Annotated in this window: 39 protein-coding genes (1 of these 39 cut by a window edge); 19 read left to right on the forward strand and 20 right to left on the reverse strand. The window is 63.9% G+C overall.

Going from position 1 to position 47,604, the window contains the following annotated elements:
• The 8 genes from Q7C30_RS01625 to Q7C30_RS01660 form a co-directional block, all read right to left on the reverse strand.
• Positions 1 to 2,498, reverse strand: the 5' portion of a protein-coding gene (locus tag Q7C30_RS01625; RefSeq protein WP_317870412.1) for an NEL-type E3 ubiquitin ligase domain-containing protein. The gene continues 2,296 nt to the left of window position 1, outside the view; the window shows 2,498 of its 4,794 coding nt (coding positions 1-2,498); the start codon lies at positions 2,496 to 2,498; its stop codon lies beyond the left edge, outside the window.
• 91 nt (positions 2,499 to 2,589) lie between these two features.
• Positions 2,590 to 4,080 carry an efflux transporter outer membrane subunit gene (locus Q7C30_RS01630; protein WP_317870413.1) on the reverse strand — a complete coding sequence of 497 codons (1,491 nt, stop codon included), beginning with the start codon at positions 4,078 to 4,080 and terminating at the stop codon, positions 2,590 to 2,592.
• Entirely contained in the window at positions 4,077 to 7,187 is a 3,111-nt protein-coding gene (locus Q7C30_RS01635) for a multidrug efflux RND transporter permease subunit (RefSeq protein WP_317870414.1), read from the reverse strand. The genes Q7C30_RS01630 and Q7C30_RS01635 overlap by 4 nt, the downstream gene beginning before the upstream one ends.
• Before the next feature lie 127 nt (positions 7,188 to 7,314).
• Positions 7,315 to 10,410 carry an MdtB/MuxB family multidrug efflux RND transporter permease subunit gene (locus Q7C30_RS01640; protein ID WP_317870415.1) on the reverse strand — a complete coding sequence of 1,032 codons (3,096 nt, stop codon included), beginning with the start codon at positions 10,408 to 10,410 and terminating at the stop codon, positions 7,315 to 7,317.
• Entirely contained in the window at positions 10,407 to 11,678 is a 1,272-nt protein-coding gene (locus tag Q7C30_RS01645; protein WP_317870416.1) for an MdtA/MuxA family multidrug efflux RND transporter periplasmic adaptor subunit, read from the reverse strand. The genes Q7C30_RS01640 and Q7C30_RS01645 overlap by 4 nt, the downstream gene beginning before the upstream one ends.
• 222 nt (positions 11,679 to 11,900) lie before the next feature.
• Positions 11,901 to 12,401 (reverse strand): thiol peroxidase, encoded by a 501-nt coding sequence (gene tpx / locus Q7C30_RS01650; RefSeq protein ID WP_029615159.1) that lies wholly within the window; start codon positions 12,399 to 12,401, stop codon positions 11,901 to 11,903.
• 91 nt (positions 12,402 to 12,492) lie between these two features.
• Positions 12,493 to 13,773, reverse strand: a complete 1,281-nt coding sequence (locus Q7C30_RS01655; protein WP_317870417.1) for a serine/threonine transporter — start codon at positions 13,771 to 13,773, stop codon at positions 12,493 to 12,495.
• A gap of 202 nt (positions 13,774 to 13,975) precedes the next feature.
• Entirely contained in the window at positions 13,976 to 15,175 is a 1,200-nt protein-coding gene (locus Q7C30_RS01660; protein ID WP_317870418.1) for an amino acid aminotransferase, read from the reverse strand.
• Between the two features lie 253 nt (positions 15,176 to 15,428).
• Between Q7C30_RS01660 and Q7C30_RS01665 the strand changes: the two genes are divergently transcribed.
• Positions 15,429 to 15,926 (forward strand): hypothetical protein, encoded by a 498-nt coding sequence (locus Q7C30_RS01665; protein WP_317870419.1) that lies wholly within the window; start codon positions 15,429 to 15,431, stop codon positions 15,924 to 15,926.
• Positions 15,927 to 16,324: 398 nt separating this feature from the next.
• On the opposite strand, the gene Q7C30_RS01670 is transcribed toward Q7C30_RS01665, so the two are convergent.
• On the reverse strand, positions 16,325 to 17,362 hold the full coding sequence (locus tag Q7C30_RS01670) for an Ldh family oxidoreductase (protein WP_317870420.1): 1,038 nt from the start codon (positions 17,360 to 17,362) through the stop codon (positions 16,325 to 16,327).
• 398 nt (positions 17,363 to 17,760) lie between these two features.
• Between Q7C30_RS01670 and Q7C30_RS01675 the strand changes: the two genes are divergently transcribed.
• The 5 genes from Q7C30_RS01675 (at position 17,761) to Q7C30_RS01695 (ending at position 24,587) form a co-directional block, all read left to right on the forward strand.
• Positions 17,761 to 18,573 (forward strand): type 1 glutamine amidotransferase, encoded by an 813-nt coding sequence (locus Q7C30_RS01675; protein ID WP_039577605.1) that lies wholly within the window; start codon positions 17,761 to 17,763, stop codon positions 18,571 to 18,573.
• Positions 18,574 to 18,958: 385 nt separating this feature from the next.
• Positions 18,959 to 19,870 carry a 5-dehydro-4-deoxyglucarate dehydratase gene (gene kdgD, locus Q7C30_RS01680; RefSeq protein WP_317870421.1) on the forward strand — a complete coding sequence of 304 codons (912 nt, stop codon included), beginning with the start codon at positions 18,959 to 18,961 and terminating at the stop codon, positions 19,868 to 19,870.
• Positions 19,871 to 19,970: 100 nt separating this feature from the next.
• A complete protein-coding gene (locus Q7C30_RS01685) occupies positions 19,971 to 21,326 on the forward strand; it encodes an MFS transporter (RefSeq protein WP_317870422.1) in 1,356 nt (451 codons plus the stop codon).
• Positions 21,327 to 21,382: 56 nt separating this feature from the next.
• Positions 21,383 to 22,936: a galactarate dehydratase gene (garD, locus tag Q7C30_RS01690; RefSeq protein ID WP_295487242.1), complete on the forward strand. Its 1,554-nt coding sequence runs from the start codon at positions 21,383 to 21,385 to the stop codon at positions 22,934 to 22,936.
• A gap of 70 nt (positions 22,937 to 23,006) precedes the next feature.
• Positions 23,007 to 24,587: an aldehyde dehydrogenase (NADP(+)) gene (locus tag Q7C30_RS01695; RefSeq protein ID WP_317870423.1), complete on the forward strand. Its 1,581-nt coding sequence runs from the start codon at positions 23,007 to 23,009 to the stop codon at positions 24,585 to 24,587.
• 33 nt (positions 24,588 to 24,620) lie between these two features.
• Here Q7C30_RS01695 and Q7C30_RS01700 read toward each other — a convergent pair whose 3' ends face one another.
• Positions 24,621 to 25,373 carry a FadR/GntR family transcriptional regulator gene (locus Q7C30_RS01700; protein ID WP_317870425.1) on the reverse strand — a complete coding sequence of 251 codons (753 nt, stop codon included), beginning with the start codon at positions 25,371 to 25,373 and terminating at the stop codon, positions 24,621 to 24,623.
• Between the two features lie 227 nt (positions 25,374 to 25,600).
• On the opposite strand from Q7C30_RS01700, the gene Q7C30_RS01705 reads away from it, so the two are divergent.
• Positions 25,601 to 25,930: a hypothetical protein gene (locus Q7C30_RS01705; protein WP_029614143.1), complete on the forward strand. Its 330-nt coding sequence runs from the start codon at positions 25,601 to 25,603 to the stop codon at positions 25,928 to 25,930.
• Positions 25,931 to 26,066: 136 nt separating this feature from the next.
• Here Q7C30_RS01705 and Q7C30_RS01710 read toward each other — a convergent pair whose 3' ends face one another.
• The 3 genes from Q7C30_RS01710 to Q7C30_RS01720 all read right to left on the reverse strand — a co-directional run bounded on the left by Q7C30_RS01710 (position 26,067) and on the right by Q7C30_RS01720 (position 29,046).
• On the reverse strand, positions 26,067 to 27,281 hold the full coding sequence (locus Q7C30_RS01710; protein WP_317870426.1) for a YeeE/YedE family protein: 1,215 nt from the start codon (positions 27,279 to 27,281) through the stop codon (positions 26,067 to 26,069).
• Positions 27,282 to 27,379: 98 nt separating this feature from the next.
• Positions 27,380 to 28,132: a methyltransferase domain-containing protein gene (locus Q7C30_RS01715; protein ID WP_317870427.1), complete on the reverse strand. Its 753-nt coding sequence runs from the start codon at positions 28,130 to 28,132 to the stop codon at positions 27,380 to 27,382.
• A 50-nt stretch (positions 28,133 to 28,182) separates the two neighbouring features.
• Positions 28,183 to 29,046, reverse strand: coding sequence for a hypothetical protein (locus tag Q7C30_RS01720; RefSeq protein ID WP_317870428.1), 864 nt, complete (start codon positions 29,044 to 29,046; stop codon positions 28,183 to 28,185).
• A gap of 156 nt (positions 29,047 to 29,202) precedes the next feature.
• On the opposite strand from Q7C30_RS01720, the gene Q7C30_RS01725 reads away from it, so the two are divergent.
• From Q7C30_RS01725 to Q7C30_RS01740, 4 genes are all read left to right on the forward strand, one after another.
• Complete coding sequence (locus tag Q7C30_RS01725) at positions 29,203 to 29,904, forward strand: AzlC family ABC transporter permease (RefSeq protein WP_155290524.1); 702 nt, start codon at positions 29,203 to 29,205, stop codon at positions 29,902 to 29,904.
• The gene (locus Q7C30_RS01730; RefSeq protein WP_029614140.1) at positions 29,901 to 30,215 is read left to right on the forward strand and encodes an AzlD domain-containing protein; all 315 of its coding nucleotides are present in this window, start codon (positions 29,901 to 29,903) and stop codon (positions 30,213 to 30,215) included. The genes Q7C30_RS01725 and Q7C30_RS01730 overlap by 4 nt, the downstream gene beginning before the upstream one ends.
• Positions 30,212 to 31,045: an AraC family transcriptional regulator gene (locus tag Q7C30_RS01735; RefSeq protein WP_317870429.1), complete on the forward strand. Its 834-nt coding sequence runs from the start codon at positions 30,212 to 30,214 to the stop codon at positions 31,043 to 31,045. Before Q7C30_RS01730 ends, Q7C30_RS01735 begins: the two co-directional genes overlap by 4 nt.
• A gap of 64 nt (positions 31,046 to 31,109) precedes the next feature.
• A complete protein-coding gene (locus Q7C30_RS01740; RefSeq protein WP_029614139.1) occupies positions 31,110 to 31,337 on the forward strand; it encodes a hypothetical protein in 228 nt (75 codons plus the stop codon).
• A gap of 47 nt (positions 31,338 to 31,384) precedes the next feature.
• Here Q7C30_RS01740 and Q7C30_RS01745 read toward each other — a convergent pair whose 3' ends face one another.
• Positions 31,385 to 31,867, reverse strand: coding sequence for a copper chaperone PCu(A)C (locus Q7C30_RS01745; protein WP_317870430.1), 483 nt, complete (start codon positions 31,865 to 31,867; stop codon positions 31,385 to 31,387).
• The gene (locus Q7C30_RS01750; RefSeq protein WP_029614138.1) at positions 31,868 to 32,476 is read right to left on the reverse strand and encodes an SCO family protein; all 609 of its coding nucleotides are present in this window, start codon (positions 32,474 to 32,476) and stop codon (positions 31,868 to 31,870) included. It abuts the gene before it with no gap.
• A gap of 274 nt (positions 32,477 to 32,750) precedes the next feature.
• Here Q7C30_RS01750 and alkB point away from each other — a divergent pair, with 274 nt between their 5' ends.
• Positions 32,751 to 33,395: a DNA oxidative demethylase AlkB gene (gene alkB / locus Q7C30_RS01755; protein WP_317870431.1), complete on the forward strand. Its 645-nt coding sequence runs from the start codon at positions 32,751 to 32,753 to the stop codon at positions 33,393 to 33,395.
• 10 nt (positions 33,396 to 33,405) lie between these two features.
• Here alkB and Q7C30_RS01760 read toward each other — a convergent pair whose 3' ends face one another.
• Entirely contained in the window at positions 33,406 to 33,879 is a 474-nt protein-coding gene (locus tag Q7C30_RS01760) for a YbjN domain-containing protein (protein ID WP_029614137.1), read from the reverse strand.
• 158 nt (positions 33,880 to 34,037) lie between these two features.
• On the opposite strand from Q7C30_RS01760, the gene Q7C30_RS01765 reads away from it, so the two are divergent.
• Complete coding sequence (locus Q7C30_RS01765; RefSeq protein WP_317870432.1) at positions 34,038 to 35,045, forward strand: aldo/keto reductase; 1,008 nt, start codon at positions 34,038 to 34,040, stop codon at positions 35,043 to 35,045.
• Between the two features lie 13 nt (positions 35,046 to 35,058).
• Here Q7C30_RS01765 and Q7C30_RS01770 read toward each other — a convergent pair whose 3' ends face one another.
• The 3 genes from Q7C30_RS01770 to Q7C30_RS01780 all read right to left on the reverse strand — a co-directional run bounded on the left by Q7C30_RS01770 (position 35,059) and on the right by Q7C30_RS01780 (position 36,973).
• On the reverse strand, positions 35,059 to 35,364 hold the full coding sequence (locus Q7C30_RS01770) for a DUF6555 family protein (protein ID WP_317870433.1): 306 nt from the start codon (positions 35,362 to 35,364) through the stop codon (positions 35,059 to 35,061).
• 95 nt (positions 35,365 to 35,459) lie between these two features.
• Positions 35,460 to 36,683, reverse strand: coding sequence for a zinc-dependent alcohol dehydrogenase (locus tag Q7C30_RS01775; protein ID WP_317870434.1), 1,224 nt, complete (start codon positions 36,681 to 36,683; stop codon positions 35,460 to 35,462).
• 74 nt (positions 36,684 to 36,757) lie between these two features.
• A complete protein-coding gene (locus Q7C30_RS01780) occupies positions 36,758 to 36,973 on the reverse strand; it encodes a general stress protein (RefSeq protein ID WP_317870435.1) in 216 nt (71 codons plus the stop codon).
• A gap of 352 nt (positions 36,974 to 37,325) precedes the next feature.
• On the opposite strand from Q7C30_RS01780, the gene Q7C30_RS01785 reads away from it, so the two are divergent.
• Entirely contained in the window at positions 37,326 to 41,468 is a 4,143-nt protein-coding gene (locus Q7C30_RS01785) for a CheR family methyltransferase (RefSeq protein WP_317870436.1), read from the forward strand.
• 9 nt (positions 41,469 to 41,477) lie between these two features.
• On the opposite strand, the gene Q7C30_RS01790 is transcribed toward Q7C30_RS01785, so the two are convergent.
• Complete coding sequence (locus tag Q7C30_RS01790) at positions 41,478 to 42,035, reverse strand: ATP-dependent Clp protease proteolytic subunit (RefSeq protein WP_317870437.1); 558 nt, start codon at positions 42,033 to 42,035, stop codon at positions 41,478 to 41,480.
• A 197-nt stretch (positions 42,036 to 42,232) separates the two neighbouring features.
• On the opposite strand from Q7C30_RS01790, the gene Q7C30_RS01795 reads away from it, so the two are divergent.
• From Q7C30_RS01795 to Q7C30_RS01815, 5 genes are read left to right on the forward strand one after another with little or no spacing between them, the layout of a single operon-like run.
• Positions 42,233 to 43,150: a DUF72 domain-containing protein gene (locus tag Q7C30_RS01795; protein ID WP_317870438.1), complete on the forward strand. Its 918-nt coding sequence runs from the start codon at positions 42,233 to 42,235 to the stop codon at positions 43,148 to 43,150.
• Positions 43,147 to 43,932 (forward strand): endonuclease/exonuclease/phosphatase family protein, encoded by a 786-nt coding sequence (locus Q7C30_RS01800; protein WP_039577566.1) that lies wholly within the window; start codon positions 43,147 to 43,149, stop codon positions 43,930 to 43,932. The genes Q7C30_RS01795 and Q7C30_RS01800 overlap by 4 nt, the downstream gene beginning before the upstream one ends.
• The gene (gene clsB, locus Q7C30_RS01805; protein WP_116888157.1) at positions 43,929 to 45,134 is read left to right on the forward strand and encodes a cardiolipin synthase ClsB; all 1,206 of its coding nucleotides are present in this window, start codon (positions 43,929 to 43,931) and stop codon (positions 45,132 to 45,134) included. The genes Q7C30_RS01800 and clsB overlap by 4 nt, the downstream gene beginning before the upstream one ends.
• Positions 45,134 to 46,102 carry a lysylphosphatidylglycerol synthase domain-containing protein gene (locus tag Q7C30_RS01810; protein WP_317870440.1) on the forward strand — a complete coding sequence of 323 codons (969 nt, stop codon included), beginning with the start codon at positions 45,134 to 45,136 and terminating at the stop codon, positions 46,100 to 46,102. The genes clsB and Q7C30_RS01810 overlap by 1 nt, the downstream gene beginning before the upstream one ends.
• A 53-nt stretch (positions 46,103 to 46,155) precedes the next feature.
• Positions 46,156 to 47,067 carry a LysR family transcriptional regulator gene (locus Q7C30_RS01815; protein WP_304484955.1) on the forward strand — a complete coding sequence of 304 codons (912 nt, stop codon included), beginning with the start codon at positions 46,156 to 46,158 and terminating at the stop codon, positions 47,065 to 47,067.
• Positions 47,068 to 47,604 lie beyond the last annotated feature (537 nt).

A 47,604-nucleotide genomic window follows, 5' to 3' on the forward strand; every position in this document is an offset into this window, starting at 1 on the left:
CGCTCGCCGAGTGCATGGCCTCCCTGCGCCAACTGGAACCTGCCATTGAGATGAACCAGGTCGAAGCTGGCCGCGCCCTCCCCGGCTTCGATCGACAGCAGCGTGGGCCCCGACAATGAATGCTCGTACAGACGCCATCCGCTAGCGGCGGCCGGCCCAGGCGATCGGCCCAAGAGGTGCAACACCACCCGCGCCAGATCCGCGTCCTGGCTGGCGTCCAGGTACAACCCCTCCAGCACCCGGGCGACACGGATCTGCCGCACCATTTCACGCGCCGCCTCCGCCAGGGCCAGCGGCACGCGTGCCCCTTGCAACAAACGTTCGCGATCCGCAGCACGGGCATCGTTGAGCACCTGGGCAGCGCCCCGTGAATGCAGCGAGGTGAACTGCCGTCGCACGATCTGCGCCCCGGGCGCGTCACTGGGCCGCGTGGCCTCATACAATTGCTCGAACAGTTCTCGACGCTGTGCCCAGATCCGCTCGGCCAGGGCTTGATCGCTGACGTCGGCGGCACCCGGCAAGCGCCGCGCATGGGCGAGCACCAGACCGTCGCTCGCCGGCTGGCCGCTGCGCAACTGGCTGACGGTGCCCCGAATGCGGCGGTCCAGATCGTAGCGCTCGACGCTGTCCTGCCAGACTGCAGGAGGCTTGCGTCCATCGGCATGCAGCGCGCGCAATTGCGCGGCATCCAGGCCGTGAATCTGCATGATTTCGTCCAACTGCTGGTCATCCAGTCGCGCCCAGGCCCCGCCCAGGCGCCGACACAGCCGATGCGGATCGTCCCAGGCCAGCGGCTGCTCCCACCACAAACGCCAGGCACCGGCGCCGTTGTGTTCGAGCAGCGGGCCGTGACCGTTGTGCGGCAAAAGCTGCCAGCGCAGATCGGCGCGCTGTCGCACCGGATAGTGATGTTCATCGATCTGGACCCAGGTACGGTCGCCGTGGCGCCAGAGGCCCTGTTCGTCGCAGCGCGCCTCGGCCGGCGGTGCGTCGCGCCAGGGCGAAAGGTCTTCGTGCCACAGGCGTGTACTGCCATCCTCCAGGGTGACCGGCAGCAGCTCGTCGACCCAGCGTGATCGACTCCAGGCACCGCGCACCACACCCACTCCGGCGGCCGTGACCGCGAATGCAGCGACATCGCCCGCCACATTGAGCAGGTGGTCCAACGCCTCACTGGTATCGCCTTCTCGCCAGGCCTCGACGCCGTGGTAGACCTCGCCCAGCAGCTCCCAGGCGGTCACCGCCAGCAACCCCAGGCCGATCACCGGCACGAAGAATCCCGCCAAACTCAGCAATGCCCAGCCTTCGCTGGCCAAGCGTTGATCGTGCTCGCGCTGCACCTGCTCATCGACGGCACTGACCGGTACCGCGATCATCGCAGCATCGTCCTTGATCTGTGCGATACGTGCCTGCGCCAATTGGTCGAACAAGGGCTCAGGCAACGGCAGCATGTGCTCCTGCAGCGCGATATTGGCCAGATCTGATACGCCCGCGTAGCCACTGACCAGCTGATTGAAGAATGCATTGGCCTGCCGCCTGCGAACGAAGCGACTGAAAAATGCTTGATAGTCGGCAGTGCGCAGGCGCTTGCCCAAGTCGTTGGCGAAGTAGCGCAAGGTGGGAAATGCACTCCAAGGGGTGTGCGGATCGCCTGGAATATGCACCAGCACACGTTGACTGGAGGTATAGAGAGGGCTGAGGCTTTCGTCGCGCACATCCAATATCACGATGCGCTCCAACGCAGTGCCGAACAACTGCAGGCGCTTGGTCTGAACCGGACAACCTTGGAAGGTTGGCTTGACGGTCAAGCTGCACACCTGCACCACCAGTTGTAACTCCTGCTCGCTCAAGTGGCCTTTCAGGCGCGCCACATGAGCATCGGCGAGCATCCCATAGCGGTGTGCGCGGGCCAGAAGGGACAAGGTCCGGCGCTGCGCTGCGCCTGCCGGCTCGTCGGCGTGATCGTCAGGTTGCAGCACCTGGTCCACATGCGCCTGATACTGCCCACCCACATCCACCTCGCGGCACAGTTGGGCGAACTGCGCGGCAGTGGGCAGTACAGCCTGTTCGTCATCGGGCCGGAGCAGCCGATTGCCTTCCAGCTGTCCACCCTCCTCAGCCTGCTCGGCGCTGAAGTTGCGCAGAGCTGCCTCCAAGAGTGATATCTCGCGATACACCGCCTTGGTCACTGGGTAACCGATGGGTTGCGAGGTCAGTACAGGTTCGCGGGTGCCGACTCTGAACCGCAAGGCATCCAGCTCGACAGCCCTGCCCATCTGCTGTTCGAGCGCTGCGCTCAGCAAGGGCGCGGCGTAAGCATCCGGGGACTGAAGTCCAGCCAACAGCGCTCTGGCCCGTTCGTGAAAATACAGGCTCAAGCTCAACGCATCCTGAAGTGCCTGAACCTGTTCAAGGCTGGCGGTCGCCAGCCAATTGGGCAAGCGCCGACCGATGATCCAGTCCTGATGCGCTGCCGAGGGAGGAATAGCGTGAGTCACGATGGCATGCTCCTGGGAAAAGCCCTGAGGCTAAGGAGCAGGCGGTGCGCTCAGGCGCTAGATAGTTGCCACGTAGAATGCGTCGACTCGCTCAGTCCTCGACTGGCGATAAGGCCTGCTCGGCGTCCCAGCCCCCGCCCAGTGCTGCGATCAACTGCACACTGGCCACCAGCCTCCCCTGCAGCAGGTTCAAGGCACTGCGCTCATTGCTCAGGGCGGTAGTCTGCACGTTGACCACGTCCAGATAGCCGATTAACCCAGCGCGATACTGGTTCTCGGTCAAACGCAACGACTCGCGCGCCGAATCCAGGGCTTCCTGACGTACCACAGCCTCATCGGCATAGACCTTCAACTGCACCAGGTAGTTTTCCACCTCTTTGAAGCCATCGAGCACCGTCTGGCGATACTGCGCGACGGTCTGGTCATACACCGCCACGGTGCGATCGACCTCGGCGCTGCGTTTACCAGCATCGAACAGAGTCAGCGCCAGTTGCGGGCCGACCGACCAGTAGCGATTGGGCAATTCGATCCAGTTGCTGAAGCTGCTGCTGGAATAGCCACCATTCATGCTCAGCGATAGATCGGGGAAATAGGCGGCGCGCGACACGCCGATGTTCGAGTTGGCGGCCATGACCTTGCGCTCGGCAGACGCGATATCCGGACGACGCTCGAGCAACTGCGACGGCAGGCTCAACGGAATCTGCGGCAATGCAGGGATGTCGCGGGTTTCGGCCAAGGAAAATTCGGCCGGCGCCTTGCCCATGAGTACGGCGATGGCGTTTTCGTACTGGGCACGTTGCCAAGCCAGGTCGATCAGGTCGGCCTGGGTGCTCTTGAGCTGGGTGCGCGCCTGGGCCACGGCATCGGGCCCGGCGACGCCGGCGCGGTACTGGTTCTGGTTCATCCGCAGCGAGCGTTCGTACGCGGCCACCGTGGCCTGAAGCAGCCGCTTCTGCTCATCGATCACACGCAACTGCAAGTAGTTCTGCACCAGCTCGGACTGCTGGCTCAGCCGAATTGCCGCCATGTCGGCCAGACTGGCCTGGGCGCTGGACTCATTGGCATTGAGGGTTTCGCGCAGCTTGCCCCACAGGTCGATCTCCCAGCTCACCCCCAATTGCGCGTTGTAGGTGTTGCGAATGCCACTGCTGTTGTTCGACAGACTCGAACTCGAACTCCCCGCCCCCTGGGCCGAACGGTTCTTGCTGGTGGTGAGGTTCAGCGATGGAAACAGCGACGCACGGCTGCTACGTACCAGGGCCTGGGCCTGACGGTACTGCGCTTCGTACTGGGCCACGGTCTGATTGCTGCTGTTGAGGGTCTCGACCAAGGTATCGAGCTGGCGGTCGCCGTAGAGTTCCCACCAGGCGCCACGGGCAATGGCATCCGAGGGCTTGGCCTGGGTCCAGCCCTCGGCCTGCTTGAACTGCACCGGCGTGCTGACCTCGGGACGGTGATAGTCGGGGCTGAGCGTGCAGGCACTGAGCAGCGCGACGCACAGCCCGGCACCTAGCAGGCGTGAGCCGCGGCCACGGGTCAGCAGTTGCAGGGCACGGTGCAGCGGGGTCTGGGCAAAATTCATAGCGGAGTATCCAGGGCGGCGTCGGTACGCACGCCGCGCCAGCGGTTGAAACGATGGCGCGCGCGGTCCAGGTACAGGTAGACGACGGGAGTGGTGTAGAGGGTGAGCACCTGGCTGAACACCAGGCCGCCGATGATGGTCAGGCCCAGCGGCTGGCGCATCTCCGCGCCTTCGGCCTGGCTGAGCAGCAGCGGCAACGCGCCCAGCATCGCGGCGAGCGTGGTCATCAGAATCGGTCGCAGCCGTAGCAGGCAGGCGCGGCGGATGGACTCTTCAGGCGTCAGGCCTTCGTGGCGCTCCAGTTGCAGCGCCAGGTCGATCATCAGAATGGCGTTCTTCTTCACCACCCCGATCAGCAGGAACAAGCCGAGCAACGAAATCAGGCTGAACTCCCCGCCGGTGAGGTACAACGTAAGCAAGGCGCCCACTCCAGCCGAAGGCAGGGTCGAGAGAATGGTCAGCGGATGGATGTAGCTCTCGTAAAGAATGCCCAGCACCAGATACACCAGTACCAAGGCGCCGAGAATCATGAACGGCTGGCCCTGGGCGGTCTTGGCGAAAGCATCGGCGTCGCCGCCGAGCTTGGCGATCACCGATTCGGGCAGCCCCAGCTTGGCCACCTCACGCTCCACCGCCGCCAGCGCCTGATCGACGCTATAGCCTTCGGCGACATCGAAGGAGATGTCCTCTGAGGCGAACTGGTCTTCATGGCTGACCCGATCGTTGGCCAGGCTGTTTTCGTAGTGGGCGATGGTCGACAGCGGCACCCGCGCGCCGTCGGCGGTGATCACCTGCACCTGTTCCAGTGTGCTCGGGTCCCAGGCATAGCGCGGGTTGATCTCCATCACCACCTGGTACTGGTTGAGGCTGTCGTAGATGGTGGAGATCTGCCGCTGGCTGTAAGCGTTGTTCAGCACCGCGGTGATCATGTCCATGTCGATGCCCAGGCGCTTGGCCTGGTCGCGGTCGACCACCAGCGTCACCTGCTGGGTGCCGGCACCGTCACGCGCATCGATGGCGGTGAGCTGCGGCAGCTTGCGAAACGCCGCCGCTACTTTCGGGAACCACTCACGCAGGGCTGCCAGATCGCCACTCTGCAGGGTGTACAGGTACTGCGAGGAGCTCTGGTCACGCCCGCCGCCGCCCAGTTGCAGGTCTTGGTCGGCCATCAGGTACAGCCGCCCGCCCGGCACTTTCGGCAGCTCCTTGCGCAGCCGGTCGATGACTTTCTGGGCGTTTTCCTTGCGCTCGCCGATGGGCTTGAGGCGCACCAGCACGAAGGCGTTGTTGGTGCCGCTATTGCCGCCGATGAAGCCGGCCACGCTCTGCACGGCCGGGTCGGCCAGCAGCGCGCGTCGATAGGTTTCCATTTTCGGCTGCATGACGCTGAACGACAGGCCATCGTCGCCGCGCACGAAGCCCTGCAACTGACCGGTGTCCTGCTGCGGCATCAGGGTCTTGGGCACGATCACGTAGAGGGCAACGTTGAGCACGATGGTCGCCAGCAGGCTGAGCAACGTGAGGCGCCGATGGCGCAAGGCCCAGCCCAGGCTGCGGTCATAGCCAGCGACCATGCGCTGGTGCTGCCGGTCGCTCCAGCGCTGCAGGCGTGTCTGCTGGCGCGCGGTGTGCGGCTTGAGCCAGCGCGAGCACAGCATGGGCGTGAGGGTCAGCGACACCAGCAGCGAAACGAGGATCGCGGCCGCCAAGGTGATCGAGAACTCCTGGAACAACCCGCGCACGATGCCACCCATGAACAGGATGGAAACGAACACCGCCACCAGCGAGACGTTCATCGACAGCAGCGTGAAACCGACCTCCTTGGCGCCGAGAAATGCCGCACGCATGGGTTTCTCGCCGTTCTCGATATGCCGTGAGATGTTCTCCAGCACCACGATGGCGTCGTCCACCACCAGTCCGGTGGCGAGGATCAGCGCCATCAGCGACAGGTTGTTGAGCGAGAAGCCACACAGGTACATGACCGCGAACGTACCCACCAACGACACCGGCACCGCAAGGCTGGGAATCAACGAGGCGCGCAGGTTGCCCAGGAACAGGTAGACCACCAGGATCACCAGCACCACGGCGATCAGCAGGGTGTGTTCGGCTTCCTTGAGCGTCGCTTTGATCACCGGCGAGCGGTCCATGGCCACGTTGAGCTTGACGCTGGCCGGCAGCAGCGACTGCAAGGCCGGGAGCTGGTCCTTGATCTGCTGCACGGTCTCGATGATGTTGGCGTTGGCCTGGCGGTTGATGACCAGCAGCACCGCCGCATCGTTGTTGAAGAAACCACTGTTGTAGCGGTTCTCGACACCATCGCGGACCTTGGCCACATCCCCCAGGCGCAGGATCGCGCCGTTCTGCTGGCGGATCACCAGGGGTTTGTAGTCATCGGCCTTTTCCAGTTGGTCGTTGGCACGCACCTGCCAGTTGCGCTGGTCATCCTCGACGAACCCCATGGGGCGGCGCTGGTTGGCATTGGCCACCGCGGTGCGTACTTCGTCCAGGGACAGCCCGTACTGGTTGAGCAGTTGCGGTTCCAGCTCGATGCGCACCGCTGGCAACGAGCTGCCGCCGATCTGCACCTCGCCCACCCCGGTGACCTGTGACAGGCTCTGGGACAGGATGGTGTCCGCCAGGTCGTACAGCTGGCCTTTGGACAGGACGTCGGAGGTCAGCGACAGCACCATGATCGGCGCCTGCGACGGATTGACCTTCTTGTAGGTCGGCATGCTGCGCATGCCGCTGGGCAACAGGTTGCGCGTGGCGTTGATCGCAGCCTGGACCTCACGCGCGGCACCGTCGATGTCGCGGCCCAGCTCGAAGCCGATGATCACTCGCGTGGAGCCTTGGCTGGAATTGCTGGTCAGCACGTTGACCCCGGCAATGCTGCCCAGCTTGCGTTCCAGCGGCGTGGCCACGGTCGAGGCCATGACCTCCGGGCTGGCCCCCGGCAGGCTGGCCTGCACCACGATGACTGGGAAGTCCATCTGCGGCAGCGGCGAAACCGGCAGCAGACCGAAACTCACGCCGCCAAGCAGCATGATCGCCAGGCTCAGCAGCATGGTCGCCACGGGCCGACGAATGAACGGGCCGGACAGGTTCATCGAGCGCTCCCTACCGGTCGCGGCGAACTGTACGCCTCAAGCGGCAAGCGGCAAGCCGCGGCGTCTGCGCGTGTCGTGCCCGAGCGCTTCGCAATCAGCTCGCCGCTCGCCGCTTCGCGCTTGCCACTCATACCTGAGTCTCCAGCGCGGGGCTGCGCCGCCAGCGGCGCGAGAGGCGGTCGAAGTACAGGTAGATGACCGGAGTGGTGAACAGGGTCAGCACTTGGCTCACCAGCAATCCACCGACCATCACCAGGCCCAGGGGCTGGCGCAGCTCGGCGCCGGAGCCCGTGGCCAGCATCAGCGGCAAGGCACCGAACAGCGCGGCCAAGGTGGTCATCAGGATCGGCCGGAAGCGCAGCAACGCGGCCTGGTAGATCGCCTCCTGCGGGCTCATGCCTTGGTGACGTTCGGCCTCCAGGGCGAAGTCGATCATCATGATCGCGTTCTTCTTGACGATGCCGATCAACAGGATGATGCCGATGATCGCGATCATGCCCAGGTCATTGCCGCTGATGAGCAACGCCAGCAACGCCCCGACCGCCGCCGAAGGCAGCGTCGACAGAATGGTCACGGGATGAACGTAGCTCTCATAGAGCACGCCGAGCACGATGTACATGGTCACGACGGCGGCGAGAATCAGCAGCAAGGTGCTCGACAGCGAGGCCTGGAAGGCCTCGGCGGCGCCCTGGAAGCGCGTCTGCACCCCCAGCGGCACGCCGATGTCGTGCTGCACCTGTTCGATCACCTGCACCGCTTCGCCCAGCGAAACGCCCTGGCCGAGGTTGAAGGACATCATCACCGCCGGGAATTGGCCGATGTGGGAAATTGCCAACTGCGCTTGGCGCTGCTCGATCCGGGCCAGCGCCGACAGGCGTACCTGTCCGCCATCGGCGGCCTTGACGTGGATCGATTCCAGCATCTGCGGACCGATGTTGGCGGCCGCCTGGGCCTGCAGCACCACGCGGTACTGGCTGGCCTGGGTGTAGATGGTGGAAATCTGTCGCTGACCGAAGGCGTCGTACAACGCGTTGGTGATCTGCGCCACGCTGATGCCCAGGCGGCTGGCCATGTCGCGGTCGATCGCCAGGTATACCTGCAGCCCCTTGTCCTGCAGGTCGCTGGCCACGTCGGTCAGCTCGGAGCGCTGCTGCAGCGCGTGCACCAACTTGCCGCTCCATTCGGCGAGCATGTCCGGATCGGGCGACGACAGGCTGAACTGGTACTGGGTGCGGCTGACGCGGTCCTCGATGCTCAGGTCCTGCACCGGCTGCATGAACAGGCGGATGCCGACCAGGCGCTCGAGTTGCGGCTGCAGCCGGGCGATCACCTGGCTGGCGGTGACGTCGCGCTCGGCATGGGGCTTGAGGTTGATCAGCAGGCGACCGCTGTTGAGGGTGGCGTTGTCGCCGTCCACACCGATATAGGACGACAAGCTCTGCACCGCCGGATCCTGCAGAATCACCTGGCTCAGCGCCTGCTGACGCTCGCTCATGGCGGCGAACGAGATCGACTGCGGCGCCTCGGAAATGCCCTGGATGACGCCGGTGTCCTGCACCGGGAAAAAGCCCTTGGGCACGATGACGTAGAGCACGACGGTGAGCGCCAACGAGGCCAGCGCGACCAGCAGCGTCAGCGGTTGATGCCGCAGTACCCAGCGCAGGCCATGGCTGTAGCGCTCGATCAACCAGTCGATCCAGGCACCGCTGGCGCGGTAGAAACGGCCCTGTTCCTCTTCCCGGGGCTCGCGCTTGAGCAGCCGTGCGCACATCATCGGTGTCAGGGTGAGCGACACCACCAGCGAGATCAGGATCGCCACCGCCAGGGTAATGGCGAACTCACGGAACAGCCGGCCGACCACATCGGCCATGAACAGCAAGGGGATCAGCACCGCGATCAACGAGAACGTCAGCGAAATCAAGGTGAAACCGATCTGCCGCGCGCCCTTGAGCGCGGCCTGCAGCGGCGTTTCGCCTTCCTCGATATGGCGCGAGATGTTCTCCAGCATGACGATGGCATCGTCCACCACGAATCCTGTCGCGATGGTCAGGGCCATCAGCGTGAGGTTGTTGATGGAGAAGCCGGCCAGGTACATCACACCGAAGGTGCCGACCAGCGACAGCGGCACGGCAATGGAAGGAATGATCGTGGCGCTGAAGCGGCGCAGGAACAGGAAGGTGACCATCACCACCAGGGCAATGGCGAACAGCAGTTCATGCTGGACGTCGCGCACGGCGGCGCGGATGGTCTGGGTGCGATCGGTGAGCACGCTGACGTCCAGGCCCGCCGGGAGGTTGTCGGTGATCGACGGCAACATCGTCTTGATGCGGTCGACCACATCGATGACGTTGGCCCCAGGCTGACGCTGGATGTTCAGCAGCACGGCGTGGTTTTCATTGGCCCAGGCGGCCAGGCGTTCGTTTTCGGCGCCATCGACGATCTCGGCGACGTCCTTCAAACGCAGCGGCGCGCCGTTGCTGTACTTGAGGATGAGGTTGGCGTATTCCTCTGGGGAGCGCAGTTGGTCGTTGGCGTCGAGCATCGACACCCGCGTCGGCCCGTCGAAGTTGCCCTTGGGCTGATTGACGTTGGAGGCGCCGACCAGCGTACGCACGTCGTCCAGGCTCAGGCCGTTGGCCGCCAAGGCATCGACATTGACCTTGATGCGCACCGCCTGGCGCTGGCCACCGGCGATGCTGACCATGCCGACGCCGCTGATCTGCGCGATCTTCTGCGCCACCCGGGTATCGACCAGGTCGTTGAGTTTGGGCAAGGGCAGCGTGCGCGAGCTGATGGCCAGGGTCAGCACCGGCGTGTCGGCCGGGTTGACCTTGTTGTACACCGGCGGCGCCGGCAAGTCGCTGGGCAGCAGGTTGCTGGCGGCATTGATCGCCGCCTGCACCTGCTGCTCGGCGACATCCATGTTCATGTCCAGGTTGAAGCGCAGGGTCAGGACCGAGGCGCCGCCGGAGCTGGTCGAGGCCATCTGGCTCAGCCCCGGCATCTGGCCGAACTGACGTTCCAGCGGTGCGGTGACCGCGCTGGTCATCACTTGCGGGCTGGCGCCGGGGTACAGGGTCATGACCCGGATGGTGGGATAGTCCACCTGCGGCAAGGCCGCCACCGGCAGCAGGGTGTAGGCGATCAGGCCAGCCAGCACGATGGCCAGCATGGTCAGCGTGGTGGCGACCGGGCGCAGGATGAACAGCCGCGAGATGTTCATGCCCCCGCCTTGCTCGACTCACCGGCCTGGGTGGCATCCTTGGTTTCCTGGCCTTGCAGGTGCTGACCCGCAGTGGCGGGCACCTGTGAACTGTCGTCGACGATCTCGACCTGGGTGCCTTCGCGCAGGCGGTCGGTGCCTTCCAGGACCAGGCGCTCGCCATCCTTGAGGCCGTCGAGAATCACGCTGTTGATGCCATCGCTGGCACCGACCTTGAGCTTGCGCACATTGACCTTGTCGTCGGCGCCGACCACATAGGCGAAGGTGCCGTCGTTACCGAACTGGATCGCCGCTGCCGGGGCCAGCACCACCTGCTTGAGGGTGTCGGCCAGCAGGCGCACGTTGACGAACTGGTTGGGGAACAGGGCCCGGTCCTTGTTCTCGAACAGGCCCTTGAACTTGAGGGTGCCGGTACTGGTGTCGATCTGGTTGTCGAGGCTGCCGAGCACGCCGGTGGCCTGCAGCTTGCTGTCGCCCCGGTCCCAGGCTTCGACGGTCAACCGTGCGCCGCTGCGATAGCGCTCCAGCACGGTGCCCAGTTCGGTTTCCGGGAGGGTGAAGACGACGTTGATCGGCTCGGTCTGGGTAATCACCACCAGCGCCGTGGTGTCGTTGGCCGCCACCAGGTTGCCCAGGTCCAGTTGACGCAGGCCCAGACGCCCGCTGATCGGGGCACGGATCTGGCTGAACTCCAGGTTCAACCGCGCATCGTTGACCGCCGCCTGGTTGGTCTTGACCAGCCCCTGGAACTGACCGACCTGAGCCTCGGCGGTGTCCAGGGTCTGCTTGGCGATGCTGTCTTCGGCGTAGAGGCCTTTGTAGCGGGCCACATCGACCTGGGCATTCTTGAGCTGCGCCTGGTTCTGCGCCAGGGTGCCTTCGGCCTGTTGCAGGGCGATGCGATAAGGCCGCGGGTCGATCTCGGCGAGCAGGTCACCGGCCTTCACCTGCTGGCCCTCGGTGAAGTGAATCTTCACCAGCTCGCCAGCGACGCGGCTGCGTACGTTGACCGTGCTGGTCGCCGTCACGGTGCCCAAGGCTTTGTAATACAGCGGGAAATCACCGACGCGGACCGGCTCCACGCGCACGGGCACTGGATCGCTGGACGCGCCGAAACCCGGTCGCCCGCCCTTGCCCATGCGTACCGCCGGGTCCGTGTGCTTGGGCGCAGCCGCAGGCCACAGCCACCAGGCCAGCAGGGCCACCAGCAGCAGGATCAGCAGGCCGATCAGCCAGCGACGGGGGGAGCGGGAAACGGAAGCTTGCATGGATTGAACGAACCTTGTTCAGAGAGTGGCGGCCGGAGAGGCTGAACGATAAGCACTGGCATCGGTTTAGCAAAGGAGCTTTACCAGGGATTTACCATTGGCTGACGTTGCTAAAACAATGAACTTTAAATGAAAACGGCCCGGAAAGGCGTCCGGGCCGTATTGCCGCGTCTTTTCAGCGAGGCTGCCGCGTGCACAGCGCGCAGCGGCGTTGACCCAGGCTTACTTGAGGACAGCCAGCGCCGCGTCGTAGTTCGGCTCGTCGGCGATTTCCTTGACCAGTTCGGCGTGCAGGACCTTGTCCTGTTCGTCCAGCACTACCACGGCACGGGCGGTCAGGCCTGCCAGCGGACCATCGGCAATGGCTACGCCGTATTGCTCGATGAACTCACGTCCGCGCAGCGTGGACAGGTTGTGCACGTTGGTCAGGCCCTCGGCGCCGCAGAAACGGGCCTGGGCGAACGGCAGGTCGGCCGAGATGCACAGCACCACGGTGTTGGGCAGGTCGTTGGCCTGGGCGTTGAATTTACGCACCGAGGTGGCGCACGTGGGGGTGTCGACACTGGGGAAGATGTTCAGCACTTTGCGCTTGCCGGCATAGTCCTGGAGCGACTTGTCGGCCAGACCTTCGCCAACCAGGGAGAAGGCCGGCGCCTGGGCACCGACCTTGGGCAGCTCGCCGTTGACCTGAACCGGGTTGCCTTTGAGAGTCACTTGAGCCATGGCGCGAATCCTTATGGGTTTGAAAAGGATCCCGAGTTAATCGTTTTTAGCGCCAGCCTGCAAGCGGGCAAGCCCGCAGGCTTTGACTCACTCAGGCCAGCAGGCCGTAGACCACCGAGCTCAAGGCTACCAGGCCGATCGCCACGACGAAGAGGTTCGACAGCGCGCCGCTGTATTTGCGCATCGACGGCACGCGGCGAATGGCATACATCGGCATCAGGAACAGCAGCACCGCCAGGATCGGACCACCGAGCGACTCGATCATGCCCAGGATGCTCGGGTTGAGCGTGGCGACGATCCAGCACACCACCAGCATCAGCACCGCCACGACACGATCCAGGGTCTTGGCGCCCGGGCGAGCGCCGGTCTTGGCGATGATGCCTTTGAGGCCTTCGCTGGCGCCGATGTAGTGGCCCAGGAACGACTTGGCGATGGCCACGAAGGCGATCAGCGGCGCGGCGAAAGCGATGGCCGGATTGCTGAAATGGTTGGCCAGGTACGACAGGATCGACAGGTTCTGCGCTTTGGCTTCGGCCAGTTGCGCACTGCTCAAGGTCAGAACACAACTGAACACGAAGAACAGCACCATCGCCACCATCAGCAGGTGCGCCCGCGCCAGGATCTGCCCGCTGCGCTCATCGGCATGGGCACCGTAGCGGCGTTTCTGGTCCACGGCGAACGCCGAAATGATCGGCGAATGGTTGAACGAGAACACCATCACCGGAATCGCCAGCCACAGGGTATGCAGCAGCGACGAGCCGGACGGCACCTGGTGCGCGGTATCGAGGATGCCACCATTCCAATGCGGCACCAGGTACAGCGCCAACAGCGCCAGGGCGACGATGAACGGATACACCAGCAGGCTCATGACCTTGACCGTGGCCTGCTCGCCGCAGCGCACGATAGCCAGCAGGCCGAGAATCAGCACGAACGACAGGATCGCCCGCGGTGGTGGGGTCATGTGCAGTTGGTGCTCCATGAAGCTGGCCACGGTGTTGGTCAGCGCCACGCTGTAGATCAGCAGGATCGGGAAGATGGCGAAGAAGTACAGCACGGTGATCAGCGCGCCAGCAGTGATGCCGAAATGCTCTTCGACCACTTGGGTGATGTCGCCTTCCTTGCTGCCGGAGAGCACGAAGCGGGTCAAGGCCCGGTGCGCATAGTAGGTCATGGGAAATGCCAGCGCAGCCAAGACCAGCAGCGGCCAGAAGCCACCAAGACCGGCGTTGATCGGCAGGAACAGCGTACCGGCACCAATGGCCGTGCCGAACAGGCCCAGCATCCAGGTGGTGTCTTGACGTGACCAACTGCCGAGGGCAGCGTGTTGGGTCGATTCGAAGCGTTGCTCGACGCTTTGGGCCTGCTCATTCATCCGGGTGCAACTCCACTCGCAAGACTGCAACAGGCTGAGCATGGCGAGACACGAGACTCACGCCACCCCCAACCGAAAAAGAGGGGCGCGATTGTGCACTGAATGGGGGCGAATGCGAAGCCCTGTTGGCATGAGGGATGGGTGTAGCAGGGAAACGCTGCCCTCTGGAACGGCGTGGCGCCGCTTCCAGAGGGCGCTGACATCAGCCCTGCTGCACCGCCGCGAAGGCCTCGGCGACGCGCTGCAGGTTATCCTCGCGCAGCCCGGCCATGCACACTCGACCGCTGTCGAGAATGTACACACCGAACTCGTCACGTAGACGACGCGCCTGCTCGGGGCTGAAGCCGGTGTAGCTGAACATGCCGCGTTGGCGCAGGAAGAACTGGACGTCCTGGCCTGGCAGGTGTCGGGCCAATGCCTCGACCAGGCCTTGGCGCATGGCCAGGATCCGCGTGCGCATGGCGCCGACTTCCGCTTGCCATTGCGCGTTCAACTGCGCGTCGCCCAGCACGCCGGCGACCAGCAGCGCGCCATGGCTGGGCGGGCTGGAGTAGTTGCGGCGCACGGTCGCCTTGAGCTGACCCAGCACGCTGTGCGCGCTGGCGATGTCGTCACAGACCACCGACAGCCCCCCTACCCGCTCGCCGTACAGCGAGAAGATCTTCGAGAAGGAATTGCTGACCAGGCAAGGCACGCCGGCACGGGCCATTTCGCGGATGGCGTAGGCGTCCTCGACCAAGCCCTCGCCGAAGCCTTGGTAGGCGATGTCGAGGAACGGGATCAATTGGCGCGCCTTGACCACTTCGACCACCTGCTGCCATTGGTCCTGGCTCAGATCGACGCCCGTCGGGTTATGGCAGCACGGGTGCAGCAGCACGATGCTCTGTTGCGTCAGCGCCTGCAGGCTCGCCAACATGCCCTCGAAGTCGAGGCCACGGGTGGCTGGGTCGAAATACGGGTAGGTATGGACCTTGAATCCGGCGCCTTCGAAGATGGCGCGGTGGTTGTCCCAGGTTGGATCGCTGACCCAGACCTCGGCCTGCGGGAAGTAGCGCTTGAGGAAGTCGGCGCCGACTTTCAGCGCCCCCGAACCGCCAACCGTCTGCACCGTGGCCACTCGGCCCTCGATGATTGCGGGGTGGTCTGCACCGAACAGCAGCGCCTGGATCGCCTGGCGGTAGCTGGCCAGGCCTTCCATCGGCAGGTACAGCGACGCCTCGTGCGGCTGGCCGGCCAGACGCTTCTCGACTTCGCTCACCGACGCCAACTGCGGCACCACGCCGGCTTCGTCGTAGTACAGGCCGATACTCAGATTGACCTTGTCGGTCCGCGAATCGACCTTGAAGGCCTCCATCAACGAGAGAATCGGGTCGCCGGCATAGGCATCGACATGTTTGAACACAGCGCGCAGCTCCTTGGAATCAGGACAGTCGGAAGGACAGGCCCGAGCATACCTGCAGGAGCGAGCGAGGAACATCACTGGATGTGCAAGGTGGGTGTGCGGCGTTGCAATGCCGAGGGTTATGACAGCATGGAAAATTGAGCGGAAACGCACCACGGATCTTTCAGAAAGGGCCGTCTTGCTGTGCCTGCGCAACGATTTATCTTGTTGTCGTTGCAGTATCGACGTTATACAGGCCCCACCCGGAGAGGTCATGAAACCTGAAAGGACGTATCACTCTATCGGTCGTTACGCCATAGCGTTTGATGTAAGTGTATTTATCATAAGACCTGGGGAATGCTGCGACTTCCCCGAAACCAATCTCCCCTCCGTCCATGGAGCACACTATAAAGTGGTGAGTGCCATGCGAGAGCTTTACGAGCGAATGCTTGCTGATGAACGTGTTTGCACACTGCAAGTCTCTGTTTCCAGACCTCTCAGCAGACAGCAAGCCGACAGACTTAACGAAAACAAAATCACCATTGCATCACTGGTCGGCTTGATCGTTGCCCGGGGCGCCGGGTGGGCAATGCCGAAGGTATCTGGCAAATTGGCCAAGGGGGCCGTAGGCGGCGTATCCGGTAGTGCAGCGGCGTTCGCGACTCGGAAAGCGCTGACTCCCTACCATGCCGGCGATGTTATGGTAGTTCTCCAGGCTGAGGTTAAAGGTGGTATCGGACCTCAAGTATCAACTACCATGCTCATTATCTAGATTTGAAATGACTGAAATCTACCTGGCACTTGCACTACTACTGATAGGTTTCCTGCTGGAGTGGCTGTGCGAATCGCCTCGCATTCGTAGGAGTTTAGGTCTCGCATTAATCATGGTAGGTGTAGCCGTTTGGTCAACACTGGGCGTTAAACGATTTCTTCACTTGGACGGTGCTTGGTGGGGCTGGGCTTTGATACTCCTCGGCAGTTTCCTATTGTCTAAGCGTGCCAAGTTTTTTGATCGCTCAGATGCCAGTTCCCACTGAAATTCCCAGTGCGCATTGGCACATACCTTGCGAACTTTGGTACGAAAAATCGAAGGCCTGTGCCTTGCTGGAATCGACCAAGAGACCGAGCTGAAGTCATGCTGTCTTGAGCCACTAAAATCAAGCGAACCATTCACTCGTCGACTTGCCTCTCCAGCATCCCTTGCAGCTCCAGCCACTGTACCTCGGTGACCGTTACGCCTCGGTCTGACGACAGCTCACGCTCGATGAACCGCCGCTGCCCCGGCAAGCGTGACAAGCCCGCGGCGTGCATCTGCTCCACCAACGCGGCGCTGCGGTAGGAAAACGGGGTGGCTGTGCTCTTGGCCGGGTCGATGACAATGATCAATTGGCCGGTCCAGGGCGTCTTCGCGCCGGGGTGCTGAGACCAGTCGAACTCCCACGAAAAGTGCCCGCCCGTCAGCCCTGCGGCCAGGAGCTCGACCATCATCGACAGCGCCGACCCCTTGTGTCCGCCGAACGGCAGCAAGGCGCCGCCGTCGAGCATCGCCTGGGGATCGGTGGTCGGCTCACCGGCGGCATCAACCCCCACGCCGGTCGGCAGTTGCTCACCCTGACGCGCAGCGATCTGCACATCGCCATGGGCCATGGCGCTGGTGGCCATGTCGAAGACGATTGGCGGATGCCCGGCGCAGGGCGCGGCGAAGGCAATCGGGTTGGTGCCGAACAAGGGTTTGCGCGCGCCATGGGGCACCACGCAGGTCATGCTGTTGACCACGCTCAGGGCGATCAGGCCCTCTTCGGCGAACGGTTCGACGTCCGGCCACAGCGCCGCGAAATGATGGGAGTTGTGTATCGCCAGCACCGCAATGCCAGCGCTACGTGCCTTGTGCACCAGCAGTTGCCGGGCCGCAGCCAGGGCCGGCTGGGCAAAACCGCCCTTGGCATCGACCTGCACGAAGGCCGCCGCGACATCGTTGACCTCAGGCACCGCACGCCCGTCGACCCAACCGCTGGCCAAGGTCGAAACGTATCCCGGCATACGGAACACGCCATGGCTGTGCGCGCCGTCACGCTGGGCGCTCGCGCAATTAGCGGCGAGCACACCGGCCACCGCTTCGCTGCAGCCGTGACGTTGGAAAACCTGCTGCAACAGCGCCTGCAACTCGGCCAGAGGCACACGAATCAAGGGTTCGATGGACACGGACATACACGGCTCCTTGCAGTGATAGCGGGTCGGTGGCATGGCAGACACTCTTCGGCCAGCACCGCCACATTGTCAAATCTGACGATCACCACATGCGGTCATTGCGCTTCATTGCAACGCTGCAATGATCCAACTGCATCGTTAATTATTATTGACCCGCGCCCCTGGCAAACCCCTACAGCCTCGGGCATGCAGCCCTGCACACCCCGGAAAACCGCGTTAAACCGCTCGCTCAGTCGTTTGACATATCGAACGGCTCTGGCAAGCTAGATCCCATGCCCCGACCGGTTTCGCAGCCAATCGCTGCGCCGGCAGTGCTCGGGGCTTCAGGCCGCGCACTTCAGGCTTCAGGCCGCGCGCCTGCATAACAACGACAGGTAGTACCTGTCCCAAGGTGACATATGTCCAACAGCAACATTGGCAACAAACAACCCGCCCTGCGCAAACCCGTCGTCCTGATGACCATGGGCACCCAAGAGCGCAAAGGTCACGACTACCAGGTCATGACCCACAAGTACATCACGCCCCTGGTCGACTTCGCCGACTGCATCCCGGTTCTGGTCCCCACTTGCTGTGGTACGGAGGCGCTCGAAGCCTACCTGGATATGGCAGATGGCGTGTACCTGACCGGCGCTGGCAGCAACATCGATCCGACCCTGTACGGTCAGCAGAACGAAACGCCCGGCAAAGCGCAGGACAAGGATCGCGACCTGTTCGACATCCCCCTGGTACAACTGGCCATCGCCCGTGGCCTGCCCATCTTCGGCATCTGCCGTGGCATGCAGGAAATCAACGTGGCCCTCGGTGGCGACATCTATCAGAAGGTCTACGCCGAGCCCGGGTTCAACGACCATCGGGAAAATCCTGATGATCCGGTCGAGGTGCAGTATGCCGCTTCCCACAGCGTCACCATTGAACCAGGCACCTGGCTGCGCGACACCCTGGGTAGCGATCAGATCCGGGTGAACTCGCTGCACGGTCAAGGCTTGCGCAACCTCGGGGAAGGCTTGCAGCCCATTGCGCGTGCCGAAGACGGTCTGGTCGAGGCCATCCATGCACCAAACCTTTCGCCCTTCCTGTTCGCGGTGCAGTGGCATCCGGAATGGCAGGCCGCGAAGAACCCGGATTCGATCAAATTGTTCCAGGCCTTTGGCGAGGCGTGCCGCGCCCAGGTACGTAAAGCTCAGGCCGGAAAACGCCATCAGGCGGCCTGATCTCGTACTTGATACCCTGATCGCGGGACGACGCAATGTCGTTCCGCAGTGGGACTGTCTGCCTTTGACCTGCGAACCAGACCTGGTCAGCACTCATCACGGCCCTACGCCTTAGACATACGATGACCTGGCCTAGTCTTGCTTGAACCTTCAAGTAGTCGATCTAAACCTGGACACACGCCTACCCGCCCTTCCCAAATAAATGCAACCGTGCGCACTTAGCTGAAAATGCTCGGTGCTCGTCGAACAGCGGGCCTGCTTGTCATCCTTCAAATCTCCGTCGCCTGGCATCGAAATTTTTCAACAGACCTCTTTGCAGAATCTCAGTTGTACGATAACTTACCTCTAGCCTTGAACCCTCTAGCGCCATAGGATGCTTCCAACAATGAATCCACAAGAACTGAAATCCATCCTCTCCCACGGCTTGCTGTCCTTCCCGGTCACCGACTTCGACGCTCACGGCGACTTCAATCCCGCCGGTTACGCCAAGCGCCTGGAATGGCTCGCCCCCTACGGCGCCAGCGCGCTGTTCGCCGCTGGCGGCACCGGCGAGTTCTTCTCCCTCGCTGCCAGCGAATACAGCCAAGTGATCAAGACTGCCGTGGACACCTGCGCCACCTCGGTTCCGATCCTGGCCGGGGTCGGTGGCGCCACTCGCCAGGCCATCGAATATGCACAGCAAGCCGAGCGCCTGGGCGCCAAAGGGCTGCTGCTGCTGCCGCACTACCTCACCGAAGCCAGCCAGGACGGGGTAGCCGCCCATGTGGAGGCGGTGTGCAAGTCGGTCAAGATCGGCGTCGTGGTGTACAACCGTAACGTCTGCCGGCTGAACGCAACCCAGTTGGAACAGCTTGCCGAACGCTGCCCGAACCTGGTGGGCTACAAGGATGGCCTGGGCGACATCGAGCGCATGGTGTCGATCCGCCGTCGCTTGGGCGATCGGCTGAGCTATCTGGGCGGCCTGCCGACTGCTGAAGTCTATGCAGCGGCTTACAAGGCACTGGGCGTGCCGGTGTATTCCTCGGCCGTGTTCAATTTCGTGCCCAAGACCGCCATGGATTTCTACAACGCCATCGCCCGCGACGACCACGCGACCGTCGGCAAACTGATCGATGACTTCTTCCTGCCGTATCTGGACATCCGCAACCGCAAGGCTGGCTACGCCGTGAGCATCGTCAAGGCCGGTGCCCGTATCGCCGGCTATGACGCCGGTCCCGTGCGCACACCGCTGACCGACCTGACCGACGATGAATACCATATGCTCGCCGCGCTGATGGACAAGATGGGCCCGCAATAGGCACAGCCCTGCGGCCAGCATAGGCCGCCGCCGGAGCACAGTTGCTCCGGCCTACAATTCGACCGCCCCGCACAACAATAACTAGTGGGAGTTCAACCGCATGCAAGCGACGAAAACAACGCACGTGCGCTACTTGATCCTGTTCATGCTGTTCCTGGTGACCACGATCAACTATGCCGACCGCGCCACCATCGCGATCGCCGGCTCCAGCCTGCAGAAGGACCTGGGCATCGACGCAGTCACTCTGGGCTACATCTTCTCGGCATTCGGCTGGGCCTACGTGGCCGGACAGATTCCCGGTGGCTGGCTGCTCGATCGCTTCGGTTCGAAGAATGTCTACGCCTTCAGCATCTTCACCTGGTCGCTGTTCACCCTGCTGCAAGGCTTCGTCGGCGGCCTGCCGGTCGCCTGGGCGGTGGTCACGCTGTTCACCCTGCGCTTTCTGGTCGGCTTCGCCGAAGCCCCGTCGTTCCCGGGCAACGCCCGCATCGTCGCGGCCTGGTTTCCCACCGCCGAGCGCGGCACCGCCTCGGCGATCTTCAACTCGGCGCAGTATTTCGCCACCGCCCTGTTCGCCCCGCTCATGGGCTGGATCGTGTTCAGTTTCGGCTGGGAACATGTGTTCGTGGTCATGGGTGGCCTGGGCATCCTGTTCTCGGCGGTGTGGATGAAAACCATTTACAACCCACGCCAGCACCCGCGTATCAGCCTGGCCGAACTCGAACACATCGAACGCAACGGCGGCCTGGTGGACATGGACCAGAAACGCGGCAACGACGGACCGAAATGGGGCTACATCAAGCAACTGCTCACCAGTCGCATGCTGCTGGGGGTCTACCTCGGCCAATACTGCATCAATGCCATCACCTACTTCTTCCTGACCTGGTTTCCGGTGTACCTGGTGCAAGAGCGCGGCATGACCATCCTCAAGGCGGGCTTCATCGCCTCCTTGCCGGCCATCTGCGGCTTCATCGGTGGTGTGTTGGGCGGCGTACTGTCGGATTGGCTGCTGCGACGCGGCAACTCGCTGACCTTCTCGCGCAAGCTGCCGATCGTCTGCGGCCTCATGCTCTCCACCACCATGGTGTTCTGCAACTATGTCGAGGCCGAGTGGATGGTGGTCGGCTTCATGACCCTGGCCTTCTTCGGCAAAGGCATCGGCGCGCTGGGCTGGGCCGTGGTCGCCGATACCTCGCCCAAGCAGATCGCCGGTCTCTCGGGCGGGCTGTTCAACACCTTCGGCAACATCGCCTCGATCACCACACCGATTGTCATCGGCTACATCATCAGCGCCACCGGCTCGTTCAAGTGGGCGCTGGTGTATGTCGGCGCCAACGCGCTGGTGGCGGTGTTCAGCTACCTGGTGATCGTTGGACCGATCAAGCGTATCGAGCTCAAGGATCCGCCCAAGCCTGCCGCCGCGCCCACTGGCGGGCTGGCGACCGCACGCCGATGAGCTGAAGCAAGAACGCCGGATGAACGCCTGAGATGAATGACAAAAAGGGCCTGAGCATGCAGTTGATCGAACATTCCGAGTCACCCCGCTACGTCCGCCTGCACGACGATGACAATGTCGTGGTGGTGGTCAACGACGGCGGGCTGGGCGAAGGCGCGCGGTTCGCCGATGGCCTGACCCTGATCGAGGGCGTACCACAAAGCCACAAGGTGGCCACCGTCGACATCCGCCAAGGCGAGCCGGTGCGGCGTTATGGGCAAATCATCGGCTACGCCCTCCAGGACCTGCGCCAGGGCAGTTGGGTACAGGAAACCCAGTTGTCGATGCCTGCTGCGCCTGAACTCGACAGCCTGCCCCGGTGCAATGCCGTGCCAGCGGCCTTGCCACCCCTGGAGGGCTTCACCTTCGAGGGCTATCGCAACGCCGATGGCACCGTCGGCACCCGCAACATCCTCGGCATCAGCACCACCGTGCAGTGCGTGACGGGTGTGCTCGACCACGCCGTCAAGCGCATTCGCGCCGAGTTGCTGCCGCGCTATCCCAATGTCGACGACGTCGTCGCCCTCACCCACAGCTACGGCTGTGGCGTGGCCATCAATGCCCGCGACGCCTATATCCCCATCCGCACCGTACGCAACCTGGCACGCAACCCCAATCTGGGCGGCGAAGCGCTGGTGATCAGCCTGGGCTGCGAAAAATTGCAGGCAGGACAGGTCATGCACGAGGGCGACCCCTCCGTGGACCTCGCCGAGCCCTGGCTGTACCGCCTGCAGGATGCCTCGCTGGGCTTCGTGGAGATGATCGAACAGATCATGCACCTGGCCGAAACACGGCTGAAGAAGCTCGATCAGCGCCGCCGCGAGACGGTCCCGGCCAGTGAGCTGATCCTGGGCATGCAATGCGGGGGCAGCGACGCCTTCTCCGGCATCACCGCCAACCCGGCGCTGGGCTTCGCCGCCGATCTCTTGGTGCGCGCCGGGGCCACGGTGCTGTTCTCGGAGGTCACCGAAGTGCGTGACGCCATCTATATGCTCACCTCGCGCGCACAAACCCCCGAGGTGGCCGAGGCGCTGGTGCGCGAGATGGACTGGTACGACCGCTACCTGCAACAGGGCGCAGCCGACCGCAGCGCCAATACCACGCCGGGGAACAAGAAAGGCGGCCTGTCGAACATCGTCGAAAAATCCCTGGGGTCGATCGTCAAGTCCGGAAGTGGCGCCATTCAGGGCGTCATCGGCCCAGGCGAGCGGGTCGCCGGCAAGGGCTTGATCTTCTGCGCCACACCGGCTAGCGATTTCGTCTGCGGCACCCTGCAGTTGGCCGCGGGCATGAACTTGCACGTCTTCACCACGGGCCGCGGCACCCCGTATGGCCTGGCCATGGCGCCGGTGGTCAAGGTGTGTACCCGTAGCGAACTGGCGCAACGCTGGCCCGACTTGATCGACATCGACGCCGGACGCATCGCCAGCGGCCGCTCGAGCATCGAGGCGCTGGGCTGGGAGCTGTTCCACTTCTACCTGGACGTGGCCAGTGGCCGCAAACAGACCTGGGCCGAGCGCCACAAGCTGCACAACGACATCACCTTGTTCAATCCAGCACCCATCACCTGAAAATGGCCTGCATCTTCCGCACCTGACGGGGCGGTAAGCAGGCATCCAGCGTCAACCACAGGAGCACCCCATGCCTGAGATCCTCGGCCACAACTTCATCGCCGGCCAGCGCAGCGCCGCCGGCCAGCAACGTCTGCAGAGCCTGGACGCCAGTACGGGGCAGGCACTGCCCTTCAGCTTCGCGCAGGCCACCGACAGCGAAGTCGATCAAGCTGCTCGCGCGGCAGCGGCCGCCTTCGCCGAATTCCGTCAGTTGCCTGGGACACGGCGTGCCGAATTTCTCGACGCCATCGCCGACGAGCTGGATGAACTGGACGACCGCTTCGTCGCCATCGTCTGCCAGGAAACCGCACTGCCCGCCGCGCGCATCCAGGGCGAACGCGCCCGTACCAGCGGTCAGATGCGCCTGTTCGCCCAGGTCCTGCGCCGTGGCGACTACCTTGGCGCTCGCATCGACCAGGCCCAGCCACAGCGCCAGCCGCTGCCGCGCGTCGACCTTCGACAGATGCGTATCGGCGTGGGTCCGGTAGCGGTGTTCGGTGCCAGCAACTTCCCGCTGGCCTTCTCCACGGCAGGTGGCGACACGGCCGCTGCGCTGGCGGCCGGTTGCCCAGTCGTGTTCAAGGCGCACAGCGGGCACATGGCCACCGCTGACCTGGTCGGCTGCGCCATTGTCCGCGCTGCCGGGCGCACCGGTATGCCTGAGGGCGTGTTCAACATGGTCTTCGGTGCAGGCGTGGGCGAAGGGTTGGTCAAGCACCCCGCCATCCAGGCGGTCGGTTTCACCGGCTCGCTCAAGGGTGGCGATGCCCTGTGCCGCATGGCCGCCGAACGCCCCCAGCCCATTCCGGTGTTCGCTGAAATGTCGAGCATCAATCCGGTGATCGTCCTGCCCGCGGCACTGACCCAGCGCGGGGAAGCCATTGCCCGAGAACTTGCAGGGTCGGTATGCCTGGGCGCCGGTCAGTTCTGCACCAATCCGGGGCTGGTGATCGGCCTGAAATCCCCTGGGTTCAGTCAGTTGTTGAGCGAAGTCGGTCAGCATTTGCAACAGCAAGCCGCACAGACCTTGCTCAATACCGGTGGCCTGCGCAGCTACGAAAAGGGGCTGACGCACCTGCATGCGCATCCTGGCATCGAGCACCTGGCCGGCCAGGTCCAGACCGGCACCCAAGCGCACGCGCAACTGTTCAAGGCAGACGCCCGTTTGCTGGTGGCGTCCGACCCGGTGCTGCAGGAAGAAGTGTTCGGCCCCACCACGGTCGCGGTCGAAGTCGCTGACGACGCTCAGCTACGCGCCGCGCTGCTGGGCCTGCGTGGACAACTGACGGCCACGCTGATTGGCGAACCCGAAGACCTCCAGGCCTACGCCTGGCTGGTGCCGTTGCTGGAGGAAAAAGTCGGCAGGATCTTGATCAACGGCTATCCCACGGGGGTCGAGGTGTGCGATGCGATGGTCCATGGCGGCCCCTATCCCGCCACGTCCGACGCACGCGGCACGTCGGTCGGCACACTGGCCATCGACCGCTTCCTGCGCCCGGTGTGCTACCAGAACTACCCGCAGGCGCTGTTGCCACTGGCCTTGCAGGACGCCAATCCACTGCGGCTGCGGCGACTGGTGAACGGCCAGTGGAGTGACGCACCGCTCTGACGCGACGGCCAGGGGCCTCGAGGCCCCTGTCCGCTACCCCGCGTGCTGCTCTTCGGCTGCGGCATGGGCCTGGCGCAGACGCTCGCGGCTATTGCTCAAGTGCAAGCGCATGGCCAACTTCGCGCCCTCGCTGTCACAGCGAGCGATGGCTTCGTAGATGGCCTCGTGCTCATGACTCAGGCGGCTGAGGTAATGGGCCTGGTCATCGTGGGCCAGACGCGCGGAATTGAGCCGGGTGCGAGGGATGATGCTGGTACCCAAATGGGCGAGGATATCGGCGAAATAATGATTGCCGCTGGCCTGGGCGATGCGCAGGTGGAACTGGAAGTCCGCCGAGACCGCATCGCAGGCCTGTGCGGCGCCTTCATTGAGCTCGTCCAGCGCCGTGCGCATGCCCTGCAACTGCGCGTCGCTGCGCCGCTGGGCGGCCAGTCCGGCCGCCTCGATCTCCAGGGCGATGCGCAACTCCAGCACCGCCAACACCTCGCGCAAGGTGACGACGGTCGCAGGATCGATCCGAAAGCCGGTAGCGCTCGGTGCGTCGAGCACGAAGGTGCCGATGCCATGACGGGTTTCGACTTGCCCGGCTGCCTGCAAGCGCGAGATGGCTTCCCGCACCACGGTGCGACTGACCCCCTCCTCGAGCATGATCTGCGACTCGGTCGGCAACTTGTCGCCGCGCTTGAGCTGGCCGTTGCGGATACGCTCGGTGAGCACCGTGACCAATTCCTGAGCCAAACTGCGCGGCTTGCGTCGTGTCCGCGGCTGTACGTGCTGCTCTGTCATGCCGTTGTGATTCATCGTGAAAAGACAGCGGCCATCATAACGCATGCAGTTGTACGATCACATCGATGCACCCGATATTCCTCGCCCCATATGAACCAGCCCATGCTCGCGCGGCCATGGTCCCTGGAAGGGGTATGACAGTCCGTCGCCTGACGGCAATTTGCTGGCCCCGATGCCGTAGAAGCGAAGGCAAACTCCCTTTTTCATCAGATGCTTAGGACAGCAACATGCGCGTATTTCTAGCAACCCTGGCCAGCTGTGCGCTGGCTTTCGTGGCATGGGACGCTCAGGCCAGGCCGTTGAACCAGAACGATCGCAGCGTCTGTGGATGGGGCGCTCAGATCGCCGCTGAGGCGCAGCAGTCCAAACTGTCGGGGGCCACGCTGTATGCAGCGCGCAAGAAACTGCAGGTACGCCGCTTCGGTAAGCCCTGGATGCGCATGACCGCCATGGGCATCACTGAACAGACCTACAACAGTCGTTCAAGGCTACCGCCCAAGGCGATCAAGCAGACGTACTACGAACAGTGCGTGCAGCATGCCGTAGCCCGTCGATGATTCGCAGCAGAGGCTCTGCTGATCAGAGCCTCAAACCAGGAATGTTCTATTAATCAATAGCTTAAGATGAAAACCTAAAGCTATTTATCGATAAAGCTCAGGTAGTTTCTCAGCTTCACGATTGATGGCCCGATGCTCAACACCCGGTCAGCTTGTCAGCACGTCGCTCACCGGCGAAGAACAGCGGACGCAGTCGCACACCGATCACGTTGCCGACATAGGCGGCCACCAGCCATAGCCAGCCGTGCAGGCTGCCGGACGCGATGCCACTGAAATAGGCGCCGATGTTGCAGCCGTAGGCCAAACGCGAGCCATACCCCAGCAACAGCCCCCCGATCACCGCAGCGACGAGCGAAGGCAAGGGAATCCTCAGGCTAGGCGCAAACCGACCCGCCAGTCCGGCGGCGAGCAAGGCGCCGAGCACGATGCCCACATCCATGACCGTAGTGATGTCCTGCCACAGCGGCGATGCCAGGGCCTTGGCGTTGGCCGGTGCCTGCCAGAAGACCCAACTGCCGACATCAACGCCCAACCCACTCAAGGTCTTGGCGCCCCACAGGGCGAAGGCAGAGGTGATGCCCCACGGGCGGCCGGCCAATGCCAGGGTGGCGTAGTTCAGCAGCGCCAAAGCGATGGCCCCCCACAGCAGCGGCCACGGCCCGCGCAGAAAACGCCGCACGCCGTGGTGCTCGCTGCCCACAGGCCGCTCCAGCACACCATGGCGACGTCGCTCCAGGATCACCGTCACGCACACGATCAGCGCGAACAGCCCAAGGCTGGCGACCAGTGCCGGTCCGACACCCCAGGCCTTGACGATCGAGGTGGCCGGGAGCGACGGCAAGGCGAACCACCAATCGGCGTGGTGAGTCGCGGCGACCGAGCCGATGATGAAGAACAGCAAGGTCACCAGCATGCGCGCGTTGCCGCCGCCCACCGTGAACAAGGTGCCAGATGCACAGCCGCCGCCCAGTTGCATGCCAATGCCGAAGATGAAGGCGCCGAACACCACCGACACTCCGGCGGGCGCCACCAGTCCGTTGACTGGATTACCGAACAGGCTGCCGGCAGACAAGGCCGGGAAGAACAACACGACCGCCAGTGCCAGCATGACCATCTGCGCACGCAGCCCTGCGCCGCGCCGCTCGTTGATGAACACGCGCCAGGCCGATGTGAAGCCGAAGGCGGCGTGATAGAGGGTCAGCCCCAGGGCCGCGCCCACCAGCAGCAACAGCATCTGCTTGAAGCTGGCATTGAGTTGGAGAAACCAGGCGCCGGTCAGCAACAGGACCAGGGCGATGAGCGGCGCGCCCAGACGGCGCGGCTCGGAAGTGGCGGTAGTGGAAAGACCCATTGAAATACTCGGATAACAGTCGAACGGACCGCGAGTATACCGCTATGCGGGCGTTGGCGAGATGCCTGTACCGTCACGCAGTCGTGACACCGGCCTGTTCAGGGCTTGTGTGCCCAAATCCCAAAGGCCATGTCGCCAATGTAGATGCCCGTGGAGGCGGTCCGCTCGGCGTCCAGACGCGCCTGCAGGGTGTCGATGTTGACCTGTCGCGCGGTGGCAATGCCGTGCTCGATGATGCGGGGAAGGCAGGCGCGAATGATCGCCGCCAGCCCGTAGGGACTGTCAGGCGTCTGCAGCAGGCATTCGGCGCGCAAGTGACCGACCTGCAACCCGGCCTGGCTGAAGATCCGGTGCAGATTGAAACCGATGTGCACGTCGGCGCCTTCATGCGCGATCATGCGCTGCAACCAGCGCTGGGCACGGCGATGCAAGGGGAAAGGGTCGAGGCTGGCGGGCGTCAGCGTGCTGTCATGTTCCTGGAACACCAGCACGCCACCGGGCAGCAGCAGCCTGGCCAAGTGGCGCACGGCAATCACGGCATCGGGCTGGTACATGAGCACTCGACGCCCAACGATGGCGTCGAACAGCCCCAGAGACGCCGGCAGTCGATGCAGGTCACACTCGACGAATTCGACGTTGGCAGCATGCCCATCTACCTGACGCTGGCGCGCGTGCGCCAGCGCGGCGGCAAACGGGTCGATGCCCACCACCGCCCCGTCCGCCGCCACCAGCTCGGCGAGCATGAAGCTGACATCGCCCATGCCGCAGCCGACATCCAGTACACGCATGCCGGGGCCTATGCCGGCATCGACCAGCAGCCGGGTGGTGAAATCGGTCGAGGAAAGCGCCATGCCCTGCTCCTGATCGGGGTGGTCAGTGTGGCGGGACAGGCCGCCGAGCGCTACTGCGCAGACGGCGACAAGCGTAGTACACGATCCCGTCCACCTTCGGCGAGCAGATAACCGCCCTGGCCGTCGGGCACGATCGACTGTGGCGCCTTGAGGAACGACAGGACGGTGTGCTGCTGACCATCGGCATCGATGCGCAGCAATCGGGCGCGGTGGGTCGAGTCTTCGCTGATCCACAACCCGCGTTGGTCGCAAAACAGGAAGGTTGGATGGCGCAGGCCCTCGGCCACCACCGGATCCTCGCCCTTGTCACCCAGTGCGCGAATGCGCCCGGCCGCTTTTTCGGTATAAAGCAGACGACCACCTTCACAGCGGGTAAGGCCCTCGCCTTCGGTGAGCGCCGCGCGCAGCACCTGCACCTGGCCAGTGCTCCAGTCGTAGCGCATCAGGCGACCTTCGCCCTTGCGGTCCTCGATGGCGTAGAGGTGGCCGCCCTCGTTCCACAGCCCCTGCACGTTCTCGCCTTCGAACAGGGCTGTGAGCTGACCGTCGCGGGACAGGTTGACCGGCGCCAGCCCCCCCTCCTGGCTGAACACCCAGCCGCCCTCCACCGCTGTCATGCCGTCAGGCTTGGACAGCCCATCAATCAGGACCTGACGCTCGCCTTGAGGGGTGATCTTGAGAATGCTGCCTTTGCCGTCGTCCAGCTCACGGCTGACCAGCAGACTGCCATCGGCCAGCGGCAGCAGCGACGCGGCCTTGTCCAGGTCGTCGTGCAGCACCTGAACGCGCCAACCATCGGCGGCCTGGACGGGATAGAAGCTCTGCCAGGCGAAGAAACCCAAAGCACTGACGACAACGCCTGCCGTGGCCGCCAAGGTCAGTTTTACCGCGCGCGTGCGCAACAGTTGAATCATCGATCGCTCCTTTGAGGTCGCGGCGATCCTAACAAGGGGATGTGAAAAAAATGTCATCGGCTCGGCCCGGGCCAGCGCCCAGGCAGCAAGATCGTTCAAGCCTTGCCGCATTGGCTCTGGCATGCTGGCTACCCCTGCCCTACGTTCGAAGTCACCATGTCCAGCCCTGCACTGCACCACCGCCAGGCGTTCGTCCAAGGCAGCCTCGCCATCGTCCCACTGTCCCTGGCCGTGGCGCCTTGGGGCCTGCTGGCCGGCTCCATGGCCATCGAAGCCGACCTCAGCGCCTGGCAAGGCCAGGGTCTGTCAGCCATCGTGTTTGCCGGCGCCGCACAACTGGTCGCGATCGGCATGCTCAAGAGCGGCGCCGGCGTGCTATCGATCCTGTTGACGACCCTGCTGCTCACCTCGCAGCACCTGCTCTACGGGCTGTCCATGCGGCCGGTGATCTGTGGCCTGCCGACGCGCTGGCGGCTGGGCCTGGGTTTTCTGCTCACCGATGAACTGTTCGCCCTGACCAGCCATCACGACCGTCAACAGTTCGACCGCTGGTACGCCTTGGGCGTAGGACTCACCTTCTATGTGGCCTGGAACCTGTTCACCCTGGCCGGCATCGTGCTCGGTCAGAGCATCCCGCACCTGGATCGGTTGGGTCTGGACTTCTCCATCGTCGCCACCTTCGTCGCGCTGATCGCACCCCGCGTGAGCAATCTGCCGACCTTGGTGTGCGTGGCGGTGTCGCTGTTCTGCTCGGTGCTGTTCAGCACCTGGCACTGGGAAACCGCCTTGGTCCTGGCCGGCCTGTTGGGCATGGCGGCGGGCTTCGTGTGCCAGAAGTTGACAAGGAGCCGCCCATGATCTGGTTACTGATCGTCGCTATGGGGCTGCTGGTGTTTCTCAACCGCTACGTGTTCCTCGAACCGCGACTGCCGCTGCGGTTGAGCTCCAACGTGCGGCAGTTCCTCGGATTCGCCGTACCGGGCATGCTCACCGCCATCTGTGGGCCGATCATTTTCCTGCCCGGCCATCAGCTCGACCTGGACCCGCTGAACCCGTACCTGCTGGGCGCCTTGGTGGCCATCGCACTCGTTCTGTTGACCCGCAGCGTACTGCTGAGCATGCTGGCGAGCATGTTGCTCTTCATCCTTCTGCGCAGCTGGCTGGCATGAACACGCCCCTGCGCGAACAGATCCACCTGTGGCAGGCGCCTGCGCTCGGCGATGTCGAGATGCTGCACGCCCGCTACGTGCAGCAGCGCTTCGCGCCCCATGTGCACGAAGGCTACGTGTTCACGGTGATCGAGTCCGGCGCGCAGTGCTTCTGGCACCGTGGCAGCGACCATCTGGCGCCGGTCGGCAGCGTGGTGCTGATCAATCCTGACGAGCTGCACACCGGCGCGAAGGCGCACGAGGCCGGTTGGCGTTACCGGGCGTTCTACCCCGAGCACCAACGGGTCACTGGGGTGCTCGACGAGCTCGAACTCAGGCGCGGTGGCTTGCCGCATTTTCGCCAGAGCGTGGTCCAGGATCCGCTGCTGGCAGCCGCCCTAAGCCAACTGCATCGCCTTTCTGAACAGGGCGCCAGCGCACTGCAGCAGCAAACGGCCTGGCGCGAAGCCGTGCTGGGACTGGTGCAGCGCCATGGCCACGGCGCCGAACCTGCTGCACCGGGCCACGAGCCGCTGGCCGTGGCGCGGGCGCGGGAACTGCTGGAAAGCCAATTGGCCGATCCTCCTTCCTTGGAGGCCCTGGCAGCGGCCGTCAACCTCTCGCCTTTCCATTTCGCCCGCGTGTTTCGCCAGGCCACTGGACTGCCGCCCCATGCTTGGCTCAAACAACGGCGCCTGGCGCGGGCCAGGGAACTGCTGCGTCGCGGCCTGCCGGCACTGGAGGTGGCCTTTACCCTGGGCTTCGCCGACCAGAGCCACCTCAACCGTCAGTTCAAGCAAGCCTATGGCGTCACGCCCGGGGCCTACCGTCTGGCCTGTGTGCAGCGCTGAGCGCGCACCCGGCGAGATGGCCAGGCGCTGCTACACTGATTGGGGCTGAATGGAGGATGCAGTCATGTCTGAACGCGAACTCACCACCCTCATCAACTTGATGAACCAGCGCCAGGCCTGCCTGAGCAGCGCCTGCAAACAGATCGCCGACTGGATCGACCGGCAGGGCGATGTCCCGGCGGCGGGTAAGATCCGCGCCAGCCTCAAGGCGCTTGAGGCCGACGAAGCGCAGGTGCGGCGCACGCTGACCTCGCTCACCGTCGACCGACCACTGCCGCGCTTTCGCAGTTGATTCCTCCAACCCGTTGGCTGACGGGCGGCCAACGGGTATCAAGGCGATCAGTGCTTCATGTGCATGTGGTCGTGGGCGCCGCTCATGTCGGCGGTCAATGGCTTGACCGGGGCTTGGACGTCCAGGATTTGCTTCTGGCCCTGCGCATCTTCGATGGTCAGGGTCAGCGGCACCTGCTGGCCTTCCTTGACCTGGTCCTTGAGCCCCATCAGCATCACGTGGTAACCATTCGGGTCCAGGGTCACCGGTTTGCCGGCCGGCAGATCCAGGGCCTTCACCTCACGCATGCCCATCACATCGCCTTGCATGGTCATTTCGTGCACTTGCACGGTCTTGGCCACGGGCGACGCGACCCCGACCAGCTTGCTGTCGGTCGTCGCCGTGAGGGTCATGAACGCCCCGGTCGATTGCTGGTGAGGGACGCTGGCACGTACCCAGGCGTCCTTGACGCTGGTGTCGGCCAACGCCGGCAGGGTCAGGCCCAGCAGGGCGAATGCGGCCAGGCCGCGCTTGATCGGTTGCATCGACATTCAGCAGATCTCCATCAATGTGCGCAGGTCTTCGACGCATTCCTTGGCGTTCAGGGAATGGCCGAGACTCAGGCGCAGGGTGCCACGGGTATCGTAGACGTAGCTGGTGGACGAGTGGGAAATGGTGTACGTGTCGCCGGTCGGGATCTTCTCGTAGAACACCTTGAACTCCCGGGCGACAGCATCGATCTCTTCCGGCGTGCCGGTCAGGGCGACGAATGAAGGGTCGAACGCCTTGACGTAGGCGTCGAGCACCTCCGGGGTGTCGCGCTCCGGATCCAGGGTGATGAACACCACCCGAAACAGATCGCGATCACGGCCCTTGAGCTGTTGGCGGATCTGCGCAGCGCGTGCCAGCGCGGTCGGACACACGGCCGGGCACTGGGTGAAACCGAAGAAGATCATCGGCATCGAGCCGTAGAAGCTCGACAAGGTCCGCTCGTTGCCCTGGGGGTCCTTGAGCTTGAACTTGCGCCCGAGAATCTCGTTGCTCATGTTCTTGCCGTACTTGAAGTCCAGGCCACGGGCCGGGCTGCAGCCGGCCAGCAGACCGAGCCCCAGTACACCCATCCCGGCGACGACCGCGCGCCGAGTCAGTAGATCAGTCATGGAACCATCCTTCACAGCAGAGGCGCCGGTCCTCGCGCAGGACCGGTCGAAAACCGCGGCATTCTGGCATGACACCCCGTCAGCGGCCACACGACGACACGGCAATTCCTCCGCAGCCCCGTATTTACGGGCTGCGGCCTGTTGTCGCAGGGCTTGAAAGAGTAACACTTTGTTGCTAGAGATCAGTGCGGCGAACGCTTACGGACGACCGGAGGGCATGGGCGCTGCCCGGCCACGGCGCTACACTGAACGCCTGTCCCCGCCCGTGAGCGCCATGATCCAGTCCGACCTCGACCTGTTCGGCCAGCAGCCCCAGCGCTTGGCCAGTCACACCGTATTGCTCCCCGGCTTCGCCCTGCCGCAGATCGAAGCGTTGCTCGACGCGCTGCGCCCGGTCTTGCGCGCGGCCCCCTTCAGGCACATGCGCACCCCCGGCGGGCTGCAGATGGCCGTGGCCTTGAGCAACTGCGGCACGTTCGGCTGGGTCAGCGATGAGCGCGGCTACCGCTACAGCCGCACCGACCCGCGCACTGATCGACCCTGGCCGAGGCTGCCCGAGACGTTATCGTCCCTGGCAACCCAGGCAGCCGCCGCAGCCGGCTTCGACGGCTTTGTCGCCGACGCCTGCCTGATCAACCACTACCTGCCCGGCACCCGGCTGACCCTGCACCAGGACCGTGACGAACGCGACTTCGCCCAGCCGATCGTGTCGATTTCACTGGGCCTGCCAGCCACGTTCCTGTTCGGCGGTCATCAGCGCAGCGACCGCCCGCAGCAGGTGCCGCTCAGTCATGGCGATGTCCTGGTCTGGGGCGGCGAGGACCGGCTGCGATTTCATGGCGTGTTGCCGATCAAGCCGGGACGCCATGAACGAATGGGCGAGCGACGCATCAACCTGACCTTGCGCAGGGCCGGCTGAAGCACAGCCTTCAGACCGCAGCCGTGTCGTCGCTGACCGACTGCGCGGCCTGTACCGGGTTATTACGCCCGTAGTCGCGCAGATAAACGATGAACTCCTGCAACACCCGATCCCACAGCAGCAGGCTACCGAGCAGATGCTTCGGGGTGACGCCATCGGCCACCACGACATCCATTTCCATCACCAGAAATTCACCTTGTAGCGACAACCGGGCGAACCGCCGGCTCGCATTCCAGCGTTCAGCCAAGCCGTCCGGCAGGTCACCCTGGATGCGCAGCGCACAACTGAAGGTAAAGTCGAGAAACTCGCCGTCCTTGCCTGGCGCGCGGTTGCCGAAGCGCACCGCATAGCCCACGCCCTGACTGGCGCTGAGCAACTGCACCACAGCGCTCTGCTCGTTGCGGTTGACCCGACAGCCGGCATCCTGCAGCAGCTCGGTCAGCGACTCTACGCTCACGGTTTCAATAAGGGTCACATCCGTCATGCACACGCTTCCTCATCATCATTACGTCGCTATCAAGTAGTAGCACAGCGCTTCTGATTGGCCAGGACGACACCCAGGCACGCGCGCCCAGCCTTTAAAAGCCGCGGCGTTGTGTGTAAAACGGACCGATCCCCTCCCCCGATGCAAGGACCTTCAGCATGCGCTACCGCCCCCTCGGCCGCTCCGGCCTGCACGTTTCCGCCCTGACCCTGGGCAGCATGATGTTCGGCGACCAGACCGACACTCCGACCGCCCTGAAGATCATCGGCCAGGCCTGGGACCAGGGCATCAACTTCATCGACACCGCCGATGTGTACAACGCCGGACGCTCCGAGGAAATCGTCGGCCAGGCGGTGGCGCATAATCGTCAGGACTGGGTGGTCGCCTCCAAAGGCGGCTATGGACCGGTCGACGGACTGCCCAACCGTAGCGGTCTGTCGCGCAAGCACCTGTTCAATGCCCTGCACGCCACGCTCACGCGCATGAACACCGATTACCTGGACATCTACTACCTGCACCGCGAGGACCACCAGGTGCCGCTGGAGGAAACCGTGCGCGCCATGGGGGACCTGCTGCAGCAAGGCAAGATCCGCTACTGGGGCGTGTCCAACTTCCGCGGCTGGCGCATCGCCGAGATCTGCAACCTGGCCGAGCGCCTGGGTGTGGCCAAACCGGTGGTCAGCCAACCGCTGTACAACATCGTCAACCGCCAGGCCGAGCCCGAGCAGCTCACGGCAGCCGCCTACCATGGCTTGGGCGTGGTGCCCTTCAGCCCGCTGGCGCGCGGCGTGCTCAGCGGCAAGTACGCACCGGGCGCCACACCTGAGCAAGGCAGCCGTGCGGCGCGCCAGGACAAACGCATCCTGGAGGTGGAATGGCGGCAGGAATCGCTGGCCATTGCCCAGAAGATTCACGCGTACACCCAGGCCAAAGGGGTCGGCATGGTCGAATTCGCCATTGCCTGGGTACTCAACAACCAATTGATCAGCTCGGCCATCGTCGGCCCGCGCACCGAGGCGCAGTGGCAAACCTACGCCGGCGCGCTGGAGGTCCAGATCAGCACTGAAGACGAAGCCTTCGTCGATTCACTGGTCACCCCAGGACATGCTTCGACCCCGGGATTCAACGATGTCGCGCATTTCGTCAGCGGGCGGCTGCCGCGCTGACTTAACCCGGTGATCACACCAGCACACGCATCTCGCCGCCAGACAGCGGCTCGGTGCGTTGCGGGCTGTCGCTGCCGTTGCGTCCGGCTCCGCTTCCGGACAACCGCCAGATCACATCGGTAATGCCGTAGCGCTCAGCCATGGGCCGGCTGACTTTCTTGATCTTCTCTCGCCCGAACTTGGGAATGATGCCCACCCCCGCATCGCAACTGGCCCAATGCCAAGCCTCGGCATTGTCCATGCGCTCCGATCGAATGATGAAGCTGCGCAGATGCCCATGCTGCTTGTATTCGATGACGTACAACTGTGGAGCTGGCATTTCTGGGCCTCCTGTTCTCCATGGATGACCCTAGATTGATCGGGCTTCATCGCGAAGATTCAGAAAATTGTCGAACAAATGGATAAACAGTGCGTTCAGTCCTGCCCCGCCAAGCTTCGGCGCACGGCCTCGATCTCGGGATCCGGCACCGCGCCGGGCTGCAGGATTACCTTGCGGCAGCGCTCCTGCATCTCGTCGAACAGCTCGTAGCCACGCGCAGCGTCCTCCAGCGCCAGGCGATGGGTGACGATCGCCTCCGGATTCAACCGCCCCGCCTCGATATGCTCCAGCAACTCGGGCAGATAGCGCTGGACATGGGTCTGCCCCATCTTGAAGGTCAGGCCCTTGTCGAAGGCATCGCCGAACAGGAAACCATGGACGAAACCGGCATACACCCCCGGCACGCTCACCACTCCGCCGCGCCGCACGGCAGCGATACTCTGGCGCAGCGCCTTGCCGCTGCTGTCTTCGATCTTCAAGGCGGTGAGTACCGACTCGGTAGCGCTGCCCTTGGCCTCGAAGCCTACTGCGTCGATCACCGCGTCCACCCCGCGCATGCCAGCGGTCTGGCGGATGATGGTGTCGGCCGGATCGTCATCGTGGGAGAAATCAATGGGAATCACACCGTAAGCCTGGCGGGCGTAATCGAGACGATAACCGCAGTTGTCGACCATGAAGATGCGTTCCACGCCCAGCATGCGTGCGCACGCCGCCGACAGTAGGCCGACCGGGCCGGCCCCGTAGATGGCCAATGAAGAGCCTTCGCCCACGTCGGCATTGACCACCGCCTGCCAGGCCGTCGGGAGGATGTCGGAGAGAAACAGCACCTTGTCGTCAGCCAAGTGCCCCGGCACCTTGAACGGGCCGACGTTGGCCTTCGGCACCCGAACGTAATCGGCCTGCCCACCCGCGATGCCGCCATACAAATGGCTGTAGCCGAACAACGCCGCCCCCGGCGGGATGGCCTTCTTGTTGAGGATGGCGCCGCGACCCGTGTTGGTGTTCTCGCACGCCGCGAACAATTCGTGCTGGCAGAAGAAACAACCACCGCAGGCGATCACGAAGGGAATCACCACCCGGTCCCCGCGCTGCACCGCCGTCACGCCGCTGCCGACTTCCTCGACGATGCCCATGAACTCGTGCCCGAGGATATCGCCTTGCTCGACCATGGGAATCTTGCCGCGATAAAGGTGCAGGTCCGAGCCGCAGATCGCGGTCGCGGTCACGCGTAGAATCAGGTCGTCGGGGTCTTGCAGAATGGGATCGGCCACCGTGTCTACCCGCACATCACCGGCGCCGTGATAGGTCAATGCACGCATGATTCGCTCTCCAGGGCTGAGGATTGCCACTGGCCCAGGCAAAGGGATGACCGGGCCTGTTCAGAGTCTAGCCATCAAGCATCGCGTGCGCCGCCGCGGCTGTTCTGCCCGCCCCGACGCCCGGCCTCGGAGGCACGCTCGCGGTCGTTGGCGAAGTTGCCGCCAGAGTTCTGTCCGCCCTTTCGACCAGCTCGCGATGCGCGCTCGGGGTCATTGGCGAAATTGCCCGGATTGGTCTGCCGGGTGCCGCCGCGCTTGCTCGGGCGGTCCTGCTCATGTTCATGTGCCATGTCATGTCTCCTGTCAGGATTCTGTGGCCAGCCGGTGCGCGCGCGATGCACGCGCCTACCCTGGTTCCGACAGTCGCCTGACACCGCGCTCCATCGTTTTGATGAATCTCTGACCGGCGGCGCTAAAGGCGCCGGGGCCTGACTTTAGCGCCCCAGTATTGGCCGTTCTGCATGCCACGATGAATATTGCCGCTATACCAGCACTTTCCTGCGCGCCTCAAGTCCAAGTCCCAATCCCGGAGAAGCGAGCCTTAGCCACCGCTTTCGCCCTCGACGCTGCGAAGCCTATACTCCCTCACCCTGTCCGATTCCCCTCTCTGGGTGGTCCCCTCGCCCTGTACAAGGCCGTGCCATGACGTCGTCTTCCAACCAGTCCACCGCCTCACCGATCAATCGCAAACTGATGCCCAGTCACCTCGATTTTCCGGTGGTGGGCATCGGCGCATCGGCCGGCGGCATCGAGGCCATCTGTACCTTCTTCGAACAGATGCCTGCCGACTGCGGCATGGCATTCGTGGTGGTACTGCACCTGTCCCCGGACCATCAGAGCATGGCGGACCATATCATTCAGGGCGTAACGCGAATGCCCGTGCGCCAGGTGACAGCGCCAGTGCCGATCGAGCGCAACCACGTCTACGTGATCTCACCGGCCAGCCGGCTTTCCACCAACGACGGCTATCTGCGCGTCAGCCCGGCCAATCGCCGTCGTGGCGACCATGTGGCCATTGACCTGTTCTTCCGCGACCTGGCCGACGTGCACAAGGACCATGCCTTCTGCGTGGTGCTTTCGGGCACGGGCGCCGATGGTGCAGTGGGCCTGTCGCGGATCAAGGAACAGGGCGGCGTGACCCTGGTGCAAACACCAGACGACGCCCTGCACGACAGCATGCCCCGCGCCGCCATCGCCACCGGCCTGGTGGACTTCGTCATGCCGGCAGCCGACATGGCCCAGAAGTTGATGGAAATCTGGCTCAAGGCCAAGCAAGTGCGCCTGCCGGAAGTGGACGAGCAGAACATGCCGCCGCCGCTGGGCATCCGCGAGGGCGACCCGCAGCAGGCCGAACCGCTGCTCGAGGAAATCCTCCTGCTGCTGCGCGCCAACACCGGCCATGACTTCCAGCACTACAAGCGCGCCACCGTGTTGCGTCGCATCGAACGGCGCCTGCACGTGACCGCGCAGACCGACCTGCCCGGCTACTACCGTTACCTGGAGCAGCATCCGGAGGAGTCCGATGAGTTGCTGGCCGACATGCTCATCGGCGTGACCAACTTCTTCCGCGACCGCGAAGCCTTCGAAGCCCTCGAGCGGCATGTGTTGCCCGAGTTGGTCAGCGACGGCGAAAGCGGCGAAGGCCCCGCCGACATTCGCGTCTGGTCCGCAGGCTGCTCCACCGGCGAAGAAGCCTACAGCCTGGCCATGCTGGTCAGCGAGCAACTGGCCCTGGAGAAGCGCGAGGCCAAGGTCCAGGTGTTCGCCACCGACCTGGACGGGCGCGCCATCACGCAAGCGCGCAGCGGCAACTATTCCGAAGCGATCGTCACCGATGTGCCGCCCGGGCGGCTACGCCAGTTCTTCAGCAAGGAAGACCAGCACTACCGGGTGCGCAAGGAGGTGCGCGAGCAGGTGCTGTTCGCTCGGCACAACCTGTTGTCCGACCCGCCGTTCTCGCAGATCGACCTGGTGGTGTGCCGCAATCTGCTGATCTACCTCGACCGTGAGGTGCAGCGCGACATTCTGCAGATGTTCCACTTCGCCCTGCGCCCCGGCGGTTACCTGTTCCTCGGATCCTCCGAGTCGGCAGACCTGGCCGGCGAGCTGTTCGCCCCGGTGGACAAGCGCAACCGCATCTTCCGCGCCCGCGAAATGCCCAGTGGCCTGCGCCACTCCGGACGCCGGCTGACCGGGACGGACCTGCCGCCCGCCACCCCGGGCACGCCGGTCAAGACGCGCGCTGCGCGCAAGCCGTCCTACGCCGAAGTCCATCACCGCGCCCTGGCCCGGCGCAGCCCACCCAGCCTGATCGTCGATGGCGAAGGCATGATCCTGCACATGAGCGACGGCGTCGGTCGCTTTCTGCAACTGACCGGCGGCGAGCCGAGCCGCAACCTGATCAATCTGGTGCTGCCCAGCCTGCGTCTGGCCTTGCGCACCACCCTGTTCCAGGCACGCCAGGGCTCCCAGGCAGTCACTTCGCGCCCGGTCGAATTGGGCGAAGGCGACGAGCGAATCCAGGTGGAAATCGTCGTCCACCCGCACAAGGACGACCCCAGCGTCAGCGAGTGCCTGCTGGTGGTTTTCGAGGAACGCGCCCCGGACCCTTCCATTGCCCTGGCCGGCGGCATCCGCCAGACCGACAGCATGGTGCTGACCAACCTGGAGCGAGAACTGCAGCGCACGCGCTTGCAGTTGCAGGAAACCATCGAGCAATCGGAGATTTCCAGCGAGGAACTGACCGCCTCCAATGAAGAGATGCAGGCCATCAACGAGGAGCTACGCTCGGCCAGCGAAGAACTGGAAACCAGCAAGGAAGAGTTGCAGTCGATCAACGAGGAATTGCTGACGGTCAACTACGAACTCAAGAACAAAGTCGAGGAAACCGACAAGGTCAACGACTACCTGAGCAACCTGATCGCCTCCACCGACATCGCCACGGTGTTCGTCGACCGCAACCTGTGCATCCGCTGGTTCACCCCGCGCGCCACCGACATCTTCAACATGCTGCCGGTCGACACCGGCCGCTCGCTGCTCGACATCACCCACCGCCTGAACTACCCGGAGCTGGCCGACGACGCCCGCGCCGTGGCCCAGGGCGGCACCAGCATCGAGCGCGAGATCAGCGGCCAGGACCAGCACTGGTACTTCACCCGGCTGCTGGCCTACCGCTCCAGCGAGCAGAAAATCGACGGCACGGTGTTGACCTTCATCGACATCAGCAAGAGCCGCGCCACCGAAGAACGCCTGCGCCTGGGCGAGGAACGCATGCGCCTGGTGGCCGAAAGCACCCATGACTTTGCCATCATCCTGCTCGACGAGCAGGGCTCGATCAGCGACTGGAACACCGGCGCTACCCTGATCTTCGGCTATACCAAGGAAGAAGTCCTGGGACGACACTACGAGTTGATCTTCACCGAGGAGGATCGCCAGGGCAGCGTGCCCGAGCGCGAACTGCACAGTGCCCGGGTCAATGGGCGCGGCCAGGACGAACGCTGGCACGTGCGCAAGGATGGCAGCCGTTTCTATTGCAGCGGCGAGGTCTCGCTGCTCAAGGGCAGCAGCCTGCGCGGCTACGTCAAGATCGCCCGCGACCTCACCGGCCACAAGCGCCTGCACGATGAGCAGAGCAAGCAATTGGCCGAGTCGCAAACCTCCAGCCACCTGAAGGACGAGTTCTTCGCGGTGATGTCCCACGAGCTCAAGCATCCGCTGAACCTCATCCAGCTCAACGCCGAAATCCTCCGCCGCCTGCCCGTGATCAAAGGTGCAAGCACCGCGAGCAAGGCGGTCAGCACCATCTGCGAAGCGGTGTCGAGCCAGGCCCGGATCATCGACGACCTGCTCGATGTGGCACGTATCCGTACCGGCAAGCTCAAGTTGCGGACCGAATCGGTCGATCTCACCGCGATCCTGCTGGGTATTCATGCGGTGGTGTCGAGCGAACAGCACAACTGCACGGTACGCCTGAGCGTGCCGGCCGATGGTCAGCCGCTGTACATCGAAGGCGACAGTACGCGGCTGGAGCAGATCATCTGGAACCTGCTGAACAACGCCCTGAAATTCAGCCCCGACGGCGGCGAGATTCATCTGCTGCTCAGCCGCGAAGACGACCAGGCCCTGCTGCAAGTCATCGACCAAGGAGTAGGCCTGCGCGAGGACAGCCTGGAAAAGATTTTCGACCTGTTCAGCCAGGCCGCCCCTGCCGCCACCAGCCACAACCGCGAAGGACTGGGCATCGGCTTGTCGTTGGTCCGCCAACTGGTCGAAGCGCATGACGGCACGGTGCGTGCGCAGTCGCCGGGCCTAGGCCAGGGCTGCGTCTTCAGCGTACGTCTACCGCTCAGCGCAGCACGCCAGGACGAGCGCGCCGATGCCCCGCCGCCACAGACCGAGGGCCGTCTGCATGGCATCTGCGTGCTGTTGGTGGACGACTCGATCGAGGTGCTGGACGTGATGCAGCAATTGCTGGAGATGGAAAGCGCCGTGGTGCACGCCTACAGCGATCCGCGCAAGGCGCTGGAGGCGGCCGGGCAGGACCGCTACGACATCATCCTCTCGGACATTGGCATGCCGGGCATGGATGGCCATGCCTTGATCAAGGCCCTGCGCAGCCTGGAACACCTGCGCAGCACACCGGCCATTGCCTTGACCGGCTACGGTGCCAGTGCCGATCAGCACAAGTCGCGGCAGTCGGGCTTCGACCGCCACCTGAACAAGCCCGTGGGCTACGACGAACTGATCGAGGTGATCGAGTCGTTGAGTGGGTCGGTGCCTTACTGAGGCCTGGCCTCAGGCATGCACGCTCCACTGCACCACGTCACCGGCCAGCGGCAATTCGTCGATGGCGTGGATCATCCCGCTGGCCAGCGCCTCGTCGGGGCCAAGGATACGCGGGTACGCCATCAGGTAGCGGGTGACGTCCAGGTCTTCGCGCGATCCCTGCGTGCGTTCGGCGACGATTTCGGCGTACAGCCTCAGGTCGTAGTCCAGACTCATGGCATATTCGGCCATGCGCGAATGGTCCACCGAGCCATGCAGCGTCCAGTGAAACGGGTGGAACAGGAACTTGCTGTAGCGGCAGGCGGTACGCCGGCTGCCTGCCAGGAACAGGATGTTGCCCATCGACTCGACGGTGCCGAGATTGTGGGTGTGCACCGGTATCGGTTGAGCCAGGAGGAAGTTGTACAGAGTAAAACCGTAGCTGCACTCCCCGCCCATGGTCGCGATGTTGATCTGTAGCGCCTCTGCACCTTGCTGGACAGCGCGCGAGCAGGTGTTGATCAAGTTGCCGCAGGTCGAGGAATTGATCGGGCCGGTGAAGTGGATGATATGTCGGGCCATGAGCACCTCCAGAGTGGTCCGGGCGCCTTGGGCATCCGGCTCTCGGTGGAATCGTGCGCTGCGGCAAAGTTCCCCGGAACCATCGCTCGGCGACTGGCGCTGACCGGCGCTGCACCGTCCAGCGCGCGCTGACCATCCATTCGGAACCCCCACCCCTTCGTTTCAGTCGCACACACTGTATCGACCGATTCCAAGGAGACCCCGTGAGCGACATTCGCATCGGCATTTCTGGCTGGCGCTATGCTCCGTGGCGCAAGGACTTCTACCCCTCAGGCCTGCGTCAGGACGACGAGCTGGCATTCGCCTCGCGTGCAGTGAACAGCATCGAGATCAACGGCTCGTTCTACGCGCTGCAAACCCCGGAACGTTACCGGCAATGGCGCGACGAGACGCCCGAAGACTTCGTGTTCTCGGTCAAGGCACCGCGCTACATCACCCACGTGCGCCGGCTCAAGGACATCGACGAAGCCATGGCCAACTTCTTCGCCTCCGGCCTATTACTGCTGGGCGACAAGCTTGGTCCCATTCTCTGGCAGTTCCCGCCGAACCTGAAATACGACGAGGCGCGCTTCAGCCACTTCCTCGAGCATCTGCCGCGCGACCGCAAAGCCGCGCGCGACTGCGCACGGCACTGCAGCGAACGCTTCGAAGACAACGGCGGCCTGGCCATCAAAGGCAACGCACCGCTGCGTCACGCCATCGAGATCCGCCATGAGAGCTTCCTGTGCGAGGCGTTCATCACGCTGCTGCGCAAGCACAAGGTGGCCCTGGTGGTCGCTGACAGTGCAGGCAAGTGGCCGTGCGTCGAAGACATTACCGCCGATTTCGTCTACCTGCGCCTGCATGGCGATGTCGAGCTGTACAGCAGCGGCTACACCGCACGGGCGTTGCGCCACTGGCGCCTGCGCATCCAGGCCTGGAGCCGTGGCGAGCAGCCGGCCGATGCGCACTGCGTACTGGGCAAACCACCGCGCAAGCGGATGAGTCGCGACGTGTACTGCTATTTCGACAATGACCAGAAAGTGCACGCCCCCTTCGATGCGCGACGCCTGCTGAGCAAGCTGGGACTGGACGGCGAATTGGTCACCGAGCCCGGCGTGGAAACGGAGGTGCCGCTGTGATCGAGCCGCTGACCCAGCCCCGCCCCGCCGTCGACACCCGCGCCGCCGTGCGTCGCCTGAACGTGCTGACGCTCAACGTGCACAAGGGCTTCGCGCCGTTCAACCGCCGCTTCATCCTGCCAGAGCTGCGTGAAGCGGTGCGCGCTACCGGAGCCGACCTGGTGTTCCTGCAAGAGGTGCATGGCAGCCATCACGCGCATGCCCAGCGGCATCCGGGCTGGCCGCAGACGCCGCAGTACGAATTCCTCGCCGACAGCATGTGGCCGCAGTTCGCCTATGGTCGCAATGCGGTCTATCCGCACGGCGACCACGGCAACGCACTGCTGTCGAAATTCCCGATTCTCGACCATCGCAACCTCGATGTGTCGATCAAGGGCAACGAGGAACGCGGTTTGCTGCACTGCCGCCTCGACGTGCCTGGGCACGACCAGGTACATGCCATCTGTGTGCACCTGGGCCTGCGCGAAGCGCATCGCCAGCGTCAGGTCGAGTTGCTGCTGGAACTGCTCGACAGCCTGCCGGCCAGCGCGCCTGTGATCGTCGCTGGCGACTTCAACGATTGGCGCCTGAAGGCCGACGACGTGCTCAGCCAGCACCTGGTCGAAGCCTTCGGCGAACGCTTCGGCACTCCGGCGCGCAGCTTCCCGGCCCGCTGGCCGGCGCTGCGCCTGGACCGCATCTACCTGCGCAATGCCATGCCCAGCCAGGCGCAGGTCCTCTCCAAATACCCCTGGTCGCACCTCTCCGACCACGCACCGCTCGCAGCGGAGGTGAACCTTTGAAGCAACCATCCTGGGTCGACGGCAACCATGTCGAGCTGCTGATCAACGGCGAGCAGTACTACCCGCGCGTATTCGAGGCGATGGCGGCCGCGCGCACGGAAATCCTTCTGGAGACCTTCATCATCTACGACGACAAAGTCGGCCAGCAGTTGCGCCAGACGTTGATCGACGCCGCCCAGCGCGGGGTGCGGGTCGAGGTGGTCGCCGATGGCTATGGCGCTGGCGAGCTGCCCGACGCCTTCGTCACCTCGATGGTCGAAGCCGGCGTGCACTTCCATGCCTTCGACCCGCAGCCGATGCTGGCGGGTATGCGAACCAATCTGTTTAGGCGGCTGCACCGCAAGATCGTGGTCATCGATGGCCAGCGGGCGTTCGTCGGCGGCATCAACTACAGCGCCGATCACTTGGGCGACTTCGGTCCCATGGCCAAGCAGGACTACGCCGTGGAGGTCACCGGCCCGGTGGTGGCCCAGGTTCATACCAGCAGCCGTCGCCTGATGGCCCCGGTCCTGGACCGCGCGGACACCGTCGAGCCGGTGACCGCGCCCACCGGCGCTGCGCAGGCCACGCTGGTGCAGCGTGACAATGTCCGTCACCGTACCGACATCGAGGAGCAGTACCTGCAGATGTTCCGCCAGGCCGAGCGGCGCATCGTGGTGGCCAACGCCTACTTCTTCCCCGGCTACCGACTCCTGCGCGAGCTGCGCAATGCCGCTCGACGCGGCGTGGAGGTGACGTTGATCCTGCAAGGCCAACCGGACATGCGCTGGGTGCGAGCCATCTCGCGGCTGCTGTACAACTACCTGCTGCGCGACGATGTGCGCATTCACGAATACTGTCGACGTCCGCTGCACGGCAAGGTCGCGCTGGTGGACGAGCAGTGGTCCACCGTCGGCTCCAGCAACCTCGACCCCTTGAGCCTGTCGCTGAACCTGGAAGCCAACCTGATGATCCGCGACCGCGCATTCAACCAGCAGTTGTACCAGCACCTGAGCGAGCTGGCCGGCGAGCAGTGCAAGCCAGTCACCCTGGAACGCATGATTCGTGGCTACTGGTGGCGAGCGCCGCTGATCTTCATGGGCTTTCACTTCACTCGCTATTTTCCGCGCATCGCGGGCCTGTTCCCGGCTCATCGGCAGCGCTTGAAGTCGGTCCTGCCTTCGGTTCAGGAACAGGGTGAGCTGCACGAGGGCAACGTCTGATGGCCGAAAAGTCATGGAAGGTTTGGGGCAAGCGGGTGCTGACCCTGTGCTTCATCATCCTCATACCCACCCTGCTCTATACCCTGGCGCGCAATCTGGACTGGGATGAGGTGCGCCAGTCGCTGTTGGCCTACAGCCCGGCAACCCTGGCGCTGGGCCTGTTGCTGGCGCTCACCAGCTACCTGGTATTCGCCAGCTACGACCTGCTCGGGCGCGCCTACACCGGACACCGCCTACCTGCCCGACAGGTGCTGCCGGTGGCCTTCGTGTGCTATGCCTTCAACCTCAATTTCACCACTTGGGTAGGCGGTGTGGCCTTGCGTTATCGGCTGTACGGCCGGCTGGGCCTGGACACCGCCACCATCACCCGGATCCTCACGCTGGGCTTGCTGACCAACTGGATGGGCTACCTGCTGCTGGCCGGCAGCGTGTTCGCCCTGCGCCTGGTGAAGTTGCCGGAGGGCTGGGCGGTCGGCGCCAGCGGTCTGCAACTGATCGGCGTGGCCATGGTGGCCGTCGCCCTCGCCTACCTGTTCGCCTGCGCGTACGCCAAGCGCCGCACCTGGCATATTCGTGGACACGAAATCACCTTGCCATCCTGGCGCCTGGCGCTGTGTCAAGTGGCCCTGGGCGCGAGCAACTGGGCGTTGATGGCGGCGCTGATCTATCTGTTGCTGCCGCACGCGCTGTTTTATCCGTCGATCCTGGGTGTTCTGCTGATCAGTTGCATCGCTGGGGTGGTCGCGCACATTCCTGCTGGCCTGGGGGTGCTGGAAACGGTGTTCCTGGCGCTGCTTCACGGGCAATTGAGCCAGGGCACGCTGGTCGCCGCGTTGTTGGGCTATCGCACGCTGTACTACCTGATTCCGCTGTTGCTCGCGTTGATCGCTTACGTGGTGCTGGAAAAACGCGCCAAGGCGTTGCGCCAACAGGATCGGAACCGGCCGCAGGAAGCGGACGCGCGCTGATCGTCGGCCCAGGCTGTGGCATGATCGGCGCTCCCGGATAATGAGCGCGGTGCATGTTGATCGACGAAGAACTGACCCTCAAGAAGCTGGAGACGTTCCTGGCCTTCATGCGCAGCGGCAGCTTGGGCCGTGCGGCGAGTGAGCTGTCGACCAGCGCGGTGAGCGTGCACCGCGCCATTCATTCGCTGGAAAACGCGCTGCGCTGCCCGCTGTTCAAGCACGAGGGTCGCCAGTTGATCCCATTGGAAAGCGCTTACGTGCTGGAGAAAAAGGCCCGCCAGTTGCTGCAGGACGCCGAGCAGATGGTGCGCCAGACCCGCGAGGCAGCCGGTTTCTATGCCGAGCGCTTTCGGCTCGGTGCGTTGTACTCGCTGACGGTCAAGACCGTACCGAAGCTGGTGATGGGGCTGAAGCTGCGCCGCAGTGAGCTGAATATCGATCTCACCTTGGGCTCGAACGTGGATTTGCTGCATCGCCTGAAAAATCACGAACTCGATGCGATTCTGGTGGCGCTCGACGAGAGCATCGAGGACCCGGCCTGCGCGCACCTGGCGTTGTTTTCCGACGATATCTTCCTGGCCGTGCCAAGCGATTCGCCGTTCGCCGAGCAGGACGAGGTGGATCTGGCGGACTTGGCCGACTCGACGTTCATCACCCTGACGCAGGGGTTTGCGACTCACCGGGACGGGGCGCGGGTGTTCGGCCAGGCGGGGTTCGAGCCGAAGGTGGCGATGCAGGTGAACGATATCTTCACGCTGCTGAGCATGGTCAGTTCGGGGGTGGGGTATGCGTTGTTGCCGGGGCGGATTGCGGCGGTGTATGAGAATCGGGTGAGGTTGATTGCGCTGCGCGAGCGGTATCGGTTGCAGCAGGATATTGGGGTGGTGTTTTTGAAGGCGCGTGAGCGGGAGCCGAATTTACTGGCGTTATTGGCGGAGTGTCGGATGTATCGGCGGGAGGGTTGATGATTTGGGGATTTGGGGATTTGGGGATTTGGTTAAGTCTTTGAATTTTTTGTTGATTTTTAGTCACCTTTTCGCCTTTACGGCGACCCTCTTTTTTTCTTGGAAAAAAGAGGGGCAAAAACCGCTTGCTCCCGCATACGGCCCCTGCGCTGCGCGCAGGGGTCCCCTCGCGCCGGCGTCGCTCCGGGAGGACCGCGCTTAGGGACCCTCCTGGTCCCAAGCGCTTGACGGGCATCCATGCCCGTCACCTCCCTGCGCAACGCCTCTGCTCGGCCTCCTGAGGTCGCGGTTGGCGGTGATTGGGCTACCGCGCACTAAGATCAAGATCAACGGCAACGGCAACGGCAACGGCAACGGCAACGGCAACGGCGATTTGATCGCGCAGCGCTCCAGAACATCTGCCCCACCGCCCTGCTTCTAAGCGCGCGCCAGTTCAGACGCCGCCCATCGCGACCTCAGGAGGCCGAGCAGAGGTGGCATGGAGGGGGTTGACGGGCATGGATGCCCGTCAAGCGCTTGGGGCCATGGATGGCCCCT

This window comes from Pseudomonas sp. RAC1 (assembly GCF_030658255.1).
Taxonomy (GTDB): Bacteria; Pseudomonadota; Gammaproteobacteria; order Pseudomonadales; family Pseudomonadaceae; genus Aquipseudomonas; species Aquipseudomonas boreofloridensis.

What these genes read in the sequence shown, in the direction of transcription:
- Q7C30_RS01630 (WP_317870413.1), bottom strand. Translation starts at nt 4,080, where the DNA reads ATGAATTTTGCCCAGACCCCGCTGCACCGTGCCCTGCAACTGCTGACC.
- Q7C30_RS01635 (WP_317870414.1), bottom strand. Translation starts at nt 7,187, where the DNA reads ATGAACCTGTCCGGCCCGTTCATTCGTCGGCCCGTGGCGACCATGCTG.
- Q7C30_RS01640 (WP_317870415.1), bottom strand. Translation starts at nt 10,410, where the DNA reads ATGAACATCTCGCGGCTGTTCATCCTGCGCCCGGTCGCCACCACGCTG.
- Q7C30_RS01645 (WP_317870416.1), bottom strand. Translation starts at nt 11,678, where the DNA reads ATGCAAGCTTCCGTTTCCCGCTCCCCCCGTCGCTGGCTGATCGGCCTG.
- tpx (WP_029615159.1), bottom strand. Translation starts at nt 12,401, where the DNA reads ATGGCTCAAGTGACTCTCAAAGGCAACCCGGTTCAGGTCAACGGCGAG.
- Q7C30_RS01655 (WP_317870417.1), bottom strand. Translation starts at nt 13,773, where the DNA reads ATGAATGAGCAGGCCCAAAGCGTCGAGCAACGCTTCGAATCGACCCAA.
- Q7C30_RS01665 (WP_317870419.1), top strand. Translation starts at nt 15,429, where the DNA reads ATGAAACCTGAAAGGACGTATCACTCTATCGGTCGTTACGCCATAGCG.
- Q7C30_RS01670 (WP_317870420.1), bottom strand. Translation starts at nt 17,362, where the DNA reads ATGTCCGTGTCCATCGAACCCTTGATTCGTGTGCCTCTGGCCGAGTTG.
- Q7C30_RS01675 (WP_039577605.1), top strand. Translation starts at nt 17,761, where the DNA reads ATGTCCAACAGCAACATTGGCAACAAACAACCCGCCCTGCGCAAACCC.
- kdgD (WP_317870421.1), top strand. Translation starts at nt 18,959, where the DNA reads ATGAATCCACAAGAACTGAAATCCATCCTCTCCCACGGCTTGCTGTCC.
- Q7C30_RS01685 (WP_317870422.1), top strand. Translation starts at nt 19,971, where the DNA reads ATGCAAGCGACGAAAACAACGCACGTGCGCTACTTGATCCTGTTCATG.
- garD (WP_295487242.1), top strand. Translation starts at nt 21,383, where the DNA reads ATGCAGTTGATCGAACATTCCGAGTCACCCCGCTACGTCCGCCTGCAC.
- Q7C30_RS01695 (WP_317870423.1), top strand. Translation starts at nt 23,007, where the DNA reads ATGCCTGAGATCCTCGGCCACAACTTCATCGCCGGCCAGCGCAGCGCC.
- Q7C30_RS01700 (WP_317870425.1), bottom strand. Translation starts at nt 25,373, where the DNA reads ATGACAGAGCAGCACGTACAGCCGCGGACACGACGCAAGCCGCGCAGT.
- Q7C30_RS01705 (WP_029614143.1), top strand. Translation starts at nt 25,601, where the DNA reads ATGCGCGTATTTCTAGCAACCCTGGCCAGCTGTGCGCTGGCTTTCGTG.
- Q7C30_RS01710 (WP_317870426.1), bottom strand. Translation starts at nt 27,281, where the DNA reads ATGGGTCTTTCCACTACCGCCACTTCCGAGCCGCGCCGTCTGGGCGCG.
- Q7C30_RS01715 (WP_317870427.1), bottom strand. Translation starts at nt 28,132, where the DNA reads ATGGCGCTTTCCTCGACCGATTTCACCACCCGGCTGCTGGTCGATGCC.
- Q7C30_RS01720 (WP_317870428.1), bottom strand. Translation starts at nt 29,046, where the DNA reads ATGATTCAACTGTTGCGCACGCGCGCGGTAAAACTGACCTTGGCGGCC.
- Q7C30_RS01725 (WP_155290524.1), top strand. Translation starts at nt 29,203, where the DNA reads ATGTCCAGCCCTGCACTGCACCACCGCCAGGCGTTCGTCCAAGGCAGC.
- Q7C30_RS01730 (WP_029614140.1), top strand. Translation starts at nt 29,901, where the DNA reads ATGATCTGGTTACTGATCGTCGCTATGGGGCTGCTGGTGTTTCTCAAC.
- Q7C30_RS01735 (WP_317870429.1), top strand. Translation starts at nt 30,212, where the DNA reads ATGAACACGCCCCTGCGCGAACAGATCCACCTGTGGCAGGCGCCTGCG.
- Q7C30_RS01740 (WP_029614139.1), top strand. Translation starts at nt 31,110, where the DNA reads ATGTCTGAACGCGAACTCACCACCCTCATCAACTTGATGAACCAGCGC.
- Q7C30_RS01745 (WP_317870430.1), bottom strand. Translation starts at nt 31,867, where the DNA reads ATGTCGATGCAACCGATCAAGCGCGGCCTGGCCGCATTCGCCCTGCTG.
- Q7C30_RS01750 (WP_029614138.1), bottom strand. Translation starts at nt 32,476, where the DNA reads ATGACTGATCTACTGACTCGGCGCGCGGTCGTCGCCGGGATGGGTGTA.
- alkB (WP_317870431.1), top strand. Translation starts at nt 32,751, where the DNA reads ATGATCCAGTCCGACCTCGACCTGTTCGGCCAGCAGCCCCAGCGCTTG.
- Q7C30_RS01760 (WP_029614137.1), bottom strand. Translation starts at nt 33,879, where the DNA reads ATGACGGATGTGACCCTTATTGAAACCGTGAGCGTAGAGTCGCTGACC.
- Q7C30_RS01765 (WP_317870432.1), top strand. Translation starts at nt 34,038, where the DNA reads ATGCGCTACCGCCCCCTCGGCCGCTCCGGCCTGCACGTTTCCGCCCTG.
- Q7C30_RS01770 (WP_317870433.1), bottom strand. Translation starts at nt 35,364, where the DNA reads ATGCCAGCTCCACAGTTGTACGTCATCGAATACAAGCAGCATGGGCAT.
- Q7C30_RS01775 (WP_317870434.1), bottom strand. Translation starts at nt 36,683, where the DNA reads ATGCGTGCATTGACCTATCACGGCGCCGGTGATGTGCGGGTAGACACG.
- Q7C30_RS01780 (WP_317870435.1), bottom strand. Translation starts at nt 36,973, where the DNA reads ATGGCACATGAACATGAGCAGGACCGCCCGAGCAAGCGCGGCGGCACC.
- Q7C30_RS01785 (WP_317870436.1), top strand. Translation starts at nt 37,326, where the DNA reads ATGACGTCGTCTTCCAACCAGTCCACCGCCTCACCGATCAATCGCAAA.
- Q7C30_RS01810 (WP_317870440.1), top strand. Translation starts at nt 45,134, where the DNA reads ATGGCCGAAAAGTCATGGAAGGTTTGGGGCAAGCGGGTGCTGACCCTG.
- Q7C30_RS01815 (WP_304484955.1), top strand. Translation starts at nt 46,156, where the DNA reads ATGTTGATCGACGAAGAACTGACCCTCAAGAAGCTGGAGACGTTCCTG.